Origin of the sequence: Mesorhizobium sp. M1A.F.Ca.IN.022.07.1.1 (assembly GCF_003997575.1) — a bacterium.
Classification (GTDB): Bacteria; Pseudomonadota; Alphaproteobacteria; order Rhizobiales; family Rhizobiaceae; genus Mesorhizobium.
The window spans coordinates 1-40,539 of the sequence record NZ_RZST01000006.1; the positions used below are offsets into that span (position 1 = coordinate 1).

29 protein-coding genes and 5 pseudogenes are annotated in these 40,539 nt (G+C 59.0%); 6 read left to right on the forward strand and 28 right to left on the reverse strand.

Going from position 1 to position 40,539, the window contains the following annotated elements:
• The 5 genes from EOA75_RS34455 to bamA all read right to left on the reverse strand — a co-directional run.
• A partial coding sequence (locus EOA75_RS34455) for a hypothetical protein (protein WP_206516954.1) occupies window positions 1-185 on the reverse strand: 185 nt, incomplete at its 3' end.
• Between the two features lie 804 nt (window positions 186-989).
• Entirely contained in the window at window positions 990-1,793 is an 804-nt protein-coding gene (locus EOA75_RS02130) for an antitoxin Xre/MbcA/ParS toxin-binding domain-containing protein (RefSeq protein ID WP_245456883.1), read from the reverse strand.
• Window positions 1,794-2,675: 882 nt separating this feature from the next.
• A complete protein-coding gene (locus tag EOA75_RS02135) occupies window positions 2,676-3,860 on the reverse strand; it encodes a patatin-like phospholipase family protein (protein WP_245456885.1) in 1,185 nt (394 codons plus the stop codon).
• A 100-nt stretch (window positions 3,861-3,960) separates the two neighbouring features.
• Window positions 3,961-4,359: a MucR family transcriptional regulator gene (locus EOA75_RS02140; protein WP_127323503.1), complete on the reverse strand. Its 399-nt coding sequence runs from the start codon at window positions 4,357-4,359 to the stop codon at window positions 3,961-3,963.
• Between the two features lie 354 nt (window positions 4,360-4,713).
• Window positions 4,714-6,996, reverse strand: coding sequence for an outer membrane protein assembly factor BamA (gene bamA, locus EOA75_RS02145; protein WP_245466540.1), 2,283 nt, complete (start codon window positions 6,994-6,996; stop codon window positions 4,714-4,716).
• A 667-nt stretch (window positions 6,997-7,663) separates the two neighbouring features.
• On the opposite strand from bamA, the gene EOA75_RS02150 reads away from it, so the two are divergent.
• Window positions 7,664-7,999: a hypothetical protein gene (locus tag EOA75_RS02150; RefSeq protein ID WP_127214146.1), complete on the forward strand. Its 336-nt coding sequence runs from the start codon at window positions 7,664-7,666 to the stop codon at window positions 7,997-7,999.
• Between the two features lie 221 nt (window positions 8,000-8,220).
• Here the strand turns inward: EOA75_RS02150 and EOA75_RS02155 are convergent, their stop codons facing one another.
• The 15 genes and pseudogenes from EOA75_RS02155 to EOA75_RS02225 form a co-directional block, all read right to left on the reverse strand.
• Window positions 8,221-9,024, reverse strand: a complete 804-nt coding sequence (locus tag EOA75_RS02155; protein ID WP_164747242.1) for a TolC family protein — start codon at window positions 9,022-9,024, stop codon at window positions 8,221-8,223.
• Window positions 8,984-9,562, reverse strand: a complete 579-nt coding sequence (locus tag EOA75_RS02160) for a TolC family protein (protein WP_164747243.1) — start codon at window positions 9,560-9,562, stop codon at window positions 8,984-8,986. The genes EOA75_RS02155 and EOA75_RS02160 overlap by 41 nt, the downstream gene beginning before the upstream one ends.
• 435 nt (window positions 9,563-9,997) lie before the next feature.
• Window positions 9,998-11,557: a type II and III secretion system protein family protein gene (locus EOA75_RS02165; protein WP_245466541.1), complete on the reverse strand. Its 1,560-nt coding sequence runs from the start codon at window positions 11,555-11,557 to the stop codon at window positions 9,998-10,000.
• Window positions 11,558-12,147: 590 nt separating this feature from the next.
• The gene (locus tag EOA75_RS02170) at window positions 12,148-13,239 is read right to left on the reverse strand and encodes a porin (protein ID WP_127323506.1); all 1,092 of its coding nucleotides are present in this window, start codon (window positions 13,237-13,239) and stop codon (window positions 12,148-12,150) included.
• Between the two features lie 853 nt (window positions 13,240-14,092).
• Window positions 14,093-14,182 (reverse strand): annotated as a pseudogene (locus tag EOA75_RS34840) (hypothetical protein); the annotation flags it as partial.
• A gap of 226 nt (window positions 14,183-14,408) precedes the next feature.
• A pseudogene (locus EOA75_RS02180) lies at window positions 14,409-15,014 on the reverse strand (TCP-1/cpn60 chaperonin family protein); the annotation flags it as partial.
• 95 nt (window positions 15,015-15,109) lie between these two features.
• Window positions 15,110-15,333: pseudogene (locus EOA75_RS02185) on the reverse strand (co-chaperone GroES).
• A gap of 205 nt (window positions 15,334-15,538) precedes the next feature.
• Window positions 15,539-15,724 (reverse strand): hypothetical protein, encoded by a 186-nt coding sequence (locus EOA75_RS02190; RefSeq protein ID WP_127214156.1) that lies wholly within the window; start codon window positions 15,722-15,724, stop codon window positions 15,539-15,541.
• A gap of 362 nt (window positions 15,725-16,086) precedes the next feature.
• The gene (locus EOA75_RS02195; RefSeq protein WP_127323507.1) at window positions 16,087-17,583 is read right to left on the reverse strand and encodes an efflux transporter outer membrane subunit; all 1,497 of its coding nucleotides are present in this window, start codon (window positions 17,581-17,583) and stop codon (window positions 16,087-16,089) included.
• Window positions 17,584-17,595: 12 nt separating this feature from the next.
• Complete coding sequence (locus tag EOA75_RS02200) at window positions 17,596-20,745, reverse strand: efflux RND transporter permease subunit (RefSeq protein ID WP_127323508.1); 3,150 nt, start codon at window positions 20,743-20,745, stop codon at window positions 17,596-17,598.
• Window positions 20,746-20,753: 8 nt separating this feature from the next.
• A complete protein-coding gene (locus EOA75_RS02205; RefSeq protein WP_127214168.1) occupies window positions 20,754-22,037 on the reverse strand; it encodes an efflux RND transporter periplasmic adaptor subunit in 1,284 nt (427 codons plus the stop codon).
• On the reverse strand, window positions 22,021-25,170 hold the full coding sequence (locus tag EOA75_RS02210; protein ID WP_127323509.1) for an efflux RND transporter permease subunit: 3,150 nt from the start codon (window positions 25,168-25,170) through the stop codon (window positions 22,021-22,023). Before EOA75_RS02210 ends, EOA75_RS02205 begins: the two co-directional genes overlap by 17 nt.
• The gene (locus EOA75_RS02215; protein ID WP_164747244.1) at window positions 25,167-26,306 is read right to left on the reverse strand and encodes an efflux RND transporter periplasmic adaptor subunit; all 1,140 of its coding nucleotides are present in this window, start codon (window positions 26,304-26,306) and stop codon (window positions 25,167-25,169) included. The genes EOA75_RS02210 and EOA75_RS02215 overlap by 4 nt, the downstream gene beginning before the upstream one ends.
• Entirely contained in the window at window positions 26,299-26,502 is a 204-nt protein-coding gene (locus EOA75_RS02220) for a hypothetical protein (protein WP_245466542.1), read from the reverse strand. The genes EOA75_RS02215 and EOA75_RS02220 overlap by 8 nt, the downstream gene beginning before the upstream one ends.
• Before the next feature lie 77 nt (window positions 26,503-26,579).
• The gene (locus tag EOA75_RS02225) at window positions 26,580-27,269 is read right to left on the reverse strand and encodes a hypothetical protein (RefSeq protein WP_127323511.1); all 690 of its coding nucleotides are present in this window, start codon (window positions 27,267-27,269) and stop codon (window positions 26,580-26,582) included.
• A gap of 214 nt (window positions 27,270-27,483) precedes the next feature.
• On the opposite strand from EOA75_RS02225, the gene EOA75_RS02230 reads away from it, so the two are divergent.
• The 5 genes from EOA75_RS02230 to EOA75_RS35540 all read left to right on the forward strand — a co-directional run bounded on the left by EOA75_RS02230 (window position 27,484) and on the right by EOA75_RS35540 (window position 32,227).
• Window positions 27,484-28,209, forward strand: a complete 726-nt coding sequence (locus EOA75_RS02230; RefSeq protein ID WP_127323512.1) for a response regulator — start codon at window positions 27,484-27,486, stop codon at window positions 28,207-28,209.
• A complete protein-coding gene (locus EOA75_RS33870) occupies window positions 28,206-28,688 on the forward strand; it encodes a hypothetical protein (RefSeq protein WP_164747245.1) in 483 nt (160 codons plus the stop codon). The genes EOA75_RS02230 and EOA75_RS33870 overlap by 4 nt, the downstream gene beginning before the upstream one ends.
• A gap of 222 nt (window positions 28,689-28,910) precedes the next feature.
• Window positions 28,911-29,963: a tyrosine-type recombinase/integrase gene (locus tag EOA75_RS02240; protein ID WP_245466543.1), complete on the forward strand. Its 1,053-nt coding sequence runs from the start codon at window positions 28,911-28,913 to the stop codon at window positions 29,961-29,963.
• Window positions 29,964-31,261: 1,298 nt separating this feature from the next.
• A complete protein-coding gene (locus tag EOA75_RS02245; RefSeq protein ID WP_126043593.1) occupies window positions 31,262-31,798 on the forward strand; it encodes a hypothetical protein in 537 nt (178 codons plus the stop codon).
• 297 nt (window positions 31,799-32,095) lie between these two features.
• Complete coding sequence (locus EOA75_RS35540) at window positions 32,096-32,227, forward strand: hypothetical protein (RefSeq protein WP_268929511.1); 132 nt, start codon at window positions 32,096-32,098, stop codon at window positions 32,225-32,227.
• A 563-nt stretch (window positions 32,228-32,790) separates the two neighbouring features.
• On the opposite strand, the gene EOA75_RS02250 is transcribed toward EOA75_RS35540, so the two are convergent.
• From EOA75_RS02250 to EOA75_RS02290, 8 genes and pseudogenes are all read right to left on the reverse strand, one after another.
• The gene (locus EOA75_RS02250) at window positions 32,791-33,891 is read right to left on the reverse strand and encodes a DUF4238 domain-containing protein (RefSeq protein ID WP_091595756.1); all 1,101 of its coding nucleotides are present in this window, start codon (window positions 33,889-33,891) and stop codon (window positions 32,791-32,793) included.
• Between the two features lie 411 nt (window positions 33,892-34,302).
• Window positions 34,303-34,436 (reverse strand): annotated as a pseudogene (locus EOA75_RS02260) (IS5/IS1182 family transposase); the annotation flags it as partial.
• A 246-nt stretch (window positions 34,437-34,682) separates the two neighbouring features.
• Window positions 34,683-35,444 (reverse strand): hypothetical protein, encoded by a 762-nt coding sequence (locus tag EOA75_RS02265; RefSeq protein WP_091595760.1) that lies wholly within the window; start codon window positions 35,442-35,444, stop codon window positions 34,683-34,685.
• A complete protein-coding gene (locus EOA75_RS02270; RefSeq protein ID WP_127323513.1) occupies window positions 35,419-35,676 on the reverse strand; it encodes a hypothetical protein in 258 nt (85 codons plus the stop codon). The genes EOA75_RS02265 and EOA75_RS02270 overlap by 26 nt, the downstream gene beginning before the upstream one ends.
• Window positions 35,669-36,601: a cupin-like domain-containing protein gene (locus EOA75_RS02275; RefSeq protein WP_127323514.1), complete on the reverse strand. Its 933-nt coding sequence runs from the start codon at window positions 36,599-36,601 to the stop codon at window positions 35,669-35,671. The genes EOA75_RS02270 and EOA75_RS02275 overlap by 8 nt, the downstream gene beginning before the upstream one ends.
• A gap of 2 nt (window positions 36,602-36,603) precedes the next feature.
• Window positions 36,604-37,440 carry a hypothetical protein gene (locus tag EOA75_RS02280; protein ID WP_127323515.1) on the reverse strand — a complete coding sequence of 279 codons (837 nt, stop codon included), beginning with the start codon at window positions 37,438-37,440 and terminating at the stop codon, window positions 36,604-36,606.
• A gap of 650 nt (window positions 37,441-38,090) precedes the next feature.
• Window positions 38,091-38,651 (reverse strand): hypothetical protein, encoded by a 561-nt coding sequence (locus tag EOA75_RS02285; RefSeq protein WP_091595768.1) that lies wholly within the window; start codon window positions 38,649-38,651, stop codon window positions 38,091-38,093.
• A gap of 883 nt (window positions 38,652-39,534) precedes the next feature.
• Window positions 39,535-39,729: pseudogene (locus EOA75_RS02290) on the reverse strand (transposase); the annotation flags it as partial.
• Between the last annotated feature and the right edge of the window lie 810 nt (window positions 39,730-40,539).

Below are 40,539 nucleotides of genomic sequence, written 5' to 3' on the forward strand. Positions count from 1 at the left end.
CGTAATGCCTGTGAATCCGTGTTGGTGGAAACAGAGTTCGAGATGATCTCGAGCTCGGCGTTTCGCTGCTCTATGGTAGCCGATGCATTCCCGTCTTGGCTGGTCGCACCTAGCTCGGCATAGGCGATGCAGGGTACGCTCGTCCGGACGACGAGAACCAGCAATAAGTAGGACAAAAACTTCAAACGACGGTCTCCATTTCAATGATCCCAATCAATGGGATTCACGCCCCATCCCGACGATCGATGAGCACAGTTTGGTATTGTTTAGTTCGGCTTTCGCCCGCGTCGCGCGAGTGCCTCGGGTAGCAGCTGGGGAACATGGCTTATGGGGCGGGCCAGTTGGCCGCCGCCATTTGTCTATACAAAGTTTATTAACGGCGACTGGGGCCAGAATGTGGATGGGTCCCGAATACAAGTGGGATCGATAGATGTACTGCCGCGGCTGAATGGGTGTGATCGGGGTGTGAACTTGGCGGATGCCACGGCCAGTCGCACAACGCGATCGCAGTATTTGCCGAGCGACCCATCGAGCAGGAGCTGAAAGCCCGTCCGACTTGGCGCGGCGGCAGATCTCGTCGAGGGACTCGCCGTTGGTCGCCTCCAGCCCGCAAGCGACCGCTCTTGCTTCATCTTTGATGCATCGCGTCGTGATGACGGTCATTGCTGGTGAGGTCGACAGTCTCGCTGTCGACTTCCGAGATGCGCTGACCGACGATGTCGCGAATCCTTCACGGCCCGAAGCAGGTTGGCGATTCGCTTGAAATAGGAAGTTCAAAATAGCGACAGATCGATTTCCTGCCCCCCGGTTCATCAGCGCGACGCTAATTGGCCGAGCGGAGGGGCGAATTGGCATCGGCTACAATGGGCCGCTCGTGTCGCTCGATCACCCGCTCTCGAACCGGATTCACATTTGCTACGCGATGTGGCCCTCACCGGGAGGATCGCGTAACGGCGAAAACAAATTCTCAGAACCAGATCGCTAGTCCTTCAACCTCCTGTCAACCCGGAATGACGAGCGGCTCGCACAACGTCTTCGACAAGGTCTCGTCTGAGCAATTCAATAGGAGGACGGCCCCCAAGGTATGGCGATGGCGACACGAGCCAGAACCAAGCCAGCCGAGGATGCTTTGCCATCGCCAGTATGTCGGTCATTCCAAAAACGGGTCTGCCATCAACGAACTGAGCCAGCGGGAAGACGTGTCTGCCAAGCCCCCTGCGCAGGGCAATAACCTGGTTGCGCCGCTGCCAGCGGTGCAATGTCGATCTTGGTATCTGCAGGTTTGCTTCGAGATAGGTTGGCCCGGCAACCGGACCTGCCCAGTCCTCGATCCGTCTCGAGTCAACTGCCGTCCATCCCGCCTGGATCACATCAGAATCAGAGTCTCGGGTCGCGCTTGGCAGAGCCTGACGGGTGTTCTTGTCCCTTACCCATCGTGCCCCTTTGGTTGTAGGCCGAACGGGTTCTACCTGGCATTTTAAGTCGGTCACAGGCACGAAGCAGCCGATGTAAGGCGATGCCTGCGTCGCGCTGTTTAGCATATCTCCAGCATCCGACCGCGCCTTCAACTCGTCGATAACCAGTCCGATGTCCTTGGCCTCGCATTCATAAACCGCCATGTGGCTCCATTCACTCCACATCGAATTCTCAGGGTGTTCAGCGCGACGGAACTGTTGCGCGCTAACAATACCGGGAACTTGCAGCACGTCGCTTTGATGCGAATCCGCGATTGCGTTCTCATTTCCATCTCCGGATCCCGCGCTACTGAGCACGATTAGCTTGTAGCGTTGCATCGAGTCCCCCATGCGGCTTGCATTACCACTGTTTTTTTCCACTTCGGTTCGATCGGCTGCCCCGCGGCATCCCAACAGCCCTTGACTCTGGCTGCACTATTTCCTGCAGCAAGATCGATTCATATTTCTTCTTTCACCCAGCGAAGCTTCGAGAATTCCTCCTCGCCAGCAAGCGAGTCGAACTCTCCACAATGGCGTTACAGCACAATGTAAATGCCAAACTTTTCTGATCTATTTCGCCTTTTATCCGAATGTTTCTATCCGGTGCAATTTTGTAACGGCGCGTTTCTCGGCCAAACTTCCTTTCGCGGTCTCAGTTGCTGGAGGATCACGCCTCGCGTGCGATGTAGCTTGACTGGTGGTTTGCCGCGGCCCTCTGGAACAAGACGGGTTCCGTCAAGCTCCGGCAGCCACGAAACGATTGCCGGACGGCGGCGTCCGGCGGCCACGAAACTCGATCGTCTTGGGCGGGCACTCATCTAGCGGACGTCGTGAGGAGCCAAGCCCGGCGAGCCATCCGTCGCTCGGAACTCTTCGCCGAAGCTCACGACTTGACCAGCGTGTCGTCAACCGAGAATTGATCCGTGGACAGAAACGTCTCCGGTCCTGCGCTAGGTAGTACCGCGCCTAAGAATTTCGCGACGATGTCGCTGGCGGGGCAGCCGGTGATGGCTCCTCAAGAACACCGGGCGGTCCCACGCCGACCTCATCGCGGCCAGCCTGACGAGCCAGCGGGACAGAAGGCGTAATCCAGCCGCTCCATCAAAGGCTGCTTGGATTGAATAGAACGCTTGACGTAGCACTCGACATCAGAAACCTCTCAGGCCGAATCCATGGCCTCCCGATCGGCGAGTTGAGCACCTCAAACCCGCGCTCCAACGCCTATGGTGCAAATTCTGCCTTCGTTTCCGAGAATATGGGTTTATCCTTCCACAACTTTCCAGCAATGGTCTCCGAATAACCAAGCCTAAAGACAGACCGCATGTACTCCGTATTGAATGGATCGAGCACTGAGTAATCAATTTGTCTATCGATCGACGCCACGTGAAATCGGATACCAACACGTTGTGCGAACATATAGCTTGCCAGAAGTGCGCTTCGTGTTTGAGATTTGACCTGAATCGAGTAAGCGCGCGCCATGACGGACAGTGTATTGTTTTTTACGTTTTCAAATTCGGGCATCAGAGCGTTGTTGACAAGAACATACATATTGAGCCGAACTCCCGGCCGCGGCTTGGCCGGGTTTGCCGAGGTCATGAAGCCGTCCGGGACCGCCAGGATCTGAGAGCCAGAACCACCGTCGGAATGCATTTCCTCAAATACATGGTTTCCAGAATGTACTCGAATAAGGACCGCCGGATAGACTCCCGGAATGCTAGCCGAAGCGATTAGCACGTCTTGAAACAACCGTAGCGCATCGGGTTTACCACTATTGGCAATTGCGCCCATGTCCCAAATCACGGCTCGCTGCGAATCGAGATTTGAGGTCAGCACGAGCAGCCGGCGTCCCTTTCGGTACTCGACGGCCACTGTTTTCAAGACATCCTCGGTTATATACCTTTCAACCATCTTGCGAAGCGGTCCCTGCTTCAGAAGGCTTGTCCCCAGAAGCCCGGTAGGCAACCACTTCGCGTCGACGAGATTTTTCGCCACTCCACTGGTATAGAGATCGACAAGACGATCGTCATATGAAGATCCGAGGAAAGCATACGGCGCGATAAGGGCGCCGGTACTGACCCCGCTTACGATGTCGAATCGTGGTCGCGTTCCGGTCTCCGACCAAGCTTTCAGGACGCCCGCGCTGAAAGCCCCTCCGGACCCCCCGCCTGAGATGACGAGATAATTCATCTCAGCCTTCGATGAAGCGTGCGCGCGCTGTGGAGGCTTGGCCATCGTATCTGGCCGGGCATCCAAGTTCGTCCGGATGGCATGGAAGCCGCTCACTTGGGCGCTGTTTGCTTCGTCGGCTAGATAGGCGACGCGTTGAGTTGAAGTGCAACCAATCAGCAAGACCGCCAAGAGAATTTGACAAACAAGCCGAGTGCAGATGTTTGCCGGCGGGGTCACCAGATGACTTTCGTGCCTGAAGTCCAATCTCTACAAGTTCGCATCGCCGTCCCCACCGTGGTCATCAGGCTCGAACAGATACTCTGGGCTTGCAGCACTCTTAGACCCGCCGGCCGAGCCGCGCGGACTTGGCAAGTGCCGAACGTAGTGCAGCATAGTTGGGAGCAACCATTGGATAATCGGAAGGCAAGCCCCACTTGGCTCTATATTGGTCAAGCGTAAGACCGTAACGGGTCCTAAGATGCCGCTTCAGCGCCTTGAAGCGCTTGCCGTCTTCGAGGCATATGATGAAATCGGGCCTAACTGACTTCTTAAGTGGGATAGAAGCTTTTGAACGTTCCGGTACGACAGGACCGGCCGAAATAGCCTCCAACGAAGCGTACACCCGCCTGATGAGGGCCGGGATATCCGCCACTTGAACGGAGTTGTTCGAGACATAAGCGGAGACGATGTCCATGGCAACCGAGACGATTAAATCCTTTTCGGTGCCATTAGCCATTTTCGACTCTCCAAAAGCAGTGTAGGCATCGGACGGCACTATCAGTTATTGGTAATTAAATCGACGGAGAAATTTGTAACGGAATGTTGCTAAAATGGCCGCTAGAGATATTTTGAAACAAAGAAGGTTATGGCAAATCCTTCGACAAATTTTCTGACCGCGGGCGGCAGCCGCTGATTGCCACCTGCACGGACCAAGCGCTGCTCCAATCGGACGTCCTGGCCGCCATAGCGGTTCGAGGATCAACACATCCGGCAGACGGGCAAAAAACACCAGCATGACGACTGTCCACCTCAGGGCGCGCTCCAATGCCTAACACTCTTTTCCGTACCGATTGGTCGGCTTGCCCACCGTTCAGAAACGCGTGGCTAGACCGAAGTTGAATTCCTGAACGTCGTCAGTCGCCTCCTTCTTCACCGGTACGGCGTAGTCGATTCGAATTGGGCCAAAGGGGGACGCCCACATCAGGCTGAGACCGACCGAAGCGCGCCACTGCATACCAGTGGTCGAGGAATTGACTAAGGCTGAGTCGACTTCGCTGCCATACAGCGTTGCCGTATCGATAAACACCGCGCCACGCAGGCCGAAGCTTTCCGGAATGACGGGCAGAGGAAACTGCGCTTCGGCCGACGCATTGAAATAGGTGGTACCGCCAAGATGGTCGCCCGCCCCGTCAGAGTCCACCGGACCAATGCCGTCAGAGGCAAAGCCACGGATCATTTTGGTGCTACTCTGGAACTGGTCGAAGATACGCAGCCCGTCATTGCCATAGCCCTCTACATGGCCGGCGCCGGCCGAAATAAGGCCGACCAGATCCATCTGTTCGGACAAGGTCTGGTAGACGCTTGCCCGACCGGTCAACTTGACGAATTTCGCGTCGCCACCGAGCCCGGCTACTTCCGTAGTGAAGTTGGCGTAGAGCCCCTCATGCGGATTCTTCATGTCGTCGATGGTGTTGTAGACCAGACCAAGGCTGACCGACGACTTGACCCACGGGCTTTCCGCCACGCCCTGCTGGATAGCCTGGGAGACGTTGCACTTAGAAAGATCAAGCGATCCATCGCTCAAGCAGTCATCCGGATAGGAGTATTTTTCCTGCGAGATGTTGTAGGCGAGCTGCGTTGAAATACTGTCGGTGATCGGCAGGCCGAAGCGAATGGTCGCTCCCAAGGTGTCACTATCGTAGTGGTCATATTCCCTGGTCTGCTTGTAGATGTCGAAGCCGGCGGAGATGCGCCGTCCAAGGAAATAGGGTTCGGTGGAAGACAGGCTGTAGTCCCGCGAACTGCTCCCTCCGGACGCTGATAGCTTGATGAACTGGCCGCGGCCTAGAAAGTTGCGCTCGGTAATCGACCCTTCAAGCGTCACGCCCGGATCGGACCCTGTTGAATAGCCGCCGCCGATCGAGAAGTCGCCGCTCGATTTCTCGAACAGGTTGACCACAATCACGACGAGGTCGGGCTCCGATCCGGGCTCGGCGGTGATGTCGACCTTCTCAAAATAGTCAAGCGCCTCCAGCCGCTTTTTTGCCCGTTGAATTAGGATCTGATTGAAGGCGTCTCCTTCGCTGACCTCGAACTCACGGCGCACGACATAGTCGCGCGTGCGCTGATTGCCGCGGATCTCGATGCGCTCAATATAGGCCTTGGCGCCCTGATCGATCGTGTAGACAACTGAGATGGTGCGGTTATCGAAGTTGCGAGCGCCGCGCGGCGTTACCTGGGCAAAAGGATAGCCGGAACCGGCAACCTTCTCGGTCAACGCGGTGACAGTGTCCTCGACATTCTTGGCATTGTAGATGTCGCCCTTATGGGTTTCGACCACCGACTCCAGTGCCTTGCCGTCGAGCTCGGGGAGCGTGCTATCGACATTGACATCACCGAATGCGTAGCGCTCGCCTTCCCGAACGGTGATCGTGACGGTATACTTGTTGGTGTTTTCGTCCAGTTCACCGACCGCAGAGACGACCTGGAAGTCGGCATAACCGTGATTGTAGTAGAAGCGTCGCAGCAGCTCCTGGTCAGCGCGTAATTTGTCCTCGTCATAGACGTCGTCGCGAAGAAGGAATGACAGGTAAGATGTACGTCTGGTCGTAATGACATCCGATAGACGCCGGCTTGAAAAAGCGACGTTACCGACGAAGTTAATGGCCGTGATTTGGGTGCGATCCCCTTCGTTGATGGTGAAAATCACGTTCACACGATTTTCGTCGAGCTTCGTGACTTGTGAGGTCACAGCGGTGTGATCGCGGCCGATTTTCTTGTAGGCAGCCTTGATCGCCTGAACGTCGGCATCAAGCGCTGATTGAGAAAACGAGCCCCGTGGCTTCAATTGGATTCCCAAAGCTAATTGCGTGTCTTTGAGTTTCTTGTTACCCCGGAAGAGGACTTGGTTGACGATCTGGTACTCCGAAACTTTAACTATAAGCTTGGATCCAACTTGGTTGATCTCAACGTCCGAAAACAGTCCCATGCCGAACAGCGCCTTGACCGCATTGTCCATGTCGGCACTGGAGAATTCCTTCCCGGGCTTTATGGACACGTAGTCGCGGATGACGTCGGCATCGACACGCTGGTTGCCAATCACCTCGACACTGGAAACCACGGCAGCCCGCGCACTGTCGACAGCAACAAACAAAGCTATCGCCAAGGAGACGTATAAAAACCTGAACAAACCGAGACATCCTTTTATGATTGGGAAAAGCAGGGACAAGAAGGCTGGTTTCTCGGTCGCGGCCGGATGCGGAGGACGGCCCGGAACAGCGTCAAAACCGGCCTTCTGAGGACTACTCGCTTGTTCTTCGGGAGACGAGCCGAGCGACCCGCAGCGCCGCGCCAGGGGCGGGACGTTCGTCGAGGCCAGCATAGTTGCTAAAAATAGTTATGAGCTTGTTTTTCATGCGATCTTCCTGACGTCGGGGGCTAATTTTAGGAAGCGCACGTATCTCGAATTAGTCCATTTTGTATCGAAGCGTTTCCGCAATGGGGATTTTTGCAAACGAACGTTGCGGTGCTGCTGTTTGGCGAGATTTAGCCACAAAATTTTCCGCCCGCTTGGGCTGCCACGTTGTCGATAGCAGCCCCCCGAAAAACTTAGTTCTTATGCACAATCGCGGATAGAAATCGTGTCTCTGCGCCACCGAGGCGCCGCGCGTGCGCCAGCTACATTCAAGAGATAAGCCCTCATCAGTATGCCGCGGTAGTCACCCAAGAAGACTTGCGGTGTATCTGGCCGCGCCACAGATCGCATCTGCTTTGGTGGCCAGAACCGGATCCCTGCGGATGGTGCTGGTCTACTCTCGCTGTTGCGGCTCGCCGCTTGCCTGACACCTGTCATCGTTGGTGAGAGTATTGAAACGGAGCAGCAGCTCGACGCAACCCGCGCCGTAGATGCACCCTATGGCACGGGCCGGATGTTCGAGCGTCCGATGACGGCGAGCTGGACCGTGCCGGATGATCTGATCGGCACCTTGCTCGCCGCCGCCATGATAGCGAACGGAGCGCTCCTGTCTCCCTCCGGCGCGTCACGACAAACCCTCGCGGGCCGCAAGGGAACGGACCATCCGCTGTCGCGCACCGACCGCGTCAGCGACAAAATGCGAGCGCTGATCAGTCGAGCAAGATCTGAAGAGCCGTCATGATCGGCACGTCCGTTCCGTTTGAGAATGGGATACACTCGTCTATAGCAGTAAAAATCATCCATCGCGGAATGTGTTCGGCAATCGGAACAACTCCTCCGTGCTCGAGAGGTTTGGTCGAGAACACCGATATTGGATCTCTACCAAAATGTCGCATGGCGGTAATTTCCTCCGGCGCCCAGATTTAAGGTTTGAGATGACGACCCCGGTGGGTAGACTATGCTCTATTTTGCCGCCGGTGCCGCTTTGCATAAAGAGATATAATGCTCTGCCTGACTACGCACCGCCTCGGCGAGCGACTCCTGCGCCTCCAAGTAGTCGCGCTGCGAATCCAGCACGTTAAAGATGGGGCCTGCGCCGAGCTTGAAACTGGTTTGCCCGAGTTCGATCATTCTGCGCGATGTAGAAACAAGCTTTTGCTGCGCGGCGACGTTCTGGTCATCCTTGTTGTAGGCGGCCAGCGACTTTTCGACCTCCGCGATTGCGGAGAGCGCTGCGGAACTCCATGCCGCACGAGCTTCCTCCAGCTTAGCTTTGGCATCGGCAAGATTGGCCTTATTCTTGCCTGCGTCAAAAATCGGCGCCGTGAAGTTGGCAGCGATCAGCCAGACGTTGACGTGACCACTATCGATAACCTGGGTTGGCGTCAGGTAGCCAGACAGATCCAGGCTCGGATAAAATGCGGCTTGCGCGACACCAACATTCTCCGCCGCAGCCGCGAAATTGCTTTCCGCAGTTTGGATGTCCGAACGATTGCGTATGACGTCGGCAGGAATGCCAACACCGATCTTATATCGAGGGATCGGCTGAGCCTTCCCCTTCCTCAGCGTAATCTTCAGGTCCGCAACGGACTGCCCCGTCAGCGATGCAAGCTCGTCGATTGAGGATCCCAGTTGAACTTCAAGATTTGGAATTGATGCAGCTGCTTTAGCGACGAGTTGCTCGCCCTGAACGATCTGAAGGTCGCTTGAGTTACCTGCCGCTTGACTATCGCGCACGAAGGCGAGACTGCGCTGCCGGTTTGCCACCGTGTCTTTCCGATATTTGAATGCGTCGCTGATAATACCGGACATCGACATAAGTTGACGCAATCGATGCAAGAAGTTCGTTTTCGGCTTGAGTCTGGTCCGATATCGCCGCGGCGAGTTTCGCCTCCGCAGCGCGTTTCTGCGCATGCTTTGCGCCGAAGAGATCCACAGTCCAATCGCCGGACACCGTACTGTATTTGTTGCTGTGGCTGGTGCCGAAGCCGTATTTGTCGCCGCGTGATGAGCCAACTCCCGCGCTGAGCGAGGGGAAAAGGCTCGAGCTCGCAATACCAACCTCGGCGCGAGCCTGCTCGACCTTCGCCGATGCCTGTCGAAGCCTAGGATTTTGACTTCTGCCCGTTGCGATCAGAACTGCCAGCTCCTTGTCTGCAAATCCCGACCACCACTCCGCCTTTATGGGCGACACATGCAGCTGCGGCTTCGGCGGCGCCCCCGCGAAACGGGCAGGTAGATCTGCAGAAGGGGGCGCGATCAGGACGTCGGAACAGGACGAAACCAACAAGGCAAATGCGACCATTGCAGTGGCCACCAGCGAGCGAGAAAACATCACGTGATCAACCTAAATAAATTCAATGTCTTGCGCGCTCACCCAATCGCGACAATGGTCAGGACTGTCCGCGATTTAGCGCGTCGTGCAGGCTCAGCGGAACTGGTTGACGAGGCGAATTCAGAATCCGCGGAAGCAATCATGTCGGTTCGTGTCCTTCGGTCGGAACTACCGAATCCTAGGTCACCCTTATGCCCCTTCACGATCCGACACTGCACGGTCCAATCACCATATGTATGTTTCAAAGTTGGCGTGGCCCCGTCTATAAGTGTCGACTCCTCTCCGGGCGCGTTATGAACCGCCGGCGAACCGGGGTGATCGACAGCTGTACCAGCGAAGAACGAGCCGGCGTGTACGGCCGAATGTAACGCCATTATTTTTTTGATATTAAATATAGAACAATTCTCATTTGTAAATATAGCCAACTGACCCGTAGTATATTTCTCCGGATTTCTTCATATTACCTACTCCATATATTCTGTTAATCTCCCCCAAAAACATTCCTGCTGCATCCCCGGCCGGCTCAAAATTATCATCTGGCTTAGACAAATCCTTCGTCGGCACTGGGCGCACTAGATATGGTGTTACGATGATAACCAGTTCAGTTTCGTTGCGCACAAAATCCCGACTTCGGAATAATGTGCCAAGCACCGGGATTTTAGAAAGTCCAGGATAGCCGCTCACGGCTTGCCGAACGTCATCGCGCACCAAACCGGCTATCATCATCGACCCGCCAGATGGCAACTCGACGGTTGTGTCCGCAAGGCGTTTGCGTATGGACAAAATGTTTGAACCCACCGCGTAGCTCTTGCTTCCGCTGTCACTTTCAGTCGAACTCCCAGCGATGGATACCGAACCTTCTAGTGTCGGCTCGGACACCTGGGTGCGGATTTTAAGACTTATACGACCAGCCGCAAGAACAACCGGCTGAAACTCGAGGCCAATTCCATATTCCACGGTTTCTGTGCTATAGTCTGTCTTTCCATCGCTATCCGTCGATGAACTCTTTACAATATTATAATCACCCCCAACCCGGAAGGTCGCTTTTTCACCCGAGACCGCGGTCAACGTTGGTTCGGCAAGTGTCTTCATGACACCGGCTTGCTCCATCGCATTGATTGAAGCGTCCAGCCCGGAGGAACTGATGCTGACCCCTGTGTTAGAAAGCGCCTTTCCAAGACCGTATGGATTGTCACTCACAGCACCCCAGCTGATGCCGTTGCTAGAACCAGACGCGGTGAGGTTCACGCCCAGTTGCTTCATCACTGCGCGAGTAACTTCTGCGACAGTCACCTTCAGGGTAACCTGATCGTCGCCAGATATCGTCAGCAGGTTCACGATCTTGCTGTCCCGCCGCTCGCTATCCGGGTTGTTAATCGTCACCCCACTTTGAGATGAGCCGCCGCTTGCGGTTTGCGAATACTGGCCCGTGGTCGCTTCGCCGCCGCTTACAAATATTTCCGCGAGGCTCACGGCACGCGAAGAGTCCAGCGGAGTGTCGACGCTGCCGGTTAGCACGACATTGTCGTTCAGGAGTTCAACGGTGATTTTTGAGCTTGGGATATAGCGCTTCAGGTAGGCCTCTAAGCCGGCCACATCGCGCTCGACGACAAGGTTGATGTTGGCAATTTGCTCCTGATTGGCGTCGAACACGAAGATGTTCGTCTCACCGACCTGCTTGCCAAAGAGATATATCCTGCGAGCCGTGCGCATTACAGCATCGGCCACAGAAGGATTGCCGACCAGAATGTCACTGGCGTCCCCGGGAATATCCAGCACCAAAGCCTTGTTCAGTCCGATTTTTACACGCTGTACCCCACCTTGACCTTGCCTTTCCACAGTCTGGCTGCTGCCTGCTTCAGCGTTGGGTAGCTCAGCCAAGGTAACAAGATACGCCATCCCAAGCGAGGATACGAAGAAAAGGAGTTTGCACGCAGTTTGCTCCAAGCTCCCCAGGTTGCACATGGTCTCTCCGCTGGCGCTATTGAACTATCTTGTGCAAGTAAACAGATGATTCGCTCCGTTAAATTGACAGGCGGACTTTTCCGGGTTATTTCCATGCATGTCCGAATGTTTCTCGTAAGTCTTTTTTTGTGACGTTTCCGCCGTATCCTTCCGGCACCGCGCAAGGGAGACGACGATTTCTGAAGCGGCATCTCTAAGTTTCCCATCCGATTTTTGCCTCCGCCGAAGCTAGCAGCCTGCCAAAAAATCGCTTGTTGACATAAGGCCGGGCGCGGAGACGGCCAGGATATCCTTCGCCGACGCCAAGCTTCTCTTTGGTCACCGCTACGCCCGCTCCCGGGGACGAACGAGCGTCGCCTGGCAGTGCCTCTTGGCAGCCGCAGCTCCGAACATGAAAAGATCGCAATCAACCTCTCAAACCGGCCTCGCATGAGGCTCAGGCTACCGCGGCGGCATCCTGGCGTCCTCTCCTGACACCAATTCGCTGAGGTCGATCAGGCCGCAAAACAAACCCCGCCGAAAATCGACGGGGTTCGTCAGAGGTCTGAAGGTCCGCAGCCGACGCTGCGGACCTTGCCACCAAACGAGGTCTAGAACGAGCGCTGAAAGCGCAGTATCCCGCCAATTCCGTCCGAAGAAGCGTGATAGACACTGGTGCCTTTGCTGAAATAATCGGCCTCGGCCGTAACCGTGAAGCCCGGAACGATATCATAGGCGATGTTCGCAGCCAGACCGAACGTCTTGCCTTCGTCATAGGACGCCTGGACGTTGAACGAGGTCTTTTTGTTGAACTGATAGGTGCCGCCGCCCCAGATTGCCCAGTTGCCGTCCCACAGCTTGTAGAAGTTGTGGTCGGCGTTCGAGTCCGAGCCGTAACCGCCCATGGCGAACAACGACAGTTCGTTGGTGGCGTTCATGTCCAGGCGGACTTTTCCGGCCACTTCCTCATAGTTGCTGTCATAGCCAAGCACGCCGGTGATGGCGCCCCAGCCCTGCGTGTACTTCACGCCGCCGGCAACATGCGGAACATAGCTGTCGATCGTATAGTCGCCGTCGCCTTCTTCGAGAGAGACCACGGCCGAGAAGCCGTTGCCGGCATCGAAGTAGTACTGGACGACATTGGTGTCGAAATCGCCGTAGGGGACGATCGTGTCGTCAATGACGTTGCCTGCGTAGCCGATGAACGTATTGAAGGCCGATTCGTCCTTACCGACGCGGAGGCCACCGAGCTGGATCCAGGCGAAGTTCAGCGAGACGCCCTTGTTGCGAGCCTGCCAATCAGTCGAGTCGGTGCCGAGATAATCACCGCTGCTGTTGCCGAAGTTGAAGCGGGTCTCGGTGTAGGTCTTCAACGTGCCGAGTTCGGTTTCCTGGCCGGTCCAGGTCTTCAGCGTGAAACGGGCTTGCTTGTAGTAGGTATCGTTGTTCCCGTCGCCTTGGCGATCCGGAACGTTCTGCACACCTTCTCGGTCACCCACGCCGATGTCATAGCGGACATAGCCGCCGATGCGCAGGCAGGTTTCGGTGCCGGGGATATAGAAGTAGCCCGAACCGTATACGTCGCAGATCTTGACGTATTGGGCCGGTTCCGGTTCGGCGACCGTCACCGCGTCGGCGGCGCGAGCACCGGAGACTGCGATCAGGGCCGCAGCTGAGCCGAGAAGAAGGCTCTTGATGTTCATTTTTGGACCTCCAGTAAAGTTAAAGGGGCTGGCCAAAATTTCCGCCTTCGTCCCCAGCTTAAGAAGCAGCGCGGGACGCCACCTCTGCGCAAATGGATTACCCATGAGTCGCGATTCTTCAATAAAGTTTCTGTCGAATTAAATCGCTAGCCAATAGTATCCTTCGCTACTGTTGCGCAAATACCACTTAATTTGGACGTCTGATACATGTAATACTTGTGATACATGTGGCACAACTAAATCATTTGGAACATATGGCATTATTTTTTTCGAACAACATCAGCTTTCCGCTCGGCTTCGACTAGGTTTTCTTGTCTAGTTAGCTTGGTATTTCAGGGCTTAGGAAAGCGGTTCCGTCAGGAACCAAGCACGACGGCGAGCGACCTCTGCCACGTCTTCAACCAGGTCTCGTCTGCAATTCGATTGGGAGTACGGTCCGCGAGATACGGTGAGACGACACGAGCCAGGACTGGCTGTTGATCCGGGCTTACATGCCAGGTCAAGAGCCGTGTTTAGGGCGGCATCGGTTGCTCCAATGGCGGCCGAATCCAGAGCTGAGCCCGATCGCGTGGCACGACTCGGTCAATCGAGCCTGGTTAAGCTCACACACGGTCGCCGCTTGAGGACGGCTGCACCAATATTCCGCTTGCGGCGGCACGGCCCAGAAGGCGAGATCAGGCCTCGAGGGATGAGTGTGTCGGTGTGGTCTCGTCAGACAGCTTCATGACGCCCCCTTCTATGAAAACGCCTGCGGTCCACAGCGCCACAGGCAGCTTCCTTGCAGGGGCGACGATGGTTTGTCTTTTTGAGGCCTGATTGCGCATTACGCGTTCGTGGAACCAGCGGGAAGCGCCTAAGGCGGTTGATTGCGCAACCACAGCCGGGCCAACTCGATCATGGTCGTTCGCAGCCGGGAGTTGCCGAGCTTCGAGACGCCTTGCTTGCGCTGGACCGATCCGCTCTCGCAGGGTGTCGGCGCGAGACCGGCATAGGCGGCGACTTGTCAGCGATTATCGAAGTGTCTGAACAGCCCTTCGGCGCAAAAGAGGGCCCCACACTCGGGCCTGATTCCGTTCAGATCGAGCAATGTCGCCGCTGGAGTCTCGGCTACTTCGACTGCCAGCGGAGCGTCACGCTCGGCCTGCACCTCTTTGATCTGGGCTATCACCATAGCCCCGGTCGAATTGCAGACCTTCGACGACGTCGAGTTCGGTCTCGAAACTCTTCGCCTCTTCGACGGTGATGACACCTTCATTGCCGACCTTCTCAACCGCCGTGGCGATGATCCGGCCGCCTATTTCCGCGGCGCGCCGTTCGCCGAAACGGTGCCGACCTGCGCCACCTCTTCCGACGAGGCGACCTTGCGGGGGCCCTTCTTGATATCGGCGATGGCGGCGGCCACAGCGAGGTCGATGCCGCGCCTCAGATCCTGCGGATTAAGACCGGCGGCGACGTATTTCGCGCCCTGCTTGACGATCGCTTGAGCCAGAACCGTCGCGGTCGTGGTGCCGTCGCCGGCAAGATCATTGGTCTTGGAGGCGACCTCGCGCAGCAGCAGCTGCGCGCCGAGATTCTCGAACTTGTCTTCGAGCTCGATTTCCTTGGCGACGGTGACGCCATCCTTGGTGATGCGCGGCGCGCCGAAGTATTTGTTCGATGACGACGTTGCGGCCCTTGGGTCTCAGCGTGACCTTCACGGCGTTGGCGAGGATGTCCACGCCGCGCAGCAGGCAGTCGCGGGCGTCGGTTGAAAATTTCACGTCCTTGGCGGCCATGATCATTGCCTCCTGGACTTGGTCTTGGAAAGGGGTCAGGCGATGATGCCGAAAATGTCGAATTCCTTGGCGATCAGCAGGTCCTGCCCGCAGATCTAGACCTCGGTGCCGGAGCATTTACCGAACGGCACGCGATCGCCGGCCTTGACGTCCAGTGGAACGAGCTTGCCCGTCTCGTCGCGGCTGCCGGGGCCGACCGAAACAACTTCGCCTTCCTGCGGTTTTTCCTTGGCCGTATCGGGATGATGATGCCGGCCGCCGTCTTTTCTTCACTGATCCGGCGGATCACCACCCGATCATGCAAGGGCTTGGATCCCATGACATATCTCCATTGCTAAACTTGACAGTCTCCTCATCGAAGTGCTGACAAGTTGTAGCGAAGGCCGCAAAACCGAAGCAAAAACGTTCATTGCGTTGTTGGAAAGATTTGGAGCACACTTTTGCCGACGCCTTTCATCTTGGCGCACGCCGCCATCGAGGGACGCAACTGGGCAGGCCCATCGGGATCGGCCCGCGACTGCTGTTCAAACGCCTAGGCAAACAATCTCCTCGGCAGGAAAAGCTTCAGTGCTGAGGACGGCCTTTTCGACAGGTTTGCCGTACCTAACCTTTTGCCAGTGGCCGGCGCGCGGTCGGGCAATGTCGAAGAGATCGCAAGTCATGGCAATGTGCTGATCGCGCACGTTGAGTACGCGGGCGATCTCGGTCATCGGCTTCGACCATACAAGTTCGAAGAGGGCAGCCCGGCTTAGTTCATACATCATCAACTCCCGGCGTCATGAAGCTTCTGCCTCGCCTGGATTCTTTCTGCGAGATGCCTCTAACCGTTGCCAGGAAAGCAGTGCCAATGCCGCCATGACGAGTCCGAGGCTTACCCAAAATGTCGGCGCAGGATGCTCCGAGAAGAAGACGGCACCCCATATCACCCATGAGAGCAGCATGATGTATAGTTGGCCTGAGAGGTGAAAACCGGGCCTGCCGCGAATGATTTCAAAATAGAGATGACCATGAGAGGATCATGACCAAAAATTGCCCAGGAACCTGCAGCACGTCGCCGCGAGGCAAATCTCTCTTATTCATTGCGTTGCGGCTCTGATGCCAACCGCGGGCCGGTTTTGACGTCGATGATTTCAGGTGTGGCGCTGTCGATCGCGCCATCCCAGCCGCCGCCGAGTGCCTTGTTGAGAGCGACATAGTCGGTGGCGATCGACACCCGGCTCTGCAGCAGCGAATCCTCCGCCGAGTAGGCTGAACGCTCGGCGTCCAGCACATCGAGGAGACTTGCCTCGCCAGCCTTGTAGAGCGTTCTTTCTAGCCGCGCGGCATCGCCATAGGACTTGGCCGAGGAGGCGAGCTTGCCGTTTCTGATGCGCTCCTGCGACAGCGAAACCGTGGCGTTCTCCACGTCTTCCAGCGCCGTGAGCACCGCGGCCTTGTAGGCGACGAAATACTGATCGCGCTGGGCACGGGCGACGTCGACAGCCGCCTGCAACTGGCCGCCATTGAACAACGGCACGCTGAGCGAGGGGCCGAAGGACCAGCCGATGGTGGAGTTCTTGCCGAGATCGCCGAGCTTGAGGGCGGTGGTGCTGATGTCGCCGGTCAGGCTGACGCTCGGATAGCGCGCCGCCTCGGCCTGGCCGATCTTCGCGGTGTATTGCGCATATTGCCGCTCGGCCATGCGCACGTCCGGACGGGTGAGCAGGATGTCGGCCGGAATACCGGTCGGGATCGGCAGGCGCGGCGCCGGGATCGGCTTTACGCGCCTCAAGCGCTCGGTGAGTGTCGCCGGCGGCCGCCCGGTCAGCACTGAAAGGCGATGCACGGCCTCGGCGTAGCTCGCTTCCAGCGTCGGAATCTCCGCTTCCGTGCTGCTTGCCTGCCCCATGGCCTTGGCGACATCTGCCGCCGTCGCGGTGCCGGCCAGGGCCATCGTGCGGGTAAGCTCGGCGGTCTGCCTTTGTGACGCAGCCGAGCGCCGGGCCAGCGCGACGCGCGTCTGATAGCCGCGTGCCTGGATATAGTTGGAGGCGACATCGCAGACCAAGGTCAGTAGGGTCGAGCGCAGGCTTTCCTCGGAAGCGTCCAAGCCGTAGCTGGCGGCCTCGATGCTGCGGCGGTTGGCGCCGAAGAGGTCGAGTTCCCAGCTGGCATCGAAGCCGGCCTGATATTCGCTATAGATGGCGTTCGAGCCCGAGGTGGTCGCGGCTGACTTGTTGCGGGTGGCTGAGGCCGAACCCTCGGCGGATGGTAGCAACTTGCCCACCGACTGGCGGTAGCTTGCCCGCGCCTCGCGGATCTTGGCCTTGGCGGTGGCGACATCGAGATTGCCGGCGACCGCCTCCTCGACGAGCGCGTTCAACTCGTGATCGCGCAGGCGCTGCCACCATTGCGACAGCTGCGCCGGCTTGGCCGATTTCACCGCCTTCTGCCCGCTCCAGCTCGTCGGCATTGCCAGAAGAGGCTTCTGGTAATCCGGACCGACGACGCATCCCGAGAGCAGGGCAGCGGCAAACGCGGGCAAAAGAAGCCCCTTCGCGGTCGCGAGACCGCGTTCAAAACCTGGCATGGAAAGAAACCTCTATTCTTGAGTGGCTGTGGCTGTAGCTGGGGTCCCGTCCGAATTCTCGTTGGCTGCCTTGCCCTTGAAGATGCGGCGCACCGTGACGAACAACAGCGGCACCAGAAAGACGCCGATCACGGTCGCCGCGATCATGCCGCCCATGACGCCGATGCCGACCGAGTTCTGCGCCCCCGACCCGGCGCCGCTGGCGATCGCCAAGGGGGTGACGCCGAGGATGAAGGCCAGCGATGTCATCAGGATCGGCCGCAGGCGTTGCCGCGCCGCTTCCAGCGTCGCTTCAACCAGTCCCATTCCGGCTGCCTGCCGCTCGATGGCGAACTCGACGATGAGGATGGCGTTCTTGGCGGCGAGACCGATCGTGGTGAGCAGGCCGACCTTGAAGTAGACGTCGTTGGTCTGGCCAAAGAGGGTGGCCGCCGCGAGCGCACCGAAGATGCCGATCGGCACCGACAGCATCACCGCGAAGGGGATCGACCAGCTTTCGTAAAGCGCGGCAAGGCACAGGAACACGACGAGCGCCGAAATCGCGTAGAGCGGCATCGCCTGGTTGCCGGAAAGCTTTTCCTGATGCGACAGCCCGGTCCATTCATGCGAATAGCCGGCGGGCAGTTGCGCGACCAGCCTGTCGATCTCGTCCATGGCAGCGCCCGAGCTCTGGCCGGTAGCCGCCGCGCCCTGGATCTCGACTGCGGCCGAACCGTTGTAACGTTCGAGGCGGGGCGATCCATAGGTCCAGTGGCTGGAGGCGAAGGCCGAGAACGGCACCATTGCGCTACTCGAGTTACGGACCTGCCATCTTTCCAGGTCGTGCGGCTGCATGCGGAACTCTGGAGCGGATTGCAGATAGACCGGCTTGACGCGGCCGCGATCGATAAAGTCGTTGACGTAGTCGCTGCCCCAGGCAGTCGAAAGCGTGTCGTTGATGTCGGCAAGGCCGATGCCCAGCGCGCTCGCCTTCTCCTGGTCGATATCGACCGAGAATTGCGGCTGATCCTCCTGGCCGTTGGGACGGGTGTTGGCGAGCAGCTTGCTCTTTGCGGCGAGACCCAGAAGCTGGTTGCGCGTCTGGGTCAGTGCATTATGGCCGGCGCCGTTGACGTCCTGCAGGTAGAAATCGAAGCCGTTGGTGTTGCCGAAACCCTGGATGGCGGGCGGGGCGAGCGCGAAGACCTGCGCGTCCCTGATCCTGGAGAAGGCGCCCATAGCGCGGCCTGCGACCGCCGATGCTGCCAGAGCCGGCGTTTTGCGCTGGTCGAAATCCTTCAACCGCACGAAGGCAATGCCGACATTCTGCCCGGCGCCGCCGAAGCTGAAGCCGGAAGCCGTGAACACGCCTTGGACCGCGTCTTTCTCTTCGCTGAGATAGTGGTCGGTCACCTGGGCGAGCACGCGCTCGGTTCGATCCTGCGTCGCGCCGGAGGGCAGCGAGGCGCTGGTGATCAGGATGCCCTGGTCCTCGTCCGGCAGGAACGAGCTCGGCAGGCGGGCGAACATCCAGCCCATGGCGATGACGATGGCCAGGAACACGGCGAGGAAGCGCCAGGAGCGGTTGATGATGCCATGCGAGCCTTCGCGATAGGCGATCGTGCCGCGGTCGAAGACGCGGTTGAACCAGCCGAACGGACCCCTTTGCGTCGCATGGTCCTTTGGCGCGCGCAGGATGGTGGCGCAGAGCGCCGGCGTCAGAACAAGTGCCACCAGCACCGAAAGCACCATGGCCGAGACGATGGTGACGGAGAATTGCCGGTAGATGATGCCGGTGGAGCCGCCGAAGAAGGCCATCGGCACGAACACGGCCGACAGCACGGTCGCGATGCCGATCAGCGCGCCGGTGATCTCGTTCATCGATTTGCGCGTCGCTTCTTTCGGCGGCAGGCCTTCTTCCTGCATCACGCGCTCGACATTCTCGACCACGACGATGGCGTCGTCGACGAGCAGGCCGATGGCCAAAACCATGGCGAACATGGTGAGCGTGTTGATCGAATAGCCGAAGAAGGAGAGCACGCCGAATGTGCCGAGCAGCACCACCGGCACGGCGATCGTCGGAATGATGGTAGCGCGCAGGTTCTGCAGGAAAAGCAGCATCACCAAAAACACCAGCACGATCGCTTCGGCGAGCGTCTTCACCACTTCCTCGATCGAAAGCCGCACGAAGGGTGAAGTGTCATACGGGTAGACGACCTCGACGCCTTGCGGGAAGGTCGAGCTCAGGCGGTTGATGGTCGCGCGCACTGCTTCTGCGGTGTTGAGGGCATTGGCGCCGGTCGCCAGGCTGACGGCGAGGCCCGCGGCCGGCTTGCCGTTGTAGTGGGCTTGAGTGGTGTAGCTTTCGGCGCCGATCTCGACCTTGGCGACATCGTTCAGCCTGACCAGCGAGCCGTCGGTGTTGCTTTTCAGAATGATGTTGCGGAACTGCTCAGCGGTTTGCAGCCGGCTCCTGGCCGTCACCGTGGCGTTGAGCTGCTGTCCCTTGAGTGCCGGCAAAGCGCCAAGCTGTCCTGCCGAAATCTGGGTGTTCTGCGCCTCGATCGCCGATGACACGTCGCTCGGCATCAGCGCATATTTGGAGAGCTTGTCGGGATCGAGCCAGATGCGCATGGCATAGCCGGAGCCGAAGAGCTGCGTCGAGCCGACGCCTTCGACGCGCTTCAGCGTGTCGTTGACGGTTGAGTCGACATAGTCCGCGAGGTCGGTCGAGTTCATCTTGCCGTCGCTGGAGACGAAGCCGATGACCATCAGGAAGCCGGTCGAGGATTTGGAGACGGTGATTCCATTATTCTGGACGACCTGCGGCAGCTGCGACTGCACGAGCTGCAGCTTGTTCTGGGTTTGCACCTGGGCGGTGTCCGCGTTGGCGCCGCTGGTGAAGGTCAGCGTGAGCGAGGCCGAACCCGTCGAGGTCGATGTCGCGGTCATGTAGTCGAGATTGTCGATGCCGGTCATGCCCTGTTCGATGACCTTGGTCACCGAGTTCTCGACGGTCTGGGCGTCGGCGCCAGGGTAGGTGGCGCTGATGTTGACGGTGGTCGGCGCGATCTGCGGGTATTGCGAGATCGGCAGCGATCGGAGCGCCAGCAGGCCGCCCAGCATGATCACGATGGCGATCACCCAGGCAAAGATCGGCCGGTTAATGAAGAAGCCGGACATGATTTGCCTCAGTTGCTGCTTGAGGCGCCTTGCGCCGGTTTCTGTCCGCTATCGGCTGCTTGCACGGGAGCGGGCGCGGCCGAGGACTGATGCTCCTTGACCTCGCCGGTCGTCGGATCGATCGTCACTTCGACCGGCGTCGCCTCCGCTCCGGCCTTCACGAGTTGCGTGCCTTCGACGATGATACGCTCGCCGTCACTGATACCCTGATCCACCAGCCAGTCGTTGCCGACGCTGTTGCGCACACTGAGAATGCGTTGTTCAACTTTGCCGTCGGCATTAACGACCATGGCAGTTGGCTCGCCCTTGGTATTGCGGGTGACGCCGCGCTGCGGCACCAGATAGCTGTTCGGTGCCACCGCAGCCTCGACGATTGCGCGCACATACATGCCTGGCAGCAGCAGTCGGTCGGGATTGGGGAACTGGGCCCTCAGCGCGAACGTGCCAGTGGTCTCGCTGACATTGGCCTCGGCGAATTCCATCTTGCCGGTCTGCGAATAGATGGTGCCGTTCTCGAGCTTCAGCTTCACGCTGACACCTTCGCCGTTGAACTTCAGCCGCCCCTCGGCGATTGCCTGGCGCAGGTTGAGCAGGTTGGTGCTCGATTCCGTGACGTCGATGTTGATCGGATCAAGCGTGCGTATGGTGGTGAGGGCATCTGTCTGGTTTGCCGTCACAAGGGCTCCAGGCGTCAGCGAGGACTTGTCGACGCGTCCGGCGATGGGCGCGATGATCTTCGTGTAGGCCAAATTGATGCGCGCAGTCTCGACGCTTGCTTTGGCTGACGCAACTTCGGCCTTGGCCTGCGCCAGCGAGGCGGCGGCGTCATCATAATCCTGCTTGCTCACCGCATTCTGACTGATCAATCCGGCATAGCGGTCGAACTTCGCCTGCGCGCTCGGCACCGCTGCTTCGGCTTTCTGCTCGGTGGCGATCGCGCTGTCATAGGAGGCCTGGTAGCTCGCCGGATCGATCTGGTACAGCTCATCACCCTTGGCAACCTCGCTGCCCTCCTTGAACAGGCGCGACTGGATGATGCCGTCGACCTGGGGGCGCACCTCCGCAACGAGGGAGGCGACCGTGCGTCCCGGCAACTCAGCGGTGATCGCGACCGATTGCGGATGCACTGTGACGACTCCGACCTGCGGCCGGGCCGGTGCCCCGCCGGGAGGCGCGCTGGTCGCGCTTTGCTGAGTACAGCCTGCCAGAACCATGACGGCGCAGAACAGCCCCGTCGGGGGCACAAGGGATAAACGTGCGCCAGGCGCATATCGACTAGGTTGAATAGGCATTGTCCGGATGATTTTTCCCTGAGGTTGCTGTTTCAGTCGAGGTTTCAGCATCAGGTCTTTCGACCAACAGCTTGCCGAGATGCCGGGCAAGGAACCGCTGGATGTCGTCCATGAAGGTATAAACGACCGGTACGTAGACGAGGCTGAGCACAGTCGAGGAGATGAGCCCGCCGATGACGGCGATCGCCATCGGCGACCGCGTCTCCGCGTCGGCGCCGATGCCGAGCGCGATCGGCAGCATGCCGGCGCCCATCGCGATCGATGTCATGACGATGGGCCGGGCTCGCTTGCGGGCAGCGTCGAGCAGTGCCTCGAAGCGGCTCATGCCGCGTTCCTTCTCGGCGACCAGAGCATATTCGACGAGCAGGATCGAGTTCTTGGCCGCGATGCCCATCAGCATCAGTATGCCGATCAACGGTGAGATGCCGAGCGCCTTGCCGGTAATGAGCAGGAAACCAAGCGCGCCGCTGACCGACAGCGGCAAGGCGACCAGGATGGTCACCGGCTGCATAAAGCTGCGGAAGAGCAGCACCAACGTCAGGTACATCAGGATGATGCCGGCGGCGATTGCGGTGGCGAAACCAGAAAACAGTTCCTGCATGCGCTGGGCATCGCCGCGCGCCAGCTCATGCACGCCCTGCGGCAGGCTCTTCATGACCGGCAGCGCGCGAATGGCGGTCGTCGCCTGGCCGAGCGTCAGGCCGGAAAGATCCGCCTCGACCGTGGCGCTGCGGCTGCGGTCGACACGCGTGATGCTGTTCGGCCCGGCATTGAAGCCGATATCGGCGACGGCGCCGAGCGGTACCGTGCCCTTGCTGCCGGTCAGGGGCAGGATGCCAAGCTTCGCCGGGTCGTCGATGGCGCCGTCGGGCAAGGTGACGATGATCGAGACCTGACGGTCGCCGAGATTGAATTTCGCCAGGCTGGTGTCGGTGTCGCCGATGGTGGCGATCTTGACCGTCGCGGCGATCTCGGTCGGCGTGACGCCGAGCTCGGCCGCCTTGGCGCTGTCGGGCCGCACGATCAGCTCAGGCTTGGTGGTGGCCGCGGTCGACGTCGGATTGATCAGCCCGGGAACCGATTTCATCCCGCCAATCAGCGCATCACTCGCCCTCTCGAGGGCCGCGCCATCGTCCCCGACCAGCGTGATCGACACCTTGGCGCCGGCGAAGCCGTCGGCGCCGAACTGGAGGCGGGCGCCTGGGATGTCGTTGAGCTTCGGCGAAGCCTCGGCCTCGAACTGCTGCTGGCTCATCGTCCGCTCGGCGCGCGGTTTGAGGTTGACCGTGACGGTCGCGGTCCGCACTTCGGCCGAGCTTGAGCTTTGGTTGGGTCCGCCACCCGACGAGGCGGCCGTGCCGATCGTGGCAAACAAGCTGTCGACGGCCGGCTCCTTCTCCAGTCGTTTGGTGATCTCCTGCACCACCGCCGTGGTCTGCTCGATGGTCGAGCCGGGCTGCAGCTCGACCGAGATCATCGAGCGGCCGCGATCTGTCGCTGCCATGAATTCGGTCGGGAGATGCGTCGCCAGCATCATCGAGCCGGCGAAGAAGGCGATGCCGGCAACAAGCGTGATCCAGCGGTAATCGAGCGCCTTGCGCAGCAGCCAAAGATAGGTCGGCACCCAGGCAGGCGTGTCGTTCTCGTCATGACCGCCAGCGCGCACCAGATAGGCCCCCATCAGCGGGGTGAGCATGCGCGCCACCAAGAGCGAGAACAGCACCGAGACGCAGACGGCGACGGCGAAGGAGAAGAAGAATTTGCCGGGAATGCCGGGCATGAAGGCCACGGGGAGGAACACGGCGACGATTGTGGCGGTGGTCGCCACCACGGCGAGGCCGATCTCGTCGGCCGCTTCGATTGCCGCCTGGTAGGCGCTCATGCCAGTCTGGCGCATATGGCGCACGATGTTTTCGATCTCGACGATAGCATCGTCGACAAGGATGCCGACGACCAGCGACAGCGCCAGCAGCGTGATGTTGTTGAGCGAGATGTTGAAGGCCGCCATCACCGCGAAGGTCGGGATCAGGGACAGCGGCATCGCCACCGCCGACACCAGCGTCGCCCTGATATCGCGCAGGAACAGCCAGACCACGCCGATGGCGAGCAGGGCCCCGAGCCACAAGGCTTCGAAGGCGGCGTCGTAGCTTTCCTGGACGAAGCCGGACGAGGAGGTGACTTCGGTGAACTTTGCCGTCGTGGTCTTGGCGCCCATGTCGGCGATCGCGTCGCGAACGGCCTTGACCACGTCGATCTCGCTCGAGCCGACCGACCTGTAGACATTGAAGGCGACGACCTGCCTGCCGTCGAGATAGGCCGACTGGCGCGGCTTTTCCCAGCTGTCGACGACGGTGCCGAGGCCGGAAAGCTTGACATCCCCGGCACCGCTCAGCGCGATGCGGGTGTCGGCCAGCGCTTCGACGGTCGCGGCGCTGGCCAGCGTGCGCACCGACTGCTCCTGGCCGCCGATATTGGCGCGGCCGCCGGGCTGGTTGACGTTGTTGGAGGCCAGCGACTGGCTGACATCGCCGGCGCTGATGCCGAGAGCGGCGAGCCGGTCGGGGTCGAGCTCGACGCGGATGACGCGGTCGACGCCGCCGGAACGGGTGATCTTGGAGACGCCGTCGACGCCGAGCAGGACCTTGGCGACGTCGTTGTCGATATACCAGCTCAGAGCGTCGGGCGACATGGTCGGCGCCTCGACGACGAAGGTCAGCACCGAATTGCCGGTTGCGTTGACCTTCGCCACGACCGGCGTCTGGGCCGCGGCCGGCAGGCTGGACTGCACGCCCGAGACGGCGTTGCGGACATCGTTGGTGGCGGACTCGGGATCCGTGCCGAGCGTGAATTCGACGGTGGTGACGGACGAGCCCTCGCTGATCGAGGTCGAGACGTCGTCGACGCCTTCGAGGGTCGCGACAGCGTTCTCAATGACGCGCGCCACCTGGACTTCCATTTCGCTCGGTGCCGCGCCCGGCTCCGCTACCGTGACGGTGACGGTCGGCAAGTCGATGTCGGGCATATTGTTGGTGCGCAGTTGCACGAAGCCGTAGACGCCGGCAACGCTGAGCGACAGGAACAGCACGATGGTCGGAACCGGATTGCGGATCGACCAGGAGGAGATGGCGTTCATTGCGCCGGCTCCGCCGTGCTCGCGGCATCGGCCGCCTTCGTCTCGTCGGCGGCGACACGCACGAGGTTGCCGTCGTTGAGGAAGCCGGCGCCGGCGACAACGACGGAAACGCTTTCCGACAAGCCGCTTTCGATGGCGACGCGGCCGTTCTGGCGCGTGCCGGTTGCAACGGGATGCGCGCTGACCTTGCCTTGATCGTCGACGACGAACACGGCCGGCTTGCCGCCATGCCAGACCAACGCCGTCTCCGCGACAGTCAGTTGCCGGGACGCAGCCGTCTCGATCGTGACGCGGGCGAACATGCCGGGCTTAAGGCCCGAGCCGTCGCTGACGGCGACATAGACGGTGCCGAGCCGGGTGGTCGAGTTGACCGTCTCGGCTATCTGGGAAACGCTGCCGGAAAAGGCGCGGCCGGATGCATCGACGATGTTCGCCGGCTGACCGGCCGAGATTGCCGCGAGATCCTTTTCAGGGACAAGCACGCCGACCTCCAGCCTGCCTTCGCGGACGATCTTCATCAGCTCGGTGCCGGCCTGGACGATGGAACCCGTCACGGCCGGCTTACTGGAGACGATGCCGTCGAATGGCGCGCGGATGATCGTCCTGTCGAGTTGGGCCTGTAGCCGCTCGGCCGCGGCTTGGGCCTGATCGACGCCGGCCTTGCCGGTCTTGACGGCGGTCGCCTTGTCCTCGGCGGTTTCAGCGCTGACGGCGTTGCTGGCGAGCAGCTTGTTGGCTCGCGCGGCGGCCGACAGCGCCGAGTCGAGCGTGGCCTGAGCTTGCTCGACGGCTGCCTTCTGCTCGGCGAGCTGCGCCTTGAGGAGCAAGTCGTCCAACCGCGCGACGACATCGCCGGCTTTCACATGATCGCCCTCGGCCACCAGAACCTCGGTCAGGCGCAGGCCGCTCTCTTCCGCGCCGATTGTCGCTTCCTGCCAAGCAGCCACCGTGCCGGTCGCGCTGACCGAGGATGTCACCGTCTGGGGGACCACCTTCTCCACCGAAACCGCGAGTGTCGCCGCCGATACGGGCGTCTGCGCCACCGGTTCGGGCGAGGCGCGGCCATAGGCTTTGAGCGCGGCGACAGCGGCCACCACGACAAGCAAAGCCAGCAGAAGAAGATATCGTTTACGCAATTCTACGGTCATCGTTTTTGACGTTGGGCGAGGCGATTAGGAGTGACAGGCGATAAGCGGCGAAGCTCAGCCGAATCGCTCCCGTCAGCGCCTGGTTCGACAGGATCCGCTGGCTGGCATTAGCGCCGGGACGGATCGTCAGGGGCGAGCCCAGGGAGGCAAGCAGCCGCAGCATCATCAGGGCTTCCCAGATCATAGATGCGTTCCATGCTTCGCAAAAAATACCGGCCGGCCCTTGAACGGGTGGGTCAGGGGGCCGGCCGGCGCAGCCGGTCAGAGTTGCTCGCCGCTCCGGGGTAGCGGTGGAGGCAGCTGTCCGCCGCGACCAGGCAGACCTCCGGGGCCGGCTGCATCCGGCGGATCACCCCATGGACCGGGGGGCGGGCCGTGCGGCCGATCCGCCGAAGCGAGGATTTCGAGCTGTTCGGGCGTCAGCTTGGTGCGCAGCACGGCGATCGCATCCTTCAGCTTGGCGGCCGAAGCCGCGCGTTTTGTGACCTCGTCGGCCAGGCGCTCCTGGAAGGCGAAGGGATCGCGTTGCGCCTGGCCGGGGCCGCCGGGGGAGCCCGGCCCGCCTGCCTCGGGGCCGCCGGGAGCGCCGGGGCCACGGTCGAACTGCGGAGGCGCCAACACCGCCTGCAGCGCGCTGGTATAGTCGCGCCAGGCATCGAGCTGCTCAGACCGGATGCCGATGCGGGTCTCGAGCGCCGAAAGCCGGGCGGCAAGCATTTCCGGCGGCGGCGGTCCCATGCTGCGGAAGCCGAAGCCTTCCGGCCCTTGCGGCCCGTGCCGCATCGGCCCAGGCGGCCGAGGCCAGGGCATCGGCCCCGGGCCCGTGTCGTCCTTCTGATTGATGGCCGGCGGCTCGCCGCCCGGTGCGGCGCCGGGATCGGGCTGAGCGGCCAGCACGGGATGGATGGCCGCGACCGAAAACAGGCCGAGCGCCAAGAGTTTGCTGCGCATGACATGATCCTTTCCTGCGTGCTTCGGGTGGTATTAGGATAGGAGGCATCCTTTGCCGCTTTGCTTCCGAATGTTGCAGAAGATTTCCAGAAAACGGAAAATTGTTTCCCAATGTTTCTAAAGGCCGATTGGAAACATTCGATTGCAATTTTTATCCCCGTTAGCTGTGGCTCTTCCTATAATCCGCGTGACGCAAGTAACGGCAGGGTAAGCGATGCAGACACAACCCCATATCCTTGTCGTCGACGACGATCGTGAAATCAGGATACTTCTCAGACGTTATCTCGAGGAACAGGGTTTCCGTGTTTCAATGGCGGCGGATCGACGGGAATGCGAGCAGGAAATTGCCGCCGACCAGTTCGACCTGATCATCCTCGACGTCATGCTTCCGGACGGTTCAGGGCTCGATATCTGCCGCGCCTTGCGAGACAGCAAACCGCATGTTCCGGTCATCCTGCTCACAGCGCTGAAGGAGGATGTCGACCGCATTATCGGCTTGGAGCTCGGCGCCGACGACTATCTTGGCAAGCCGTTCAATCCACGCGAACTCGCCGCCCGCATCCGGGCAGTGCTGAGGCGCTCGGCGCCGGAGGAAGCTGCCCCGCCTCGTGTTCGCATCTACCACTTCGCCGGCTATCGGCTGGAACCGGACACTCGCAAGGTGACAAATGCTGCAGACGCGGTCGTCGATCTGACCGGTGCCGAGTTTGACCTCCTTAAAGTTTTCGTCGAAAGGCCGGGCCGCGTCTTGTCCCGCGACCAGCTTCTTGATCTGACGCAGGGGCGCGAGCGCGAGCCGCTCGACCGTTCCGTCGACGTGCTGATGAGCCGGCTCAGGCGCAAGCTCGGCGAAGACGCCGCAGCGCCTTTTTTCAAGACGGTACGCAATGGCGGTTATCAATTGGCCGTCCGCGTCGAGACGCTGGATGCCCGGCCATGACCTCGCTCCGGGCGCGGATTGCGCTGCTTCTCGTGGCTGCGATCGTGGGCGTTGTGGCGCTTGCGACGCTTGCGGCCGTCAGTGCGATGCGGGCACCCAACCTCGAAACGACGATAGAACCGGTCGCGCGCCAGATTAGGCTTCTGGCGCAATCGTTTCCAGGCCGCGCTCCGCAGTCAGATGACATCAAGCTTGACCTCTCAAATCGGCCGGCGAAGGGGGAAGACGACGAACGCGCCACATATGTTCTCGAGAGAGCGCTCGAAAACAGCGGCGCGCCGCTTCCCGCTGCTGTCGTGCGGGTCGCGGGCAAGCCAGGCATGGTCGCCCCGGTGCAATTGCCGGACGGCCGCTGGATGACAGTCGATATTCCGGACTTCTCGCCGCCGGAAGACCGTTGGCTGGTCCTTGCCGGCTGGATCACGTTGATCGTGCTCTGGGTGCCGCGGCCGTTTCGTTCTACACCGCGACAGTGCTGACTAGGCCCCTGGTGATGCTGGAAGCTGCGGCAGCACGCATTGGGCCGGACGGCATCCTCGCACCTCTGCCCGAAGAAGGCTCCGGCGAGGTGCGCGCCACCGCACGTGCATTGAACCAGCTTTCGAGCCGGCTTAAATCAGCCATGGAAAGTCGTATGCACCTCGTCGCTGCGGCGGGCCATGATCTGAGAACACCTATGACGCGCATGCGGCTGACTCCGGGTGGTCGCAGATCACCCGCTCATCTGGCGGGATGTAGCGGTAAAAAACCTTCGACGTATCCATATTGAAGAGCTTCTTGGCCGCTTCATCGCCACCCCACATAAGGCCAAGCACCTTTTGGTGGGCATACGCAAGCTGGTCTATGTCGCGCTGCGGCAAGACTGGATCGAAATCGATCCCACAGCAGCGGTCGAGTGGCGGCCCGCCTATGCCGGTTGGAAAGCCTGGTCGCGGGAAGCGATGGCGCAATTCGAAAAGCGTTGGCAGCTCGGCACGGCGGCACGCACCTGTTACGGCTTGGCGCTTTGGCTCGGCAATCGCCGCGGCGACGTCGCGGGCCTGCGCTGGGATCAGAGGGTCACCCGCCGAGTCTTCATCGACGGTGTCGAGCGTCACTTCGACGGATTTGATATCGTTCAAGCCAAGAACAAGGGACGCACAGGTGGCAAACGGCTTTTTGTGCCGATCACGCCGATGCTGTCCGAGATCCTGGATGCGGCCGACCGGCGCGGCGAGACCGTCCTGGTCAACGGCTACGGTGAGCCGTTCTCCGCCAAGTCGCTGACTGGAATGATGACGCATTGGTGCAAGCTTGCTGGTCTGCCGAAGGGGCTGACCCTGCATGGACTAAGGAAGTCGCTTGGCGTCTATCTGGCCGAGGCGGAGGCTTCGACCAGGCAGCTCATGGATGTGCTCGGTCACGACGACATCGATCATGCCGAGCTCTATTCGCGCGAGGCTTCGCAGGTACGGCTGGCAGTCCAGGGGATGGACAGAGTCGTGCGTCTGGTGACGCGCAGGCCGATGCTTGGCGAACCTATTGGCGAACCTCGTGGCGAACCACCCTATAAAGCATTGATAAATAACGATAATGGTGGGCCCGGAGGATGTGCCGGGACCGTTGATTTCATTGGCTTTCTCGTGGGCCAAAATCAGAAATCTTCCCGTATCGCTCCGTATGGTTCCGCGCCTAAGCAAAGGACGCTGCACAAGATGGGGCTTCATGCAGGTCTGAGCCCCCGACCACTGTGGCGAGCGAGCAATCTTGGGTGAGATGAGCAATGCTGGCCGCAAGCTCCATAGGTCCACCTAGGTGTTCAAGCACCTGGCGGGCAAGCGACTCCGACTCCTCCTTGGAAAGAGGCGGTACGTCGATGACGCTCAGACGGTCTCCAGAAAAGGAATAGCTGCTTGCCTGGGCCCGGATATGCTCAACTCCATATCGTCGGAAGACAATGAGCAATTTTACACGACCCACGTTGGCCGCGGCGTAATTGAACAATGGCTGGAGACTTGTCGCTGTCATGAGCATCATCGACGACGAGGAGCAGGTCACCGGAACCAAGCTCTTCTAGAGACACCTTGGTGATCTCCATTGTCGGTGAGACAAGCCTGATCCTAGTCGCAGACTGATCGGCGGCGATTTGGTCCAGAATGGCTTGGAGCTCGAGATTTGCCGCCGCCGCCAGACCCCGTTACCAGCGTCACGCCAACGTCCGGATTCTTGTGTGCTTCCAAGGCTTCAGCAAGGGGAGCTTCTCTGCCGACCAGCTGCCAAGTATGGGTGAACAAGGTTTCCTTGCGTGCGAGAGCCGCAAAGAATTCCTGAGCCGTTTCCCACGGACTTGTGGGAGAGACGCCGAGAAGGCTATTGTCGATGTAGTTATCAGCATCCCAAAGGCTTCGGGTCGTTCCTAATATTCGGTTCAATCCGCTCAATGACGGGCTCGAACGCGGCATTAGCGACTTCGATGAGCACAGATCGATCAGCCCCGGCGACTGGCAGGGACGCAATGATGGCATTGGGATCCATGAGAGGATGATCCTTTTGGAGTGGCGTTTGGGACATCAGCCTGCGGTCGCCATGCCGACGGTGGTTCTTAGTGTGGTGGCCAATCGAGCCCAGGCGCTACCCTATGCTTACATGCGCACAGGCAGGATACGTGAGAATTTCGCAGATGCGGTCCAAAGCAGATGGGGCAGCACCTGCGGGCAGTCCGTCATCCAGGTCCTGCAAGGTGGGAGCTGAGTTGCTTACCTCAGCAGTGCCGCTCGCCCGCGCTATGGCCGGCAGTTCTAAGCTTTAGAGGAATAATGCGGGGCCGTTTTCGGATGAAAACGCCGATTGCCAAACGCCGCACCGGCTGGAATTTTTCGCGCTCAGCCTCTCCGTAAGCCGTAAAAGCGCGGAAAATTACGTGTCGCTGAATTTTCCGCGCTTTTGGATTCACGAGCGGGAATTTTCCGCGCTTTTAAACTGATCGGAGCTATTTAAATCGCTTGAGAATCCATCCGTTGCTACAATATCAAAGAGCGCACGGGGCAGACCGACACCAACTGGAGGCAAAGCAATGGAAGAGATTCAGAAGCGCCGCGTCGGCCGCCCAATTGGCAGCGGCGTCAAGAACAACGATCAGGCCCTTGCCAAGGTCGCAAGTATCTTGCTGGATAATCCTTCCATGAAGGCGACTTCAGCCATGAGGCGGGTCCTCAATGATATGTCCAGCTCGCGGAGGGAGACAGACGTTACCTTGATCCGTCGATGGCAGGGGCGCTGGAAGCTGAACAGACAGAAATTCATGAACGAAGCGGCGGCAACGAGAGCTGCAAGGACGGCGAGAGCGCCCTCGCGCACGACGTCATCGATCTCCGACTCGGCTAGCGAGTACCTTATGCGGAAAGCCAAAGAGACGGCGAGTATGTACAATTTTTCGGAAGCATCTGCTCTCCAAAAGGCCGCGGCTGGATACCTCGATACGCCCCTCAGGAAAGAGGTACATGGTGTTTTAGACTCACTGGCGCTGAGGACGGCGCTGGGTCTTCACGAATCGTCCATTCAGCGAGAATTGCGGCGCATGACGGATTCCACTGTCATGGAACGATGCTGAAAGCCTTGGAGGAGCAGGATCGCTTCCTTGCCGAGCTGAAAAAATGGGGTTGAGGCTACAAAAACTGCCCAATAACGGCAATTGACGCCAAGGCAGCGCGCGACCGGTTCGCGAAGGACAGATTTCGGCCCCAGCCGGGACTGAAACGACGCATTTTGTAGGTATAATTTTCTAAGATGGCGCTTTTGCAATTGACGCCTGCAAGGGTGCCTCATGCTTGCGCCGTAAAACGCAACACGAGCGCAGACGGTTCAGTCTGTCGTTTGAACCTGGAATCTGGTGAAGGCAACCGAACCAATGGACAAGATCACAATCGACTTCTGGGGCTTTGCAATAACGGCCGAAGGGTTTTACGGCGTCTTGGCCGCGTCGGGGCTGGTGATGGCCATTGTCATTGTGTTGAAGGTCGGGAGGCGTCGGGGTACCTAAGGCTGCTTCTCGGCAAGACGGAGGGCATCGATGTGCGAAGCCAGTATGACATTGTTAAAGATTGGGCACTCCTATCCGACGACGAGGCGATGGAAGCCGAGATCGAAGGCACGGCAAGGACGCTACCACGTCGGTCGCCTAGTGTCCCTTGGAAGTGTCTGGCAATCGTGAAGATGCCGAATATCGATTCTGGTTCGATCTGTTTTTGAGACTTTCCAGAAAGGACGACGTCGGGTGGGCTTAGCCCGTAGGAGACTAACCTAACCAATCTGTCCCAGTTCGCATGGGACGCCACTCCCGCAAACGATAGCGGCTGCTCTTCGTGCTTCACACGCTAAGCTGTAAAGTCAAAGCCGACGCCGTACCTCCGTTCTATGACCCACTCGGGGACCAGCATCCCGCCATCGGCCAACGCGTTGCCTTTGCGATTGGCAAAAGGATTGGCGGAAAGGGCCATGAACGAGGATGACGACACCCTCTTCTTGGTCTTCGATGAAACCGAACAACCCGAAAACGCCGCCAGGTGAGAATGATGGCGAAGCGCCAGAATAGCATTGGTCTCCTTAGCCTCGAACCTTCCGCCAAGGCGGACTACCCCAAAGACTTGACGTCGCAGTCCTCCGACGGCGGAAGCCTGCGCCCGTATCGTTGGTGAAGACGAAACGATTGTTTCGAAACTTCAGGAACGAGGGCCACGTTGGCGGAACCGGCCTGACAGTTCTCACGTGGATAAGCACGTCGTCATGCTCCCGAGCGTCGGGGGCATCTACGACTGCGTAGTGAGTATGAGTTTCGGTTCTGCCGTCGGCTACCGCCATAACCACGTCAAACCGACTCGGGGGTCGCAGATGCGCAACTGAGATCGCTATAGCTTGCACATCATCCCCAGAGCTACGCTCGCCAAAGTACAGATTTGCCGCGCAGTTCAGTACCTGCTGGTGGTTGCACGCAAGAATGTCCGCCGTATTTGACACATCGATCCAGCCACCGACGTGCTCGGCTTGATAGACGTCGCCATCCAGGAGAACAGCCAACAGCGTTGGCGAAAGCGGCAGGAAGAGAAGCGCACCTGCGCTGGAGATTCCAAAAGATCTGTGCTGCGCATGCCTGTGCTGTTGATGCCAGCGGTTGGCGAGAGCAGCAGGGTCATCTGATGTGAGAAACGGCACCGAGGTAAGGTTGCGAACAACCCGCACCTTTAGATCGTCTACGACGCTCATCGTTTTGGCGTAGTGATGCATCGCCGAGATCACCGCACTTTTGACGGCCTCCTTGAAAGACGGTTGTTCGAAGTCCGCACCTTTGACTGACGTGGCAGCGAAAGCAAACTCCGCGGATCGACGCGCGGCGGCTTCTGTGCGGACATGCTGCAGGTAGGCGAAACGCCTGAGGATTGTGGCATGAAGATCCTTGATGACCGCACGTGGCTTGAGCAACGACGAAACGCAGTCGCCATAGTGTCCCTCGACGGTCTGGATTGCGGTTTCGAGCCTTGGGTCCTGCCCGTAGAAGTAATCCCTGGAACACTGATTCTTCACCGGGGCATCGAAGAATGATTGGTTGCGATCAAGGTTAAACAGGTGAATGGCTTTGCCTTCGGCACACACGCTGAAGGGCGATAGATGTACCCGGGGAACAAAGTGCTGGTTCTTGTTCTCCGCCATGCAATTGAGCGATCCGCCATTCCGGCACTGCCGTGGGGGCGCTCAAACACCCGCGCCAAGCCGTTGCTATCACACAGAGCTTCCAGCGGGAATGTACGTCTCAGGCCCGCCCTTCCTGGCACTCAATCGAAGAGACGTGACGAACGCCGTCGCAGGGTGGCGTTCGTTTCACGAAGCGTCAGACTTGGATGCGGCCGACGCGCTGTCCCGGGAGGACGGCTCCAAAGGAGACGGCGTGCAGGGCTGGCTTGTCCCCAACACGGGAGCGCAGCGAAGGAGCGGGCAGGAACGGGACAAGACGGCCGCGCCGGCTAGACCCGAGTAACCTTCCGATACCATGCCAAGGCGTCCGAAGGCCGGCGAAAAAGAATAGCGGTCGATCCTCGCTCAGGGCGAACCAGTAGTTCCGCTGAACATGAAGTCGGCGCGCGAGAAAGTGCCATCCGTGCGGTTTTATCGAACACGGGGATATGCTGCGCGATCTCCCGTTCCTTGACCAACCAGGCGAGGTTCGCTGCCGATCCGTAGGCGCTGTCGGCGGCCAGATGCGTCGGCTTCTGGGCCGCAAGCGGACTATTTGTTTTCGGGTTGGCCGGTCTAGAAACGGACTAACACGTCCAGCATAGCGCGGACCGCTTGGCGCCAACAGCCGTCCTGAGAACTGTCCGGTTGACTCCCCGCGGTTCGCAAGCGAATTTTCATCCAGGAGGTCGACAGATCTAACGGCGCGGGTCAACGGCGAAGGCGACCTGAATAAGAGCGTGCCTGCCAACACGATCCCCACGGAGCAATCACCGATCCCTAACTAGGGACGTCGCAAACCCTCCAGCCCTCTGGCTACCCAATTCGCGCTCTGTGTATGCGGTGAACTGTAGCAATCTCTGCCAAAAGAGTTCTTCAACCCGAGTCGAGGCAAATTCTTTGGACAGTTCTCCGATGCGTCTTGCAGTGTAGCGGATGTGGCTACACTCGTCGCCACTTAACTTGCATAGCGTTCGACCCAGCATGTCTAGGTTACGGTGCGGGCAATATGCCTCGAGCACGGGCTCCAACAACTTCTGGTGAATGCGGGTCCTCACCTCACCGAGGTTCACCTGAATCAAATAGTCGAGCACCCTCCAGGTTTCGAGGCTAGCGGCCTCGACCTGGCTGTGCTGCATGGGGGGAAACTGGGTCTCAACGGCCCCGCGCACATTATCTGGCAATGCGTCTGGAAATACCAGATCGGCGAGACGAAGGTACATTCGGCAATGACCTGCCTCATCCTCGACATGCTGGCTCAGATCGTCAACAAGCCCGGCACTTGTGCAAGCGTTGGCAATCTTCGCTAAGTCGCGGGAACCCTCGCCCTCTTTGATCGCATTCGAGACAAGCGACTGCAGCACCCATACCGGGTTCTCAATATGCGACCTAAAACTGTTGCCGTAGTCGGCGAGGAAGTATGGCGGCACGTGACGTGCAACAGCGTCGCCAAACAGCCGAAGGTAGTCGCGCGTTGCTATGTCGCCTTGTTCGTCAAGGGCAGTTTCAACAAAACGCGCGACGTAGTCCATTGTCATTTTTCAACTTCGAGCGGGCCATTGCAAGAGCGATAAAAGGGGCCATGCCGTCCTTGAAGGGTGAACTGCTGATACCGATTATCCCTGCGTTGATGGCAATGTTGTCGACCTTCAGGGTTGTCCCATCGACATAACCGGAAATGCGTATGCCTTTACCTCCAGCGAGGGACCTGAGGGCCTTAGCTTGATCTTCACTCAGTTCGAAGGAAAGCGGTGCTTCAGACATAGTCGAAAACTCCTTTGCCATAGAATTCACTGAACGCCGTTATAATTGCAAATCTTGCGATGGGAGACAATTGCAAAAGGACACGCTTCAAGGCAGAAGCGCCGCCAAACTCTTCAAGGTCAGCCAAGAATTTCCTAGTATCCGCCACAACGATTGCAGGACGCTCCCAACGCTCTTGCCCAACGCTGTAAATGATCTCTGCCAAGTGGTTATCGAACCACCAACGCGACACCGAAATGCTAACTGAGAGGGATTGGACGTAATGCCAGTAACTGGGAGGGATATGCAGGAGGTCGCATGGACCGACGATTGCATGACGTAACGACGGCACGCGTTGCCAGACATTGGGGTCCGTCGGCGAGGCATCGCAATGGTGCCCTCGCACTGTGGCGCCGTCCGTGAGCGCGAAGGTATCCCGTGGGTGGCAGACTGCAACATATTTCCACCCAAACAACTGAATGAAGTAATTATGGTTCGTGACGTAGTCGTTGTGGTTATCTTGATGAAAGGTTTGCACCGTTCCTGGCGGACCGATCCATATGTTGTCGAAGTATGCCGGCTCGCGTGATCGAGGTGAAACAGGCAATCGATGCGCGATGTCGACGAAGGACGCGTCACTCTGCCTGAGATAAAATTCAGTTGTGTCGAGACCAGCGAGATAATCGCCCAATCTCTGTTGCGCCCGGAGGTTCCGCCATCGTTCCTTATGCTCGAGCGTGACCAAGCGCGTCCCATGCCGTGCCGCGATACGCTGGGGTGTGAGGAGGGCAGCAAGTTCATCCAGAGCGGAAACGTCTCGCGACACCCAGGGAGTTTCCATCAGCTCTGCTGCGCACTTCATTCCGATGATGGGGATGCAACCTATTTCCCGAAATCTCACATCGGGACAAACGTATGACAAGTCTGGAGGAGCCGTCTGCAACATCCTCAGCCTCCAAGGGCAGCAACATATCCGCTTGGCAACTGGTCAGCATCGAACGCGGTCCAAGGGATATGATAGTGCACTCGGCTAAGATCCGACTGCCCATTTGCTTGCCATCGTTCCCGATGGGCTGCCAAGGTGCCGGCAAATTCGAGGCCCAGATCACCGAACACGACTATGTCGCGGCCGTGATAAAGCGCGCCCGAGCGGCGCTCGCTATCGATGAGACCGAAAGAGTAGTGTGTGAGGTCGAATGTACGCTCGACGCCTAGGTTCACAGCGCGGAAATTCGGTTCAGCGCCAAAAAGGTAGCTCCGGAATGCCAAAGAATCCAAAACAGGGTGACCAAAGCCTCGGCCCTTTTCAATATGCAAGAAGGACTTCGGTCGCGGATCAATAAGCTTTTCAAGCGGGATGTACCATGTGTCCTCATCTGCAATGGAACCGGTTGTAGGGACGGACACGGACATCCTAGCGCCGACCGTGAGTAGTCCTTTCTCGGTTGCTAGGAAGATCGTAAAGCAGTCCCCGCCACCCGGAATCGCTACAGGCATAGCGAGCATGCCTCCCGGCACCCGCAACGCCTCGCGAAGCAGTCGCGGGATGCCACGAAACGCAGAAGTGGCTATTATGACGTCGAAGAGACCCAGCTCGGGTAGTCGATCGACCCAATCACCTAATTGCACGCGCACACCAGAAGTGCCGATGAGGGCGCGCTGTGATTGATCGAAGAGGTCGGGAATAATCTCGCAACCAAATATCAGTGGGACGTCTCCTTCCCTGCCGGCTAGCAAGGAGAGTACTGACACCAGATAACCAGTTCCTGTTCCAATTTCGTATATGCGCTTCCCCCCTCAGATCGCCGAGTTCTCTGATTATCCACCTAAGAAACGTTCGATCCGATATTGCTGAGAGAGTTGTCCCATCTGCGTCTGAGAACGTTCGAATAGGACCATCAAAACGCTCATGCCCCCTCGGGGCAAATCGCGCTATGTCCACCCCCGCGAAAGCGGCGTTGATGTCAGTATCGCCCATGGCACTAGGTTTAGCTAATTGATCTTACCTTAAGCTAATAGAGAGCGTCAGTTCGCACCGCGATGCAAGCACTTTTGCCAATACTAGTCTCCAGCTATCCATTTCAGTTGAACCCACATTCCATGCCTGTTCATGGCGCGACCGCGACGGCGCGCGTTGTCAACCGAAATGTCTGCTTCCGGGCAGAGGTAAAGTTCGCCTCTATGGCCGACACGAGGCGCAAAAGCTGCCAGGCGGCGTTGGGCCGTTGCAGGTTGGCAGTTTTAAGGCACAAATAGTCGGAAACGAACGTTGAGGCACCCCGCTAGGCATAGTCGTGACCTGACCCAAAGCTACCGTTTCGGCCAACACGGAAAAGCCCTCCAAAAGGGCCTCGCACTCAGTTCGCCATAGGCCGATTGCAGTGCGACGAATAGATCGCTTGCTGCGCTCAAACCCGGCTACAGCGAGAAATTCGCTACTGGTGCGGCATCGTGATGCCGGCCGCGGTCGGCGGCAGCGTGGTCGGTGCCTGCCAATTAACGTCGACTTTGCCCGACGCGGTCAGCCCTTGCGGGAGAAAGGCGGCCTGATCGAGCCTAACGACAAGGACGTAGTCACGGCGCTGTCCTGTCGGTGTGATCTGGATCGACCCCTTCTGTCCCAGCGTTGTAGGGATCTTGCCCTTGGTCAGTTCCAACTTGAACCACAGGGGGACCGTACCTGAAAACACCGGCGTGACGACATGGGCGAGCATGTAGATCGGCTGCGTGAGCCGCACATGGTAGGTTGTGCTGTCGCCATTGGGCGTATCAAGCGATGTCGACCCCGTCGCCGACTTCGCGCCCAAGGTAACCAGCGCGCCGCCGATTGGAATGGTGCCGCTTATCTTGCAGAACTCTACTTTGCCGCCGACCACTAAGCCGGCAAGGCCAAGTGTATTTTGAATGCGAAAAGCGAGGCCGTCATTCTCATTCCAGCTGTGATCGATATGATCGACGTGGAGCGCGCCGTAGAAAGCTTCGTTGAATGCCGGCACAACCTCGAAACCAATGCGACCTGGAAGCGGCCAAGGGCAATCGGTCCAAGTTCGAGCGATATAGCCCGAGTAGCCGTACGATTGATCGTCATCGTGCGATCGTTAAATCCAAGATTGTTGAATGCCTCGATCGTGTCTTCGATTGGCCTTCCGTGACGTCGAACTGGACATCCTGGCCTGCGCGCCCGCGGTACGGTGCCGCCATTCTTGAAGTGACCAGTGTAGCGCTCGCGGGGAAATAGGAAGCCATCGCTGCCGATTTAGTATTTCTGAAGGTCGGATTATAGTCTTTGCAGGCCATCTCGCTCAGAATAATTCGCGGCGGAGGGCACGTAGCAAAGATGGGTTCGCAAGCTCGATCAACGGCATCTTCTCTGTCGAAACGCCAACAGTGACGCGCAGTAGAACCGCGAAGGCGTGACGAACGAGATCGAGAGAGTGATCGTCGGCCCAATAGTCGCTGGACGGTCTCTTGCGCGTTCTCGCCCAAGTTGGTGGCACGCCATGAGCGATGTCATTCCTGATCGCAAATGCAAGACTGGCCGCATTGGACCATGTCTGAAGAAGGGTGCGCTCGTCTCCCGCTGGCAGCGGTTGACGCGAATGTTTCAAGCATCCCGATCAAATCAGAGATCATCTTCGCGTCGGTCTCGGGTCGAATGCCCTTTGGATTGACGCCCTTGAGCTTCCACAACGCCGCTCCAGGTGATGTTCGATGCTGGCGGCGAAGATGATGATCGGCGCAATGCGCTGGCCAACCAGCGGCTTCAACCCAAGCCGCTCTTCGAGGGTATCGGCCCTTCCATAGGTCATTCGCGATCTCGCGACACCTTGCCCGGACGGGGCGGACCATACATTTTTGCGGCAGCATCCTTCAAGATCCATTGTCGAGCATCCGCTCCGCCGGCAGCTTCTTGAGCCGCGCGTTCTCGTCCTCCAGCGCCGTCAGGGGACGGGCGTCGGACAATTCCATCCCGCCAAACTTCGCCTTGAACTTATAGAAGGTCGCTGCCGAAATGCCGTGCTTGCGGCAAAAGTCCGCCGTATTCGCACCGAGAATGTCTCGGGGCTTGAAGATCGATCAATCGAACCAACGTTGTGGATAGGTGGCAGAGCGGTCGATTGCGCATCCCTGATAAGGAGGTGGACCTTCATCGGTCTCGTGGGTTCGAACCCCGCCCTGAATTAGAAAAGCCCGCTCCTGGATTCAGTCGAGCGGGCCCTTAAAGGCTATTTTGTTTTCGGCTATGGTCCGCGGGTCACTTCGATGTCGACCGTCCGGATGGGCCCATTTCCCTTGCGTTTTGGCCCTTCGACATTCTGCTGTTTGAAGACATTGGAAACATCATTTCCGTTTGACCCTCAACCCGCTTGCGGCCAAGCTTTTGTGGCGAAACAGCCGGCTGTCTTCCTACTTCCGGAAGATCTATCATCCCCCAGGCGTTCGACGGGCGTCTTCTAAATCTGGACTTTAGGAACTTGCTTTGAGCGCGGGCCGACCTCACCCTCGGATGCAGCCTCTCTCAGCATCGGTGCCGTTGGTGGATCAAGGCAAACCAAAACGCCAATCTCTGCGCTCTCCAGTTTGTGGATGGCGTCGACGCCAACGTGCAGTCCACCTTTTCGGACACAACCAGTTCGCCGGAAACCAAACTCCTTGGCGCTCTTCTGAATGAGGCCAAAACTGCTTCATGTCTGTCAAACCGGCGCTATTTCTTTTTTTTCACCCTTTGCGTAAGAGCGGATCCCGCGACCGATTTGACTGCCTTTGAGGAGCTGTTAGAACGAAGCAACTTGGATGCCGTCGAAGCAACTTTCTTGCTCGTAGTCTCATTGGGTTTCTTCGCCATTGGTTTTCCCCGCGCGGTTGAGTCGGAGTAATACGCAT

Bases quoted from the DNA above. Each gene is read 5' to 3' on its own strand.
- EOA75_RS02130 (WP_245456883.1), bottom strand. From the start codon at position 1,793: ATGCAACGCTACAAGCTAATCGTGCTCAGTAGCGCGGGATCCGGAGAT.
- EOA75_RS02140 (WP_127323503.1), bottom strand. From the start codon at position 4,359: ATGGCTAATGGCACCGAAAAGGATTTAATCGTCTCGGTTGCCATGGAC.
- EOA75_RS02160 (WP_164747243.1), bottom strand. From the start codon at position 9,562: ATGGTCGCATTTGCCTTGTTGGTTTCGTCCTGTTCCGACGTCCTGATC.
- EOA75_RS02165 (WP_245466541.1), bottom strand. From the start codon at position 11,557: ATGTGCAACCTGGGGAGCTTGGAGCAAACTGCGTGCAAACTCCTTTTC.
- EOA75_RS02170 (WP_127323506.1), bottom strand. From the start codon at position 13,239: ATGAACATCAAGAGCCTTCTTCTCGGCTCAGCTGCGGCCCTGATCGCA.
- EOA75_RS02190 (WP_127214156.1), bottom strand. From the start codon at position 15,724: ATGACCGAGATCGCCCGCGTACTCAACGTGCGCGATCAGCACATTGCC.
- EOA75_RS02195 (WP_127323507.1), bottom strand. From the start codon at position 17,583: ATGCCAGGTTTTGAACGCGGTCTCGCGACCGCGAAGGGGCTTCTTTTG.
- EOA75_RS02200 (WP_127323508.1), bottom strand. From the start codon at position 20,745: ATGTCCGGCTTCTTCATTAACCGGCCGATCTTTGCCTGGGTGATCGCC.
- EOA75_RS02205 (WP_127214168.1), bottom strand. From the start codon at position 22,037: ATGCCTATTCAACCTAGTCGATATGCGCCTGGCGCACGTTTATCCCTT.
- EOA75_RS02210 (WP_127323509.1), bottom strand. From the start codon at position 25,170: ATGAACGCCATCTCCTCCTGGTCGATCCGCAATCCGGTTCCGACCATC.
- EOA75_RS02220 (WP_245466542.1), bottom strand. From the start codon at position 26,502: ATGATCTGGGAAGCCCTGATGATGCTGCGGCTGCTTGCCTCCCTGGGC.
- EOA75_RS02225 (WP_127323511.1), bottom strand. From the start codon at position 27,269: ATGCGCAGCAAACTCTTGGCGCTCGGCCTGTTTTCGGTCGCGGCCATC.
- EOA75_RS02230 (WP_127323512.1), top strand. From the start codon at position 27,484: ATGCAGACACAACCCCATATCCTTGTCGTCGACGACGATCGTGAAATC.
- EOA75_RS33870 (WP_164747245.1), top strand. From the start codon at position 28,206: ATGACCTCGCTCCGGGCGCGGATTGCGCTGCTTCTCGTGGCTGCGATC.
- EOA75_RS02245 (WP_126043593.1), top strand. From the start codon at position 31,262: ATGGAAGAGATTCAGAAGCGCCGCGTCGGCCGCCCAATTGGCAGCGGC.
- EOA75_RS35540 (WP_268929511.1), top strand. From the start codon at position 32,096: ATGGACAAGATCACAATCGACTTCTGGGGCTTTGCAATAACGGCCGAA.
- EOA75_RS02250 (WP_091595756.1), bottom strand. From the start codon at position 33,891: ATGGCGGAGAACAAGAACCAGCACTTTGTTCCCCGGGTACATCTATCG.
- EOA75_RS02265 (WP_091595760.1), bottom strand. From the start codon at position 35,444: ATGGACTACGTCGCGCGTTTTGTTGAAACTGCCCTTGACGAACAAGGC.
- EOA75_RS02270 (WP_127323513.1), bottom strand. From the start codon at position 35,676: ATGTCTGAAGCACCGCTTTCCTTCGAACTGAGTGAAGATCAAGCTAAG.
- EOA75_RS02275 (WP_127323514.1), bottom strand. From the start codon at position 36,601: ATGTTGCAGACGGCTCCTCCAGACTTGTCATACGTTTGTCCCGATGTG.